The organism is Paenibacillus sp. J31P13, from assembly GCF_056269295.1.
In genome coordinates, this window is sequence record NZ_JBWDNR010000008.1 from 57,672 (window position 1) to 115,342 (window position 57,671).

Consider the following 57,671-nt stretch of genomic DNA (forward strand, 5'->3'; position numbering starts at 1 on the left):
CCTGCCTTCGCAGAAGCAACTGGTCACGTCGTTATCTCGCAAGCATACGGAGGCGGGGGCAATAGCGGGGCTCTGTATAAAAATGACTTTATTGAATTATACAACCCGACGGATGCGGATATTGATTTGACGGATTGGAAAATCCGATATGCAGCCGCAACTGGAAACTTAACGGGATCAACAAACCTTACTTCATTAAGCGGTACAATTAAAGCAAAAAGCTATTATCTTATTCAGGAAGCAGCTGGAACAGGCGGGACAGTAGATTTGCCCCAGTACGATATCCTAGGAACAATTGCAATGGGTGCTGCATCGGGACAGGTAGACTTAGTTAACGCCTCGGGCAACCGAGTCGATTTGATTAGTTACGGTCCAACGGCGAAAGAGTTTGAGGGGGCTCCGACCGCAGTACTATCCAGCACGACGTCGGCTATCCGTAAAACGGCTGATGCTGCTCCAGCTGGTAGTCGCGGATTAGATACGGACAATAACCTCAATGATTTTGAAGTCAAAGCGCCAGATCCGAGAAACAGCAGCTATGTAACCATCGAGGTTCCTGTTAACTCAGTTGATGCTGTTGCTGCTGCGCCTTCATCAAACGCATGGCCAATTGGGACAACCATCTCACTCAGTTCTCCTACGGTCGGTGCATCCGTTTATGCGGCTGTATACGGATCGGGTGGAACAGAAGCGTATATTCCTTATGCGGGGGCTATTCAACTAAATGAAGCAACCACAATTAAGACGTATGCTTCAGCTCCTGATATGGTCAATAGTGCGGTATCGACCTATGACTATACTATTTTAGAAAAAACAGATGTTGCAACTGCACGTACAGCTCCTAAAGGCCAGAATGTATGGACCCAAGGCGTTGTGACACATATCGATGGTGTGGAGACCTATATTCAAGACGGAAGCGCTGGCATCTTGCTATATGGATTCCCGACATTTGCAGAGGTCGGCGATCTTGTTGAAGTTAGCGGCGCTATGGAAATCTACAATAATCTACAGGAAATTAAACCGCAAAATGGGCTTTCATATGGGGTCATTACACCAAATGTCGGTGCTCCTGCACCGAAGGTACTCACTGCAGCTGATTTATCTGCTGCCAGCGGTGAACAGCATGAAGCTGAGCTTGTTTCATTAGAGAACGTTACGATTGTAAGTAAAAACGGTACTACGGTAAAAGCTACACAAGGAGGGCTAACGGAGGAGTTCACGATTTATTCCGGTCTTTCTAAATTGGAAGTAGGTAAAACGTTTGAAAGAATTACAGGTGTCATTAAGCAGTTTGGAGCGGTATATCAATTCGTTCCGCTTAATGAGAACGCACTGGTAGAGAATGTATTCTCTGTTATGGCAAGTCCGGGCGCTGGCCGAATCATCATTGGAAGCCCCGTTACGCTCTCGAGTCCTACAAGCGGAGCCACGATCTACTATACGGTGGATGGATCCCAACCGACTACGGCGAGTACGCTATATGCCGGTCCTATCCAAGTCGATGTGGACGTAACGATTAAAGCGATTGTTGTAAAGGGCAATGAGAAGAGTGAGGTTTACAGCTTCGCTTATGAAGCTTCCGAAGTTCCGCGTATTCATAATATTCAAGGCGAGTCCCATAAGTCAGAGTATGAGGGTCAAACCGTTGCAGATGTAGAAGGTGTTGTTACACAATATAGCTATACATTTGCGACAGGCGGTTATAGAGGCTTCTTTATGCAAGACCCAAATCCAGATGATAACATCAATACATCTGAAGGCATATTTGTATACAGTACAAATGAAGCGTTGAAGCCGGCAATTGGCGACCTCGTTTCCGTCACTGGAGCTGTTTCCGAATACAATGAAGGAAGCACAAGTAATTTAACTTCCACACAAATCACAATGAATGCAAGAAAGATTTTGAAATCTGGCGTTAAGCTTCCTGAAGCTGTTATTCTCGGCAAAGGCGGAAGAGCGATTCCATCTGCTATTATTGATAATGATAAAATGACGACATTCCAGCCGGCAGAGGATGCTATTGACTTCTATGAGTCTTTAGAAGGCATGCTTGTGAAGCTGCCTGCTCCTACAATTATTAGTCCTTACTGGACAAGCGGCAGCGGCAATTCCATGCTTTATAATATTCCAACACGCGTAGAAAATGATTTGGCGGATACCATCACTTCAGCGGGTGGTCTAGTACTGAAGGGACTGGACAATCTCAATCCGCAGCGTCTTCTTATCGCATCTGGAAATCCTGGCAAGGAAGTTAACACTGGCGATAAATTCGACGGGGATGTTACAGGTGTCATCGGATACAATTACGGCAATTTCAAAGTGATTCCAGCATATAACAGTTTACCTGCTATTAGCGGAGGTACGTTCAAGCAAGAGACGACTACTATTGCAGTAAATTCGGACAAGCTGACTATCGCGTCATACAACATTGAAAATTATTACCCAGGTGTCGGTGCAGCAAAAATTAATAAGCTGGCTGATTCGATCGTAAGCAATATGAAGAAGCCGGACATTATCGGTGTTATTGAAATGCAAGATAGCAATGGTGAAACCGACAATGGTACGGTAGAAGCAGATGCGACTGCATTGATTCAAGCTATAAAAAAGGCTGGCGGTCCAGAATATCGTTACACGGACATTGCTCCAGTCGATAAATTGGATGGCGGGGCGCCAGGCGGCAACATCCGCGTTGGATTCTTCTATAATCCAGAACGCGTAACGCTTGCAGACAGTGTAAAAGGCCAAAAAGGCGGCTCGACAACAGCTGTTGGATATGATGCGGCTGCAGATGCACTGACTTATAACCCAGGTAGAATTGACCCAACCAATGCAAGTTTCGCAAGCTCACGCAAACCGCTGGCTGCTCAATTTGTTTTTGGCGGCGAGAAAGTAATCGTGATCGCGAGCCATTTCAACTCGAAATCAGGAGATAACGGTCCGTTCGGAAACGTTCAGCCTCCAGTGTTGTCGAGTGAAGCACAGCGTCATAAAATTGCAGCAATCGTAAATGGTTTTGTAAAGGATGTCTTGGCGAAAAATCCTGCAGCGAATGTCGTTGCATTGGGTGATTTGAATGATTTCCAATTCACGAAAACCGCTGAGATCTTGAGAGGAAATGAACTTGATAACCTCATTGATACGCTGCCGATTAATGAGCAGTATACGTATACGTATGATGGAAACTCCCAAGTGCTTGATCATATTTTGGTCAGCAAAAATTTGACTAGTCACGCTCAAGTCGATGTTGTTCATCTTAACGCTGACTTCTCACCGTTGAATGGAAGAGTATCTGACCATGATCCGGTATTGGCGCAAATTGATATTAGAAAAGACTACAACTTCCCGCTGACGGTATTGCACACGAATGATACGCATGCGAATTTGGATACAACCAACTCGCCAAACAGCGTGCTGCGTCGTGTTACAGCCATTAAAGAGCAGAAAGCAAGCTCTACGAATCCGATTCTCGTTGATTCAGGAGATGTATTCTCAGGAACGCTTTACTTCAATAAATATCTAGGCCAAGCGGATCTTGCCTTTATGAATTTAGTTGACTACGATGCCATGACCTTTGGTAATCATGAATTTGATAAAGATTCTGGCATACTCGCTAACTTCATTAAGAACGCGAAATTCCCGTTCGTATCCTCTAATGTGAATTTCTCGAAAGATGCGATTTTGAGCAAATTGTTCAAAAATGAAATTGGACGTCCAGCTGCTGCAGCTAATATCTACCCAGCTCTTATCAAAGAGGTTGATGGCGAGAACGTGGGTATTTTCGGACTGACGACGGAAGACACAGCGAACATTGCATCCCCAGGCGATGTAACGTTTGAAGATGCTGTCGTTAAAGCTAAAGCAACGGTAGCGATGCTGGAAGAGCAAGGCATCAACAAAATTATTGTCCTGTCCCATCTCGGTTATGATGCGGATTTGGATCTGGCAAAAGCGGTTGGCGGCATTGATATCATTGTAGGCGGTCATAGCCATACTAAATTGGATGAAGCCGTTGTCGACAATACGGATCCGAAGGCTCCGAAGCTAATTGTACAAACAGGAGAAAAGGGTCAGTTCCTTGGCAAGCTTGAAGTTGTATTTAACAAGCAAGGTGTATTGACGAGCTGGAAGGATCAATTGATCTCCATCGATGCCAAAACAGGGAATAACTACGATTTGGCTGAGGATGAAGAAGCCAAAGTGCTTCTCGAAACGCTGTATAAGCCGGGCGTAGTTGAATTGTCCAAAGAAGAAGTGGGCATTTCCAATGTTGTGCTGGATGGCGTACGTGCGAATGTGCGTTCCAAAGAAACAAATCTAGGCAACTTGATTGCGGATGGCATGTTGGACGCAGCGAAAGCAGCGGGTACAAATGCAGTAATCGCCTTGCAAAATGGCGGAGGCATTCGTGATTCGATTAACGAAGGACCGATTACGCAAGGAGAAGTATTAACGGTACTTCCATTCAATAACGATCTGGTGACGATCTCCTTGACGGGTCAAGAAATTAAGGATGCCATGGAGAATGGTGTATCCACGATTACAACGACCAAGGATGGCCGCTTCCCGCACATTGCAGGAATGCGCTTTGATTATGATTCAACGAAGCCGGTCAATGAACGAGTAGTACGTATTCAAGTGAAAGTCGGCAACAGCTATGTACCGATGGATATGAATGCGATGTATGAGGTAGCAACAAATGCATTTACTGCAAAAGGCGGAGACTTCTATGCTTCCCTTGAGAAGGCTTATAACGAAGGCCGCGTAAAACTATTGTATCTGCCGGATTATGATGTGTTCACTAAATACATCCAGAAGGTTGGAACGGTAACAGCGACAACATCTGCTGTTGAAGGGCGCATTGTTGATCTTAACGGAAGTCCTCTTCCAGGCGGGGAAGTGACGCCGACGCCAACGCCAACACCGACACCAACACCGACACCAACGCCAACGCCGGGCGGCAATGAAGGATCAGAAATGACATTCACGGATGTTGCTGGACATTGGGCTGCGAAGTCGATCGAGCAAGCAGTAAAGCTTGGCTTTGTAAAAGGATTTGGAGATAACACATTCCATCCTGGAGATACAGCTACAAGAGCAGAGTTTGTGACAATGTTGGGCAGAGCGTTTAAGCTGGAATCGACAGCTGGCAAGCTAAGCTTTGCAGATGCTGCTCAAGTGCCGGCGTGGGCGCAATCCTTCTTCGCACAGCTCATTGATGAGAAGGTCATTACCGGATACGAGGACAACACGATTCGTCCATCGAATCCGCTAACAAGAACGGAAATGACTGTCATGCTGGTACGTGCACTCGATATCAAAGTTGATCCGAATGCGACCGTGACTTTTGCCGACGCAAGTAATATCCCAGCATGGGCTGCTCCGTATATCGCTGCAGCGCATAAGGCTGGTCTTATCTCAGGAGTGGGCGGCAATCGTTTTGCGCCGCAGCAAAAAGCAACAAGAGCCGAAATTGTTACCTTGTTGTTGGCAGCTATTGAATACAAGAAAAGCAATAGCTAATTCATAATTTAAAGAGCCCCTTTCACTTTAATAGAGTGGAAGGGGCGTTTTATTTTGCATAGCATTCAATATTATCAATGTAGGATAGGGATAGAATTCTCCGCCGCAGCAACGGTATGCTTCAGAAGCATCGCAATAGTTACTGGACCGACACCCGCTGGCACTGGGGTAATAGCACTTGCTTTACTCAAACAGGCTTCATAATCTACATCTCCGACATTTCCTGCGTTATAGCCGGCATCCAGTACAACGGCCCCTTCACGTATCCAATCTCCTTTTATAAACTTCGGTTTACCAACTGCAGCAATGATTAAATCTCCAGTCTGTAACATTTCAGGGAGGTTTTTCGTCTTAGAGTGACAGATTGTAACGGTGGCATTTCGATTCAACAGCATGAGAGATGCAGGCTTTCCAAGAATCGGACTGCGCCCTACGACGACCGCGTGCTTGCCCTCGATCGGAATATGATAATAATCGAGGATTTCCATAATAGCAGCAGGTGTGCAGGATGGAAAGGAGGCGTACCCGAAAGCATTTTGTGCAAAACCGAGTGCAGTAACGCCATCTACATCTTTATTAATGCTTATTGCTTCAAAGGCCGCCCGCTCATCGATTCCTTCTGGAACGGGATGCTGCAATAGAATGCCATGAACATCCGGGTCAGTATTTAGCTGTTGAATAACAGCGATTAAGTCTTGGGTAGAGATATTGCTGTCTAAGCGAATGCGCCTGGATTCGATACCAAGCCGCTTACAGGCATTGCCTTTCATTCGAACATACGTCTCAGATGCGGGATCGTCACCAACCAAGATTGTTGCTAGGCAAGGAATGGTTCCCCTTTCCTTAAGCATTGCTACTCTTAGTTGCAGCTGTTCTTTAATCGCATGAGCAACTATACTGCCGTCTAAAATTAATTTTTCCGTCATCTTAACCCAGCTCCTTCGAATAATCATGTTCGAAAAACATAAAAAGGCAAGGGGAATATCCCCCTTACCTTTGCCCAGGCGTACGGCTAATCATCTATGCGCTTCCTCATGGTTCCCCATGCTCCGCCAGTTACGCACAGCAGTTAATGTTAGAACAATCGTAACAGGAGTTTACAGAAAATTCAATATTAAAGGAGAGAATAGGATGAAACGTTTTTCCATGATTCTTATTAGTTTTCTGCTTGTAGGGTTGTTGGTACCATTCTCGGTTGCATCAGCGGCAAAATCGGCCATTAAGGTAGAGCTCAATGGTAATATCATTCCATTTGAAGCGCCGCCATTAATGAAGAATGGGCGGGTGCTTGTGCCTGTTCGATTTGTGTCCGACGCTCTTGCTCAAAAAACAGAGTGGAACAATAAAACAAAGGTCGTAAAAATTAGCGGACCGAAAAACAAATTAGAACTAACAGTAGGGAGTAAAACAGCTTACTTGAATGGCGTGAAAAAAACATTGGACGTACCGGCTGAAATTTTTAACGGTAGAGTATTTGTACCCTTGCGTCTAGTTTCAGAAATAGCTGATGGAGAGGTCAACTGGGATGCGAAGAACCAGATCGTAACCATTTGGAGCTTTTATAGAGTAGTGAAGCTTTCCAGTGGAGAGGTCATATCCTTGCAATGGAAAACAGGTGAATTGTATTATGCGGATAAAAATAAAAACTATAGTAAATTAACGAATGTGGAGTTACAAACACCAGGGGACAGCGCGGTAATGGCAGACCTCACAAAGGAAGGAAATATATTGGTTTCAGTTTCCAACTATTATGGAGAGCCTATGCTGAATACGAAAGAATACAGATTTTACTTAAAGAATAAACAAATTAAGCAGCAAACAACGGCTCACTATTATTATCACACCCCAATGAATGTACGTTTTTACAAGGATCAGGCTGTGTTAACAGATGGTCATAAGCTTTATCTTGTTGATGATCAAACGGGTGAAATAGCAACTACGTATGACTTGGAGCAGCTGGGGGGAGCCGAAGGAGACTACTCCATTGAAGCTATAGGTGAGAACTATCTATTGATTCGTCCAACGAAACCGTTTGCTTATTTGACTCTAATCAATAAAACAACAAACGAGAAGGTATTGTTGTACAAAGAGCTGCTGAGCGGCAACCAACTAGAATATGCGGAGATTGATGATATTCAAAGGGGTGACCGTCTGGTATTTATAAAAGAAGAGAACCAAATTCTGTACTTTAAAAATAATGCAATGCAAGGCAAGGATGATAACATATACGAGTACGCATTACCGAAATGATTGCTTTAGAATGGAATAGAGCATAAGGAAAAGAGTCGTTCAGAAGAAGCTTCTGAACGACTCTTTTTTATTTCACATTTATTTTAAGAGAGTGAGAATGCTATAATTGCATTACTATTCTTTTACATAATCGAGGTGTTTATTTGTTTAAGCTTGCTAGATTTCTGAAGAAGTATTGGCTTTCAGCCCTGTTGGCGCCGCTTTTCATGCTGCTGGAGGTATGGATGGATCTGCTGCAGCCCAAATTTATGGCTGTCATTGTGAATGAAGGAATTATGAACGGAAATTTAAGCCATATTGCAGGTACAGCACCTAAAATGCTACTTGCGGCTATTATAGGCTTGATAGGCGGGGTTGGGTGTACGGTTTTTAGTACGATAGCTTCGCAAAGCTTTGGAGCGGATCTTAGGCAGGAGCTTTTCCAGAGAATTCAATCCTTATCGCTGCGATCACTGGATCGTTTCGGCTCAGGCTCTATTGTGACGAGGTTGACCGGAGACATCACGCAAATTCAAAGCCTAGTTCTATTAATGCTTCGTATGTTTGCGCGAGATTCCTTCATCATTATAGGCAGCTTGATTATGGCATTTACGATAAGTCCAAGGCTGTCCCTTATTTTACTGGCAATGATTCCTCTATTGATCGCTTTTCTTGTTCTTACAACCCGTTTGACGATTCCTCTCTTTTCCAAAATGCAGCTCAGACTTGACCAAGTTAATACGGTCATGCAAGAGAACCTATCCGGTATTCGAGTTGTGAAAGCTTTCGTTCGTTCTGATTATGAGGAATCGAGGTTTAATGAAACAAATTCCAATCTGCTGCATGCAAGCTTAAAAGCAACCAAAATTGTTGCAATGAATACACCGCTCATGTCTATTATACTGAATTTCAGCATTGTTGCTGCGCTTTGGTACGGCGGTATGCTCTCAGAAGAAGGCTCATTAGCTGTCGGCAGTCTTGCTGCCTTTCTCACTTATATTACGCAGCTGCTGTTCTCTACACTGGGTCTTGGCAATCAACTAATGGCGATATCACGAGCGAAGGCTTCTGCTGATCGAATTAATGAAGTGCTGGATATGCCATCAGATAAGGCTGAAGCTGAGGAAGTAATGGGACGTACATTTACACTGGCTGAGGGAACAACCTCTAAGCCGACAAGTACCGCAAAGATTAGAGCAGGCCGTTTGTCCTTCGAGCATGTTAGCTTTAGTTATGAAGGGGCGGATGGAAAAGCTGATCTGAGAGATATTCATTTTGTAGCAGAGCCAGGAGAGACCATTGGGATAGTTGGAGTGAATGGAGCGGGCAAATCGACGCTCGTGAGTTTAATACCTCGGTTTTATGAAGCGACAGAGGGTATGATTCGCATTGACAACTACCCTATTGAAGAAATAGATCCTCACGAGCTTCATCGCGAGGTCGGTATGGTGCTCCAGCAAGCACTGCTCTTCAGCGGAACCATACGTGAGAATATCAGTTACGGGAAGCCAGAAGCATCCCAGGAGGAAATAGAAGCGGCGGCAAAAGCTGCCCAAGCACATGAATTTATTTTGAAATTGGAAAAGGGATATGACACCATACTAGGTCAACGCGGAGTTAATTTATCAGGCGGCCAGAAGCAGCGTTTATCTATTGCTAGGACATTGCTGCTTAAGCCGAAAATTGTCATTCTCGATGATTGCACAAGCGCAGTTGATCTCAAAACAGATTTACTCATTCGTCAATCATTGCAAACCGTGATGAAGGATAGTACTTGCCTCATTATCGGACAGAGAATTGCTTCTGTTGAGAAAGCGGATAAAATAATTGTACTTGAGGACGGTCAAATAACAGCGATTGGCACGCATCGGGAGCTGCTTAACGGTAATAAGCTCTACCAGCAAATTGCCTTATCCCAGCAAGGAGCCTAACAGATGAATTCTACAATTTCAACGATAAAAAGACTTAGCACTTATCTCTTTCAGCAGCGGAGCAGACTCATAACGGTTATTCTACTAACCATCGTTGCAGCTATGCTTACGCTTATGGGACCTTACCTGCTTGGGACTGCCTTAGATGATTATATTATTGCAGAAAAGTATGACGGCTTGCTTCAAATCTGTCTGCTTATGCTTGCTGTCTATGCAGGGGGAAGCTTGGTTGGCTGGCTGCAAGCCTTCTTCCTAGCAGGGGTGTCGCAAAGAACGGTTTGGAGCATGCGAAAGGATCTGTTCATTCATTTTCAGAAGCTGCCTATCCCCTTCTTCTCCAGCAAAAATCATGGTGAGCTTATGAGTCGAACGACGAATGATATCGATAATGTCACAAACACGCTTAACCAAAGCTTAATTCAAATTATCTCAAGCATTATTATGCTTATTGGCTCCTTCACTATGATGCTGTTGCTGAATGTTTGGCTTACATTGGTTGCGCTTGTGATCATTCCGCTGATCGTATTTGTCTCCAAGCGAATTGCGAAGATTACACAACGTCAGTTCAAAGGCCAACAGCAGGAGCTTGGCGGCTTGAATAGTTTTATTGAGGAGACTGTAACGGGTCAAAAGGTAGTTGCGCTTTTTCATCAAGAGGAAAGGATGGCAACTCGATTCGGTGATGCCAATACAAAACTGAAAAAAGTCGGTATCAAAGCCCAAATTTTCTCGGGAACCATGGGTCCTATGATGAATATGATGAGCCATATCAGCTATTTGACCATTGCGAGTGTTGGAGGCTGGCTGGCGGTGAATGATATGGCTACCGTTGGCGTTATAATAAGCTTCTTGGGCTATTCAAGGCAGTTTAGCGGTCCGCTTAATGAGATAGCCAATCAGTACAATATGATTCAATCAGGGGTTGCAGGAGCAGAGCGCGTGTTCGAAATTATGGATATCCCTTCGGAATATGAGGAAGAGAATAGTACCAAACCAGTAGCGACTGTTGATGGAAAGGTAGAATTTCGCGATGTGGGGTTTGCCTATAATGAGGGAACGGCTGCATTAAAGAATATTAGCTTTACCGCAAAGCCGGGAGAGACGATTGCGTTGGTAGGTCCGACAGGCGCGGGTAAGACAACTATTATTAACTTGATCGGACGTTTCTTTGAGATTAACGAGGGACAAATATTGATTGATGATGAGGACATTCGTTATATCGAAAAAAACAGTCTGCGGAGCCAGCTCGGAATCGTTCTGCAGGATGCCCATTTGTTCACAGGAACAATTCGTGAGAACATTCGATACGGTAAGCTGGAAGCGAGCGATCAAGAAGTTGAAGCAGCTGCTTTCCAAGCTAACGCATCAGGGTTTATTGAGAAGCTGCCTCTTGGTTATGAGACGGTATTAACGGCAGAGGGCGGAAATGTCAGTCACGGACAGCGTCAGCTGATTACCATTGCTCGCGCGATTTTGTCAGATCCTGCACTCCTTATTCTGGATGAAGCGACAAGCAGTGTTGATACGCTTGCGGAGCTTCAAATACAAGAAGCGATGAAGCAGCTGCTGCAGGGCAGAACCAGCTTTGTCATCGCTCATCGCTTGAGCACTATAAGAAATGCAGACACCATTTTGTTTATAAAAGACGGTGAGATTGCGGAGCGGGGCAGCCATGATGAGCTAATGGAGCAAAAAGGGCTGTACTATCAGCTTCAAGGAAATCAGCTCCTGCAACAGGTTTAGGGATCGGTTTTCATAATGAACATACTAATGTGGTATAATAAAATGACTATAGTTTGAGGAGATGACAGTTACAGTGAGCGAGCAAGTGAACGAGAAAGAACTAATAAGTTACATAATGAAGGAAACGGATGCAGATGAAAAGCTGATCAAGCTGGTATTGAAGCATGAGCATGCATTCATTGAAAATGCGAAGGAAGACAAAAACGGCGAGATCGAAATAGATGGCGACGAGCTAGTCGACTATGTATTGAGTCGGTCTGACGTGAAATCGAATGAGTTAGTCGTAGAGTCGATTTTGGACGCAGAGATGGACTACTTGATGGACAAAGGCGTTGCCGGTTATATCGATTAAAGTTACTTAATCGTTTTCCATTTAGATCATTACAGGATTTAATGTGTTAAGTCGATAAGATAGCCATTAACACTCCGTGTGAGCGAAATTTTGGAAAGCATTATTAATGCTGAATTTTTACAATTTATAAGATAAAACGGAGGTTAAATCTATTGACAAAGGCACATAAAGGGTTATCATTCTCAGAATTATTTACAAGGTTCTTCTTTATTACTGCCGGGTCCATCATGATGGGTGTGGCATTAGAATTATTTCTCGTACCGAACAGTGTAATTGATGGCGGGATTGCTGGTATATCGATTATGTTGTCCTATTTAACATCGGTTCCACTGGGCGTATACTTATTTATTGTCAACTTGCCATTTCTCATTCTTGGCTACAAGCAAATCGGTAAAACCTTTGCGTTCTCGACACTGTACGGCATTGTGGTTATGTCGATAACAACACAAATGCTTCATCATGTTGAGGCATTTACGGAAGAAAAGCTTTTGGCAGTATTGTTCGGAGGACTTATTTTAGGTGCTGGTGTAGGTCTTTGTATTCGATATGGCGGATCGCTTGACGGCGTGGAAATCGTCTCCATTCTTATTTCGAAGAAGATGCGGATGCCAGTTGGACAAATCATTATGATATTTAACGTCGTAATATTTATCATTGCTGGTTTCGTGTATGAGTGGAATTCTGCGATGTACTCTATGTTCACGTATTATATAGCGATTAAAGTGATTGATATCGTAGTTGAAGGTCTAGATGAATCCAAATCAGTTACGATTATTTCAAGTGAGTTTGAAGAGATTTCCCAAGCGATTATCGATCGCTTAGGCCGCACAACAACATTAATTCAAGCCCGGGGCGGTTACTCGAAGGATGAAACGCAGATGATTTATTGCGTAGTATCTCGTTTGGAAGTAGCCAAGCTGAAGTCCATTGTACAATCTGTAGATAAATCTGCATTCATTGCTATCGAGCATGTATCCGACGTTATGGGCGGCGGATTCAGCAAAGGAAGCATTCATTAACAATAGATGAAACAAAAAATCCGGACCGCGGTCGAAAGACGCGGTGCCGGATTTTTTTTGTTCCAGCAGGGTTTGGCTATTCGCTATGCACCTGCTGATGTATTGGAGGGGTTTGGAGCAGTTAGTGTTTTGGACAAACCCTTGTCCTTCACGCCGAGCAAGAATAACAAAGCGATAAGCATACTGCCAGAAGCCACGTAGAACAGTATGGAGTAGCCGAATAAATCGATTAATCCACCCATTAATGGTGGTGATGAGATGGCGGCAAGTGATGAAAATAAATAATAGATGCCCGTACGAGTACCAATGCTCTCCTCTTTGCCGAGCGCGACAATGAAGGGATAGGAATTAATGTTAATCATAGCCCATAATATACCGCCAACCACTAACAATAAACGCAGCGGCAGCAATGTCTCAATAAATGATATTGCCGCGAAAATAAGAATAAGTCCAATGACACCAACAGTAATGATGAGTTTTTTACCAAATCTTCTTCCTAATAGACCGCTTGGGATAGCGGCGAGTACGAATGCCAAGGAAAAGTAAGCGAGCGAGAACGAAGCTTCGCCTTCCGATAGCTGCAAATGGTTTTTTCCGTATAGAGTGAAGAGTGCCTCAACCCCTTGATAGGAAAGAAACCAGAAAAAGATTGCACCCAATAAAAAGACGGTAGGACGATTCCATTCGCCCCGAAAGGGTGTGCGCTCCTTAGGCGCTACAGGTGTATAAACAAAGGAGTCGCGTTTTTCTTTGATCGTGAACCATAGAATAGCTAGACAGATCAGTGTTAAGACGGAAGCGGATAGAAAGGGCAGGGAGGAATGCTTCTCATAAAGCAACGCTCCCCCTCCGAAGGCTATGACAGAGCCAACGCCGCCCATAAAATTAATAATGCCATTAGCTTGCGTTCGTTTATTGTCAGGCGTAATGTCGGGCATTAATGCTACCGTAGGCGATCGGTACAGGCTCATGGACAAGTTCATCAGCACCATAAACAGAACGAGAGTAAGCAAACTCGTATGCCAAGGAATCAATGCGCCAAATACAGCAGCAAGCGGCATGCCAATGAGCAGGTAGGGCATTCTTTTACCAAAACGGTTCCTTGTGCGATCACTTCGACTTCCAATCCATGGCTGCAAAAATAGGGCGAAGTAATTATCGATCGTCATCATAAAGCCGATAAGCGCAGTGCTTGTAAAAAACTTTTCTAGAAAAAAAGGGACGAAAGCGTTGTACAGCGCCCAAGTGATGCTGATACTAAAAAAACCAAACCCAAGCAGCCATGTTTTTTTCACTGAATCTATTCCCCTCTCTTAGCTAAAGCCTCAGCCAGTCGATCTGGGTAATCCGTTATAATTCCAGCTACTCCTGCATCTATAAGTTTTTCCATTGTTGCAACCTCATTAACTGTAAAAGGGTGGTAAGCGATTCCGTTCGCTTCCGCCTCAGCGCACCATTCTGGCAATACAGCTATATAAGGAGCGTGAAGGGCATCCGCTTGAAGCGTCGCGGCATAGTCCCAAGGACGATATAGTCCTTCCATATATAAGATACCTGTACGAATTTCTGGAGCAAGCTGCTTGCACAGCTGCAAGGAATAATGATTGAAGCTGGAGATAATAACGCGGTCGGTCATTTCATAGCTACGAACCAAATCAATAACCTTTTGTTCCAGATCAACATATTGAACATAACCATTTTTGAGCTCAATATTAAGAATGGTATCCGTATCCTTGAGGAGCTCCAGCAACTGCTGTAATGTCGGTACACGCTCATCTTTAAATGAAGGATTAAACCAACTGCCAGCATCAAGTGTTTTTATTTGATCATAGTGGGTGTCCTTTACAAGTTGATTCAAGCCTGCGGTTCTAGCTAATGATTCATCGTGAATAACGACAATCTGACCATCCTTGGATAGTTGGACATCTGTTTCGATACCAGTAGCCCCGAGATTAAGCGCTTTCGCGAATGCTGCTATCGTATTCTCTGGACAGTAGGCACTGGCGCCGCGATGGGCGAAATTAATAAGTTGTTTAATGGGAGTTCATCCTCTCGGTTGTGTTTAGGTTCATTTGAGACTAGTCTACATAGCTATTGTTTTCATAAAATAAAAATGGGTTTGTGCAGTGTAAACATTTGCTGAAGAAGTGAAAGATTGATAAAGATTGAAATGGCACATAATAAACATTATTGAAGTTAAATGATTTTTTTAGATCTATTTGGATCGTAGCATAAAGTTTTCCTGCTGAATAGTGTTTGATTACTTATGAAAAAAGAATTTCAAAATACCTATTGAATACCCTGTGGGGGTATGTTATGCTGTGAATATAGAAAATACCCCATGGAGGTATACGATATGACTGATCATACAATAAATACTGGGGTAAATAAGCTTGACCACTGTTCAACTGATAGCTGTGACCCCGCTGCTCCGCGCAAGAGTCACCATTCCGAGGCCATAAAGGATAATTTAACGAAAAGGCTCAATCGGATTGAAGGGCAAGTCAGAGGGATTAAAGCCATGATTGAGAAGGATACCTACTGCGATGATGTGCTTAATCAAATTGCCGCAGTCCAATCTGCTCTTAATGGCGTAGGCAAGCTGCTTCTTGAGGGCCATATGAAGAGCTGTATTGTAGAAAGAATTCAAGCAGGTGAATCGGAAGTGATTGATGAGCTTCTTACCACCGTCAAAAAATTAATGAAATAGGATGAAGGAGGAATTTATAATGGCAAACGCAGTATTGAAGGTAGAGGGTATGACATGTGGTCATTGTGTTAGTTCAGTGGAGAAAGCAGTAAGCAAAGCAGGTGCAGTCGGCAAGGTTGATTTGGCAAGCAAGAAGGTAACGGTAGAATATGACGAGTCGAAGGTAACAATTGATGCGGTTAAAGCGGCAATTGAGGATCAGGGCTACGACATCGTTTAAGAATAATATTACACAGAGGCTGAGGAAGCCTCTCTTTTTTACAAAAAAATATACCCCCTAAGGGTATTTGGAGAATAGGTGAGCAACGATGGAAAAAACACAAACGACTATTGAAATTTCAGGAATGACCTGCGCAGCCTGTGCGAATCGAATTGAGAAGGGGCTCAATCGGATGGAGGGCGTTGAGGCTAATGTTAATTTGGCGTTGGAGCGCGCATCCGTAAGCTTTGATTCCAGCCTCATCAATAATGAGAAGATAGAGCAAAAAATTATAGATTTGGGTTATGGCGTTATTAAGCGTTCAGAAGATGAAGAGGGCAATCCAAAGAATTATAAACAAATAGAAATTAGGAAGCAGAAGCTTCGCTTGGTCGTTTCGATTGTGCTGTCATTACCGTTGCTGTGGGCAATGGCCGGACACTTTTCCTTTACAGATTTTATTCCAGTTCCAGATTTGCTTATGAATGCGTGGTTTCAGCTTGCGCTAGCGGCTCCCATTCAATTCATTATCGGTTGGCCTTTCTACATCGGTGCTTATAAAGCGCTGCGAAACGGCAGTGCCAACATGGATGTGTTGGTGGCGCTTGGCACGTCGGCAGCTTTCTTTTACAGTTTGTATGTGACATTTGCTTCTTTGGGAGCGTCTGGACACGGTGCACATGAAATTGAACTTTATTACGAGACGAGCGCAGTCTTGATTACCCTTATTGTTTTAGGCAAGCTGCTGGAGGCTTTGGCAAAAGGCAGATCGTCCGAAGCGATAAAGACATTAATGGGCTTGCGTGCACAAACAGCAGTGGTGATTCGCAATGGTGAAGAGCAGAAGATCGCTATTGATGAGGTTGTTGTAAATGATGTTCTCTTAATTAAACCGGGAGAAAAGATACCCGTAGACGGTATCGTATTAGATGGTGTATCAACTGTTGATGAATCCATGCTGACGGGCGAGAGTATGCCGGTAGATAAACATGCGGGAGACATGATCATTGGAGCGACGATTAACAAAAACGGAGCTCTGCGCATGCAAGCGACTAAGGTTGGCAAAGAAACGGCACTGGCGCAAATTATTAAAGTCGTAGAAGATGCACAAGGCTCGAAAGCACCTATTCAGCGGGTAGCTGATCGCATTTCCGGCATATTTGTTCCCATTGTAACTGGGATTGCTTTACTTACCTTCATTGTATGGTTTCTGTTCATAGAGCAAGGCGAGCTTGGTCATGCTTTGGAGAAAGCGATAGCCGTTCTCGTAATTGCCTGCCCTTGTGCGCTTGGGCTAGCTACACCAACCTCCATTATGGCTGGTTCAGGGCGAGCTGCTGAGCTTGGCGTGCTGTTTAAAGGCGGAGAACATCTGGAGAGTACACATCGAATTGATACGGTCGTATTAGACAAAACAGGAACAGTAACAAAAGGCAAACCTGAGCTTACCGATGTTATTGTTTCTCCGAAATTCAAGGAAGCAGAGCTTTTGAGCTGGGTAGGCGCAGCGGAGCGAAACTCTGAGCATCCTGTTGCTGCAGCGCTAGTTGAGGGGATTACAGCAAGGTCTATTCGAATTCCGACAACTCAGCATTTTGAGGCGATTCCAGGCTATGGGATTGAAGCGACAGTTGATGGTCAACAATTGTTAATAGGAACAAGAAAGCTAATGGAGAAGCATGACGTTGGCATTACCGCTGTAGAGCGCGTACAGGAGCAGTTGGAGTCTGAAGGGAAAACAGTCATGTTAATTGCCGTTAATGGCGAGTATGGAGGTATGGTCGCAGTTGCAGATACGGTTAAGGAATCTTCCTCATCCGCTGTTGCTCGTTTGAAAGCTATGGGACTGCAAGTCATTATGTTGACCGGTGATAATGAGCGGACTGCCAAGGCGATTGCAGGACAAGTGGGTATTGATCATGTACTTGCTGAGGTTCTTCCCGAACAGAAAGCAAAAGCGATTCAAGAGCTTCAAGCCGCTGGACGAAAAGTAGCGATGGTTGGTGATGGTATGAATGATGCGCCAGCACTAGTTGCCGCTGATATAGGTATGGCAATCGGCGGAGGTACGGATGTAGCGATGGAAGCTGCAGATATTACATTAATGCGTGGAGATTTGAATAGTATTTCTGATGCGATTGGGATGAGCCGGGCTACGATGGCGAATATTAAACAAAATTTATTTTGGGCGTTGGCGTACAATATTATCGGAATTCCTATTGCAGCAGCGGGTTTTCTTGCTCCTTGGCTTGCAGGGGCAGCGATGGCATTAAGCTCTGTATCCGTCGTGTTAAATGCATTAAGGCTTCAAAGGATGAAGGGATGAGAGTTTAAATGATGCGGAAAAAGAGTAGATCATATTTTAATAATAGTAAAATCATAGCGACAGCAGCAATTCTTGCATTTAGTCTATTGGCTGCTGGCTGCGGTAATGAGGGAAAGAATGCGCATAGTGGGCATGACTCAGATCAGGAAGCCGCTGTGAATCAATTGGAGACGAGCGGTAAAGTGACAGATGAGCATAGTGAGCATGCTGGACATGATAGGTCTCAGATGAAGGAAGATGACGGCGAGAGTGAAAGTGCAGACAATATTGTGCTGGAATGGAGCTATTCGCCGGCATCTCCAAAGCCAGGTGAAGAAACGAAGATTGAGTTGCTTCTAAAGGATGAGAACGGAAAGCCGATTGAGAAATACGATCTTAATCATGAGAAGCTCATGCATCTTATTCTAGTAAGCGATGATCTCACGGAGTTTAACCACATTCACCCCGAGTATGTTGGAGAAGGAAAATTTGTAGTAGAGACAGCCTTCGCTGCTAGCGGATCACACAAGCTGTATGCCGATTTTATTCCAACCGGCTCCTCGCAGAAGACGGTAACATCAACCGTAAACGTGGAAGGAGAGAAATCTGCAGCTAAGAAACTGACAAAGGATGCTGAATTAACAAAAACAGTCGAAAATATTGAAGCTTCATTAGCTATTTCTACTTTGAAGGCGGGCGAGGAGTCGAAATTAACCTTTACGCTTCGCAATGCGAAGACGAAGGAGAATATTACCGATCTGGAGCCTTACTTAGGCGCCATTGGTCATGTCGTTATTTTGAGCGGTGATTTGAACCGTTACTTGCACGTTCATCCGACGTCGGATATTGGCAGTGGTCCAAATGCTGATTTTGCTACGACTTTTCCTGAGCCAGGCTTGTATAAAATCTGGGGGCAATTTCAACGTGCCGGTGAAACATTCATTATTCCTTTTACAGTCGAGATAGAGAAGTAACAATAAATAGAGACTGTATCTAAAACATTAAAACAGCTTTGGAACTATTGCATTTAACGTATAAAAGTTGTAAAACTAATTTATATAAATGCTAATCACTCAATTTTGAGTGATTTTTTTTGTGATTTAAAGCTTCATGGAAAGGAAATGGACGGCGAAATGGTTTGGATTTACCTGAAATCTAATGTGTTTTGAAAGCATTAGTTAGAAAAATTGAAGAAAATGCAATTTTAGGGCTTGAAAACGTGGAAATTCGTGTTACACTAAATCATGTAATAAAGTTATTAATCAATTAACATAATGGTTACTTCTTTGGGAGGTGCTAGTCAAGTCGAGTGATAATGACGGCGTATTAGTGGTTAAACCTGATTCAAATTTTACGATTAATACTTTTATTAAAATATAAGCATACATAGATTTTCGAACGAATATGAGCTTATATTTCAGTAAATGTGTTGAGGAAGCTCGAAGGACTGAAGCTTTAATCGTGAAGCGGGTTGGATGTATTTATCAAAGGGAGTCATTACAACATGACAAACAAAAACAGATAAAGCAGTCACTGCATTTTTCTATTCCTAGTAATTAGCAATTGTGTTAAACGAATAATAGTTAGTAGATAATTGTAGGGATACTTATGACTATATCGTTTAAGGCATGGATTGTAAACGCTTTATTCTTAAAACTTAGGGAGGAAATATCAATGAAAAAGATTGCAAGCACTTTCATTTTTACGTTAGCTCTAATCATATTCATTACGGCATGCTCTAGCGGCACAAAAGGAACAAATTCAGGTACAAATGCAACGAATGCACCATCTAATGGCGCGAATACAACGACAGAGGAAACGGCTGCTCCGGAAGATGATGTTGTTAAATCTTCAATCGATCCTTCCATTACCGGTGAAGTTACGTTCTGGACGTTCTTGGATAACAAAGAGAAGGATGCTGCTCTTCAAAAGGCTTTTAATGAAGCGTATCCGAACATTAAGTTGAAAACGATTTTCGTACCTTTCGATGATCTTCATAATAAGCTTCAAACCACTCTTGCTGCTGGTAAAGGCGCACCGGATGTAGCCCTTGTTGAACAAGGTCAATTCACGCGTTACAGCACAGGCGGCGTGCTTGAAGATTTGCTTCAACCGCAATATGACGCTGGCAAATACCAAAGCCTCGTTTCAGAATACAACTGGAACCGTTGGTCCTCCATTGATGGTTCTAAATTGCTTGGTATGCCTTGGGACGTTACACCGGCTGTAACTTACTACCGCTCAGATATTTTTGAAGAACTTGGATTGCCAGCTGATCCGACTGATCTTGGCGAGTACATTCAAGATCCAGAAAACTTCTTCACGCTCGCTCAAACGTTGAAAGCAAACGGCAAGTTCTCGATGGAATGGCGTGATTCACCGGTTCACTGGCTAGGTGATTCTCTTGGTTACTACGACAGCGAAATGAACTGGGTTCGCAACACGGAAGAGTTTGTGAAATTCCTTGATATTTCGAAAAAAGTTAACCAGTTGAAAATCGCTCCTCATGACAGCATCTACAGCGACAAAGGCAAGCAACGTGTTAAAAAAGGTGAGTCCCCAATGTACGTTGCAGGAACATACGGCGCACGTGATCTAGAAATCAACTTCCCTGATCAAAAAGGTAAATGGAAAGCTACAACAATGCCATTTGGTCTTAATGTAGGTATGGGCGGATCGACTTTCGTTATTCCTGCACAAAGCCAAAACAAAGACGCAGCATGGGCTTTCGTAGAGTTCATCACTACTACTGAAGCAGCATGGAAATTATGGATCGAGCAATCCGTACAACCGGATTACAAAAACATTACTAGCCAAGACTGGTACATCAATCACACAAATCCATACCTTGGTGATCAAGAAGATTACAAATTCTACACAGAGCTAGCAGACTTGCTTCCAATCAGACGTTACACTCGCCTTGATGGTATGGCATGGCCGCTATGGGTTGAAGGTGTGCTTGCAGCACTTGATAAAAACATCGATTCCAAAACAGCGATTCAACAAACAGAAGAAAACATTGCGAACAAGTTGAAAGCAGAAAAGGATAAATTGATTAAAGAGCTTCAGCAATAATAGCTCATTCGAAAACGATCATCTTTATCTATCCGAATCATCCTTTCCTATAAAGGATGATTCGGATCTTTTAAATCACATTCAAAAATCATAAACATAATGCCTGATATATCAACGCGAAACGCAAGCCGTTTCCGCTAGTATGGCAAGGGGGTGCTCCTTGGTGGTTCGTTGGCTAAGTAAGTATAAGGTGACATTGGTTGTCATTGCCGCATTAATCTGCTTCTTTTTATGGTGGAATAATTCAAGGGGCTACAACGATGATGCAATGGCTGGAATTCAGCTGGATGCAGGAATTGATGAATCGTCCATTTTGGAAGGTGAAGACGCTAGCAATAAGCTGGAGCCGTCTTTTAATAAATATGTGAATAGTTGGAACGAGCAAGGCGCTGCGGACTCAACAGATTTCAGCATCACGCTGCCGTCCATTGATTATTCAGCAATTAGTTCGACAGGTACCAAAGTAGAATCGGATCTTGGCGGTCAATCGGGAAAATCATTGGCGCTAATTGACGAGGACAGCTGGGTAGAATACGCCTTTGAGGTGCCTCAGGATGGTTACTATCAAATGGGTATGAGCTACTACGCAATCGAGGGCAAGCGCTCATCGATTGTTCGAAGTGTTCAAATTGACGGAGCCTTTCCGTTTTTTCAAGCGAAAAAGCTTGAATTCCAGCGTATGTGGAAGGAAGCTGGAGAAACTTGGTTTGATAATCAAGGCAATGAATTCAATCCGAAGCGTGAAGAAACGTTAGGCTGGCAATATCGTGAATTCCGTGATGCGGAAGGCAAGGTATATGAGCCTTTTCGCTTCTATTTAACGAAAGGCAAGCATACGATGCGGCTTCAAGCTGTACGTGAGCCTGCAGCAATTGGGGAAATTAATATTTATTCACCTGTTCATACCCCTACCTATTCCGAGGTTCTTAGCACGTATGAAGAAAAGGGATATAAGAAGGTAACGAATCAGCTCATTAAGGTACAAGCTGAGCTTTCGACACTGAAGTCTGATCCTACGCTTAAGCGTATTGAGGATCGGGAACCATTAACGGAGCCGTTCAAGAAGGATTCCATTGCACTCAACACGTTCGGCGGAGCAAGCTGGCGTACAGGCGGACAATGGGCAGAATGGGAAGTTGAAGTGCCGGAGAGCGGTTTATATGAAATCGGTGCGCGTTATGGTCAATGGTTCCTAAACGGTATGCCGGTAGAACGTTCCGTCACGATTGATGGAAAGCTTCCTTTTAAAGAGATGAATGAGATTTCATTCCCGTATAAGTCTGAATTCCAAATTTCTAAATTCGGACATGACAGCGAAAACAACGAACCTTATCTCTATTATTTAGAGAAGGGCAAGCATACGATTCGCATGGAGGTACAGGTTGGTGCGCTTGGCGGATTGCTGGAGACGGTAACCGACACGGTTCGCAAAATGTCATTGCTAGGCCGCGAAGTTATTCAGGTAACGGGTACGAATCCCGATCCCAACGGTGACTGGCGCTTAGAGCAAAACATAGCAAATCTTGTACCGCGCCTTCAATTGATGGCAAAGAGCTTCGACGAAACGATCAAAGGTCTTTACGTACTTGGCGTAGAGGAAGGCAGCTCAGAGGTGAGCACGCTTTACGAGGCGCGCGACGTACTCCTCAGCATGGCGAAAGACACAACTTCTATTCCAGGACGAATGCTGCAATTTACAGATCTGCAGGCTTCGCTTGGAACATGGGTGAACGGTCTCAGCAAGCAAAGTCTACTGCTAGACTACTTGATCGTCAAATCGCCAGATACAGCTTGGCCTAAGCCAGCTGCGGGATGGTTTGCAAGAACAGGCACGATGCTTTATGACTTTACAAGCTCCTTCACCAAAAATTACGGCGGTATCGGCAACGTCTACGAAGACGAGCAGGTACTCGATGTATGGGTGGCAAGGGGACGTGATTGGGTAGATATCATCAAGCAAATGATTGATGAGGATTTCACAACGGAGACGGGCATTAAGGTGAACGTTAACGTTATCCCTGCGCAGCAAATGCAAGTGCTTTTGCTTGCAAGCACGGCAGGTCTTGCACCTGACGTAGCGCTTGGGGTTGAGGGTGAGATTCCGATTGATTATGCGGTTCGTAATGGACTTGTCAACTTGGAAGAGTTCGATGATTACGAGGATGTGGCGGCGCGCTTTAGACCAGGTGCTCTCATTCCGTATAAATACAATGGCGGAAGCTATGCGATTCCGGAAAATCAAAACTTCAATATGCTCTTCTATCGGAAGGACATTATGCAGCAGCTAGGCATCAGCGAGGATGATATTCCAGATACATGGCAAGAAGTGATGGATTTGATTCCTATTCTTCAGCAGAACGGTATGGACTTCTTCTATCCGCATGCGCCAAATAACCCGGCACTTGCGATTAATGAATTTGCTCCGTTCTTGTTCCAACAAAACAGCGAGTTCTACCGTGAAAACGGGAAATATTCCAACCTTGATTCGCCTGAGGCGATGAAAGCGTTCAAGCTGTGGACGGGTTTATTTACGAACTTCAAAATTTCCAAGCAAGCTGATTTCTATAACCGCTTCCGTTCAGGTGAAATGCCAATCGGTGTTGCGGATTACTCTACTTACGTTCTTCTTTCAACGGCAGCACCAGAGCTTACTGGCTGGTGGGGCATGAAGCCTATGCCGGGTATCGAACAAGATGACGGTCAAATCAATCGTTCAACAGGCGGTCTGGCACAAACGGGCATGATCTTCAAGGATACAGACATGAAGGATCAATCATGGGAGTTCTTGAAATGGTGGACCAGTGCAGATACGCAAGAGAGATTTGGTTCAGAGCTTGAAGCACTGCTTGGCGTAGAGGCTCGTTGGAATACGGCGAATATCGAGGCGCTTAAGCGTATGCCATGGCAAAGCTCAGATATCAACGCGATTTTAGAGCAGTGGGAATGGTTCAAAGAGCGTGAAGTCGTCATCGGTGGCTACTACACGACAAGACATATCGCGAACGTATGGAACCAAATTGTCTTGAACGGTAAAATACCGCGTGAGGCGGTAGAGGAAGGCGTCAAGGAGATTGATAAGGAATTGCGCAAGAAGCGTGAGGAATTCGGTCTCAATGATGAAACCAGCAAGAAAGAAGCGACAAAAGGAGGCGGCAATCCGTGATAACAAACACAGATCCAGCGGCAACAACAGCTATACCAGCAGCGGAGCGCCTCCGCAAGCAGAGCAAGCTTTCATTGCTATGGCAGGAGATGAAGAGACACAAGGTATCTTACTTGTTTCTCGCTCCTTTCCTCATCTTGTTCACATTGTTTACAATCGTGCCTGTCATTACATCGGTTGTGCTCAGCTTTACGTACTACAACATACTTGAGCCGCCGAGATTCATTGGACTATCCAATTACAGGCTCTTGTTCGTCGATGATGACATCTTCCTGAAGGCGATCGGCATCACGTTGAAATTTGCTTTTATTACAGGTCCAGTTGGTTATGCCATGGCATTTATTCTGGCTTGGCTGATTAGCCAAATACCGCAAAAATATCGCTTTTTCTATACCCTTTGCTACTACACGCCTTCGATTACGAGCGCAACGGCGATGTCGGTCGTATGGCTCTATCTATTCGCGGGTGATCGGAAGGGCTTGCTGAACTATTTGGCTTCGAAGCTAGGCATTATTGATGAGCCCTATTTATTTTTGCAAAATATTAACTCTATCGTACCGGTCATCATTATCGTATCGCTATGGATGTCCATGGGCGTAGGCTTCCTAGCCTTTTTGGCTGGTTTGCAAAACGTACCAAAGGATCTGTATGAAGCGGGCGAGATCGATGGAATCAAATATAGATGGCAGCAGCTTGTTTATATTACGATTCCTTCCGTTAAACCGCAGCTGCTCTTCGGAGCGGTATTGCAGGTCGTAAGCTCGCTTACCGTATTCGATGTTAGTGTGCAATTGGTCGGCTTACCGAGTCCGTTGTATGCCGGACATACGATTCTGACGCATTTATTCGATTACGCATTTATCAAATTCGAGATGGGTTATGCCGCGGCTATTGCCGTTGTCTTGTTCATTATGATGATCGGGCTTAATCGTCTCATATTCAAATGGCTAGGAAGGGACTGAACCGATATGACTGGCTTAGTGAAACGCAAGAAAGTAGATTGGGGCGGTTTTTTCCTATATTTCTTTTTGACGGTGTTCGGTCTTGTAATGCTGGCTCCGCTCGTTTACATGGTGTCAACCGCCTTTAAACCAACAAGCGAATTGTTCCTGTTTCCGCCGCGGTTTTTCGTAAATAATCCAACTTTGATTAATTTTCGAGATTTGCTGCTTATCACGGGAACGACTAGCGTGCCGTTCTCCAGATTTATTTTTAACAGCTTACTGATCAGCTCTTGTATTGTTGGCTTCGGTATTATTGTGTCTGCCATGGCGGCTTATCCGCTTGCAAAGCATAATATGCCTTTCCGCGGCGCGATCTTCAACATGGTCGTACTTGCGATTATGTTCTCGCCTCTGGTTGTACAGATTCCACAATACTTACTCATTAGTAAAATCGGACTTATTAATACGTACTGGGCTATGATCTTGCCCTATTTGGCAGCTCCGATCGGGATGTTTCTTATGACACAGTTTTTACGTCAAATACCAGACGCACTGCTTGAGGCTGCACGGATGGACGGCGCTTCGGAATGGAAAGTATTCTGGGTTGTCGTCATACCGATGCTGAAGCCAGCCATTGCAACGTTTGCTTTGTTCAGTTTTATATCTGCTTGGAATGATCCATATCCGGCTATGGTTTATACAACGGATCAGGATATGAAATCATTGCCGCTGGCCATACAGACGTTAAGCGGCGGATATGGCGTTGTTGCGCGTGTGGGAACGTTGGCCGCAGCCAGCTTATTGATGATTGTGCCGACGATTATCGTCTTTATCGTAACGCAGCGCTTGGTGCTGCAAACGATGGCGCATTCAGGTCTGAAAGAGTAGGGGGACAACCGGGATGAAGCAGGTTTCAAAATTCCGATTCGTTGTCAGTACAGCTATTGCTTTACTGATGCTAGTTACGGCTCTGCCGGTTCAAACGCACGCGGCTGTTCCATATGAAGGCTACACCAGGAATAAGCTCGGCGCTGATGTTCACTCGATCAACGGCTATATGTACGATAGCTCTATTGATGGCTTTAATTTGTCATCAGGCCCATTCAGTGCGCCGGAGGATATCTTTATAGCAGACGATGGTACGATCTACGTCGTTGATACGGGAAACAGCCGGATTGTGCATATCAATGCCAAACATGAGGTAATCAACATAATCGGAGATACGGAAGGCGACGGTAAGCTTAACGAGCCGAAGGGTGTGTTCGTAAAAGGGGATGGCACCGTCTTTGTCGCTGATACCAAAAATCAGCGGATCGCGATTTTTGATAATAACGGTACATTTCAAAAGCAGTATGGCAAGCCGGACAGTCCGCTTTTGGGGGCAACCTTCTCCTATTCTCCGTCAAAGCTGCTTGTCGACAAACGGAATTACATGTTTGTAGTGAGTGACGGCAATACACAAGGTCTCATTCAAATTGATCCAAAAGGTGCTTTTAAAGGCTTCTACGGTGCCAATCATGTCGGCTTTAGCTGGAGCAGATTGATCAACAAGCTCATAGCGACGGATGAGCAGAAGGCTAAGCTAAGCGTAGTAAAGCCGCTCGAATTTTCGAATGCGGTACAGGATGAAGAAGGTTTTATTTATACATCAACGCTCGGAACTGAGATGAATCAATTGAAGCGGCTTTCGCCTGTTGGTGTTGATACGCTTAATATTGTGCCTCGCAGATATGGCGGACGGTATGACTTAGGTCCTTTTCAAGTACCCTCGTTTCTTGACGTTGCAGTAGATAAAGATGGCGTAATTACGGCGCTTGATCTACAGACCAGCAAGGTTTACCAATACGACAAGCTCGGAAACTTCTTGTTTGTATTTGGAGGTTTAGGTGATCAGAATGGTTTATTCATCACGCCTTCAAGTCTTGATCAGGGTCCTGACGGAAAGGTTTATGTCGTAGACAAAGGACGGAATCGTATCGATCTATTCCGTACAACCCCTTTTGCAGATTTGGTGCATGACGCTTCTAGATTATTTGTTGACGGTCGCTACAAAGAAGCCGAAGGCATGTGGAATGAAGTGCTTCACTTCAATTCAAACTTTGATCTTGCTTACTTGGCTATCGGCAAATCGCTCTATAAGGCTGAAAATTATAAAGAGGCGATGAACTATTTTGAGCTCGCAAGATCACGTTATGATTATTCCGTTGCATTCAAGGAGTACCGGAAGGAATATATAAGAGCTAATTTTGCTTGGATATGCCTCATTATTGTTATTATCATTATCGCTCTTCGTTATATCATTCCTTTCTTATGGAGAAGAGTGTGGGTCATGCTGGCAGCGCGAAATGCGGCTAGAACGGCTCAGATTAAGAAAGGGGTGTCCCATGATCGCAACCTTTAGATTGATGCGTCAGGTGATTGTTCACCCGATTGATTTCTTCAACGACATACAAGAGCCGGGTCGTGTTAAATGGTCGCAGGCCTTGTTCATTATTGCTCTAGCTTACATCGCGAGAATGGTTGCCATTCTCATAACAGGCTATGCCTATGAAACGAGAGAGCCGTATGAAATTTCATTCTTGAATGAGCTCATTTGGATGGTCGTTCCATTGGTGACTTGGACGATATCCAATTGGGGTGTCAGTGCGATTCTTGAAGGGGAAGGAAAGTTCAAGGAAGTGTTTGTCGGAAGCGCGTTTGCGCTGGTGCCTTACGCGGTTTTCATTATTCCCATTACCTTGCTAACGAATATTTTGGCGCTGGATGAGAGCTCTATATACACCACTCTCTTGAATGTAACGATTTATTGGGTGGCTTGGCTGCTATTGCTGAAAGTTAGAATCGTTCATGACTTTGAAATTATGAAAATGATTTGGATTACGCTGCTCAGCGTCGCAGGCATCTTAATCATTTGGTTTGTAGGAATCATGCTGTTTGGTCTGATCAATCAGCTCTTTAATTTTGTGTTCGATATGTTCAAAGAAGTAAACTTCCGAAGGTAGGTGGACGAGATGAGGAAACAACGGAAATGGCTAATTATCGCGGCTTTGCTGCTCGTTGTCAGCATATTCCCTCACTTCGGGACCGGGGAAGGCAGCATCCTAGTGCTAGCGGAGAAAGATACGGACATCAGCACGACAGAGAGCAGCGATGATGCCGCTCCCGATACGGAGACAACGGCTGCGGAAGTGGAGCAAGCGGATGAGGCAGTCGTTGCAGAGACTGAGGATTCAGCTGCTGAAGGTGCAGGGGATCAGGAAGAGGTAAAACTGTATGACGTATCTGCAGTGAAGGAAATTGCGGCAAATGACAGCTATACCATGTATATCGATGACAAAACCGGAAACATTCGGCTTGTGGATAAGAAAACAGGGAAAGAGTGGCTGGGTACACCGCGGCTTCCTCGTACGACAATGCCCAACAATAAGAAATACATGGACGCTGCCGTTCATGTAAAGTATACCGAGGGCTCAGATACCGTACAGACTTATTTGTCAAAGGATAAGGAAAACAAGCTCAAAATCGAGACGATCGAGAATGGTGCAAAGGTAACGTTCCTATTCGTTAAGGAAGAGCTCGAGTTCGCAATCGAATATCGATTGAAGGCAGATGGGTTTGAAATCACGATTCCGCAAGATTCGATTAAGGAATCTGGCAAAGCGAAATTCGTAAGCATTGAACCGCTTCCTTTCTGGAATGCAGCTGAGGAAACGGATGAAGGAGCTATTTTCTTGCCAGACGGCTCTGGTGCGCTAATGAAATACACAACTAGCCATCCACAGTATTTCTCCGGCTATTCAGAAATGATTTATGGAGCAGATCCTGTTTATGTTTCGCAAAATAATAAGATATACGATGAGGTATGGAGACAGCGTCTGGCTCCAAAAGAGAAAATTGCACTGCCGGTATTCGGTAACTACCGCAATGGCGTAGGCTCGCTTGGTATCGTTACGGAGGGGCAATACGATGCCAAAATAAACGGTACGCCTTCAGGTATTCGTGCTATTTCTTACTATCGAACATCTACTGAATTTGTATATCGTTGGAATGATGTCATCTTTATTGGAACATCGGGCGAGATTCCATTCTTCCAAGGAGATTGGATAAAGGGTGATCGTCAGACACGTTATTTATTGCTGCAGGATGAGCAAGCAGATTACGTAGGTATGGCGCAAGCGTATGGAAACTACTTGCAAACCGAGCAAGGCGTTAAGCCAATCACGCAGGATACGGTCCCAGTTAAGGTAAAGCTGCTAGGCGGTATTTTACGTGACGAAGTGCTTGGGAAAACATTTATATCCATGACTACCTTCGATCAAGCGCAAGAAATCATTGATGCTTTTCAGGAAAAAGGAATCAAAAACCTTGAGCTTACGTTCACTGGTTGGTCAGATGGCGGCTTGTACGGCGATCAGCCTGATCATTTTCCGGTCGAGAAGAAGCTAGGCGGGGCCAAGGACCTGAAAGAGCTCGCTGCATATGCCGCAAATAAAGGTGTGTCGCTTTATTTGGAAGCTAACTATGCGCGAATCTTCAATGAAAGCGACGGCATGAAAAAGAAGAAAGACGCCATTCGCGGCATGGATCGTGAAGTTGCTGTAAGTACGGATTATACGCTTGGCGGCAGATGGAATGATGACTATCGTATGTATTATTGGATGAAGCCTGAGCGCGTCATCAGCAAGCACTTGAACAAAGAGCTGAAGGATTATGCGAAGCTGGGTATCTCCGGTGTGCATTTAGCTTATTGGGGCGAAACGCTGTACTCTGACCTCGATAAGAAGTCACCTACAACGCGTGATGAAACCGCAGCTGCATGGGTAGGCGCTACAGATGCAATAAAAGAGGCAACGGGAAGCGCGTCCGTTGATTACGGCTTTGCTTATATGCTTGGTCATGTTGACGGCATAAGTAATGCACCGATGGATTCTAGTCATTTTATCTATAATGATGAGACTGTTCCTTTCTATCAAATTGCGCTGCACGGTCTAGTTCCTTACTCTGCTTCTCCTATTAATCTACAAAATGATTCTCAAAATGAGCTGCTTCGTATGGTTGAGTATGGTGCATTGCCAAGTCTTGAATTGACTTATGAGGCGACTTCGAATCTTCAAAGAACGATGGAGGATCGCTTGTGGAGCTCGCAATATACATCATGGATTGATGTAACGGTTAAGCAGTATGAGGGACTTCAAGAGATCTATACAGCGATTATGAATCAATCCATTACGGATCATGAAATACTTGGAAATAACGTATTCCGCACAACCTATGCGAACGGAACGAAGGTTATCGTCAATTATGGAGCAGCAGCAGCTGCTGTTGACGGCGTCTCTGTACCAGCAGCAGGTTACGTTATGCAGAATGGAGGGAAATGAACATGGGCAAAAAATTTGGACTCTCCATGAGAGGCCGTCACATCCTTGAAGGTTATTCGTTCATTTCCATCTGGCTCGTTGGTTTCTTAGTATTCATGGTAATTCCATTAGGTATGTCTCTCTATTATTCAGTAAATAACCTGGAAGGCTCCAAAGAGGGCCTTCAGGCCACATATGCAGGCTTAGAGCATTATCGTGCAGCGTTTACAACAGATATTGACTTCTTCCCTTTATTGAAAGAGACATTAACGTCAATGGTGACGCAGGTTCCGCTTATTCTTATCTTCTCCATGATAAGCGCATTGCTGCTTAATCGTAATTTTCGTGGCAGAACGCTGTTTCGCGGCATATTCTTCTTGCCGGTAATCATCGCATCAGGCGCGATTTTACGTGAGTTGCTGGAGCAAGGAGCGGCAAATCTGCCGATCTTTGCTCAAAATGATCTATTCGGCAAGCTGAGCATGTTCATTCCGGAAGATCTTCTTGAGGATGTTCTGATGTATGCTGAGTCACTGACGATGGTCATGTGGGATTCAGGCGTGCAAATTCTAATATTTATTGCAGGCTTGCAGACGATATCACCGTCGCTATATGAAGCGGCAAGATGTGACGGAGCAACAAAATGGGAGAGCTTCTGGAAAATTACATTCCCGATGATTATGCCCATGTTATTTGTAAATACGCTCTTCAGTATCGTTAATTCCTTCACAAAGACAGATAACCTAGTTATGGACTACATCATCAAAACTGTATTTAACTCCAATAACTACGCGTACGGTTCTGCACTGGGCTGGATTTATTTTGTTGTCATATCGATTGTGCTTGCGATAGTCTTCTTATTCTTCCGCAGAAGCTTATCAGCGACCGAAGGCAGGGGGTAGAGGCTATGAATTCAACAAGTGGCGTTCAACAAAAATATACCGATCTGCAAGGCAAGGCAGAGGCGGCTTGGAAAGTAACATGGGTTAAGCGAGGAAGGGGTATTATCGGAAGCATCTTCTTTTATCTGGTAATCCTTAGCTTGGCATTCGTATTCGTTTTTCCGCTGCTTTACATGGTTTCCAAATCGCTCATGAGGCCTGAGGATGTAGCAGATGCGACCATTCAATGGATTCCTAAGCAATTCAGCTTGCGAAACTATTCCATCGCGATGGATCAAATCAATTTTTGGCCGGGACTGCTGAATAGTACGATTATTTCATTCGGAAGCGCGATGCTTCAAGTGGTCAGCTGCTCCATAGTCGGTTACGGCTTTGCACGCTTTCGCTTTCCGGGGCAAGCTCTTTTTCTAGCCCTAGTCGTATTTACATTTCTTGTTCCGCCTCAGACTATCGTCGTGCCATTATTCAAGTTTTTCCTTGATATTGGCTGGGTAAATACACATTTGCCATTTGTCGTGCCGGCGCTGCTGGGACATGGTCTGAAGGGCTCGTTATTCGTTCTTATTTTCATTCAATTTTATCGTACTCTTCCAAATGTGCTTGAGGAAGCAGCGCGCATCGATGGCGCGGGCGCATTCCGCACATATTGGAGTATCATGTTTCCGCTTGCCAAGCCTGCTATGCTGGTCGTCTTCTTATTCTCGGTCGTCTGGCATTGGAATGACTTGTTTGAGCCTAATATGTATTTGCTCGTTCCAGAGTATTTTAACTTAGCTCAAAATATGGCCTTCTTCAACGGTAATGCGAATTTAGATTTGCAGCAAGCGTCCAGCTCCGTATCGGCTGGAACGCTTGGGATGGCGCCAACGCTTCAAAACCAAGTTATGGCGGGCGTTATGCTGACGATTTTGCCTGTGCTTATCCTGTATATGTTCACTCAGCGTTATTTTGTAGAAAGCGTAGAGCGTTCCGGTATCGCAGGTGAATAGCAGATGGATGCGCCTTGCTTTGAAGAAAGAGGTGCAGCTTGAAACATAAACGTTTAGCTATGCTCTATGTCTTAATCGCTCTCCTTGTAGTTGGGGCAGCCGTCTGGCTGCTGCTTCTCACAAAACCGCAGAAAGAGAAAGATGAAGCTGACCAGTTGAATTCAGCAGCTGCTGAATCGCTAGTGCTTCGATATTCCTTTGACGGTGAGGAGCTGGGGAAATCGAATCCAACTTCCGGCGAAGCGATGGATATGACGGGAAATGACAATCCAGCAATATTGAATGGCGGATTGCTTGTAAGCGAAGGCAGATTCGGCGGTGGATATGAGCTGGATGGGATTAATGCCTACGCTGAAATGCCGACCGCCGTTCTGAATGGATTAGATGAGCTAACATTATCCGCATGGGTGAATCTGCATGATCTTCGTACGTGGCAGCGCATATTCGATTTTGGCAATGGTACAGATCGCTATCTATTTCTAACACCTATGTCGGAAACCGGCAAGATGAAAGTGGCAATCAAAAACGGCGGAGGCGAACAGTTCATTGACAGCGCCGTTGAGTTTCCAGAGGGTAGCTGGACGCATGTAGCCTTTGCATGGTCGGGCAATGCAGGCATTTTGTATTTGAATGGACATGAGGTTGCCCGAAATGAAGAGCTGTCGATTAAGCCAAGTGATTTGGCGGGTACGACTGGCAATTTTATCGGAAAATCGCAATTTGACGTCGATCCATATTTAACAGGTCAAGTGGATGAAGTGCGGTTGTATAACCGAGTACTATCGGCCGATGAGATCGCAGATCAGTTGGCGGATGGTATGAGTGATGAGGAAATTATCGCTTTCGCAGCTGATTGGCTTTCAATTGATGATAGTGATCGGGTTGTAGCTTCGTTGACGCTGCCAAAGGTTGGCCCAGGCGGCTCAACCATTTCGTGGACTTCCGATAACACGGACACGGTTAACGAGGAAGGCGTCGTTAAGAGACCAGCGAGCGGAGCAGGTGACCAGACGGTAAACGTAACCGCTAAGTTTAGTAAAGGGAAAAGATCTGGAGAGAAATCTATTCCGCTACAGGTATGGGAAGAAGGAGCTGCAGATTATGACATTGCGGTTGATGCAGATGGATTCGGCGCTCCGGTAAGCGATACTTTGTACGGTATTTTCTTCGAGGATATTAACTTTGCTGGTGATGGCGGTGTATATGCGGAACTGGTTGAAAACCGATCATTCGAATTTTCGAACGCCCTCTGGAATTGGACTACGCATATTACTGGCGGAGGCGAAGGGACGATAGAGGTTCGCGATAAGGCATCACTTTATCCTAATAATCCCCATTACTTAACGATGAAGGTAAACGCACCGGCAAAAGGTGATGAGTTCGCTATCGTTAATAGTGGTTTTGGCGGTTTGGCACTGAAGCAGGGCGAGACCTATGATTTCTCCCTATATGCCAGAAGTGTCAGTGGAACCGTGCCTAATCTTCGTATTTATTTGGAGGGTGAAGGCGGTGTTCATCTAGGTGAAGCATCGGTAACTGGTGTCGGAACGGACTTCAATAAGCTGTCTGCAACGATAACGGCTTCAGCGGATGCGTTGAATGGACGACTTGTTGTGAGTGCTACAGGTGTTGGTGAGATTGATGTTGATATGATCTCCTTGTTCCCGCAGTCAACGTGGATGAATAGGCCAGGCGGTCTTCGCGCAGATCTTGTTCAAATGCTTGCAGACTTGCAACCATCTTTTATCCGGTTTCCAGGCGGCAGTATTGTTGGTGGAGACGGTATCGACAATCGTTATAACTGGAAGGATTCTATCGGGGATCCTGCAGAGAGAAAACAAAATTCAAATATGTGGGGCGGCGGCGCGCTAACAACGCCGTATTATCAAAGCTACGGACTTGGTTTTCATGAGTATTTTCAGCTAAGTGAGGATTTGGGAGCAGAACCGCTGCCTGTCGTTAATGCTGGAATGGGTGACCAATTCCGTCAATCTGATGTAGCTTCCATGGATGAATTGGACTCTTATATCAAAGATGCGCTTGATCTCATTGAATATGCGAATGGTTCCGTTGCAACCGAATGGGGAGCAAAGCGAGCGAAAAACGGCCACGCTGAGCCATTTGGACTTCAGTATCTAGCAATCGGAAATGAGCATTGGGGAGTAAATTATTTTACTAGATTCGAACAGTTTCAAGCGGCTATAAAAGAGCGTTATCCCGATATAGAACTGATTGCTTCAGCAGGACCGTCACCAGCAGGTGCGATCTTTGATGATGCATGGCGCTGGCAGCAAACCCAGCCTACTGATATCGTAGATGAGCACTACTATATGAATCCTGATTGGTTTCTAAACAACTCGAATCGATATGACAATTATGATCGTAATGGTCCGCGTGTGTTTGTTGGGGAATATGCAGCCCATAACGGCAAAAGGGCTAATAATTTCAGTTCGGCGCTTGCAGAAGCGGCATATATGATCGGTCTTGAACGTAATTCTGATGTGGTGGCGATGGCATCATACGCTCCTTTGTTTGGTAAAGAGGGGTATAGTCAATGGGCGCCTGACTTGATCTGGTTCAATAACTCGGAGGTATACGGCACTCCGAATTATTATGTGCAGCAAATGTTCGGCAATCATGTTGCAACCAGTGTGCTGCCAGCTAAGGTTGGTTTGCGAAATGGTGAATTCTACGAAGCCGGCCGCGGTGGAACACAGATTGAGAAGCCTTTTTATTTCATAGCGGGCAAGGATCAGGAAAGTGGAGACTTGATTTTGAAGGTCGTCAATGCAGCTAAGCATGATCTGCTTGTGACTGTTCAGCTGGATGGGATAACCTCGGCTCTGCAAGGAACGAAGCTGTCTCTTCAAGGAGACGCAAGTGCGGAAAATTCGTTTGCAGAGCCTACAGCTGTGAAGCCAACGGAGCAAGTTGTTGATGGATTATCGAATCATTTTGAGCTTCAGCTTCCAAAAGAATCGATTACTATCTATCGTCTGAAGTCCAAATGAGGAAGCGAGATAAGAGAGATACGGCTATGTCTGTATCCTCTACTCAATTCTTTCATAATACAGCTTGAAAATAATATCTTGATTATAGTTTCCAAATCCGGAACCAAATAGGGTGACACCGCCAACATTCTCGGCGTCTTCCTCAACGGCGATTCGGAATTTCCATTGTTTTTTCAATATATCAACTTGATCTAGGGTCACCTCGGAAATTTTCTGACCGTCGATGAAGGTTCCATTATTCGTAATCTTCAGTACTTTCAGTAAACCGTACTGGTTAATCTCATCCCACCACCAGTCGGGCGTGAACTTTCCGCGTTTGCCGCCGAAGTCTCCGGGACTTGTCCAAATGCCGACTTTTGTACCGTTCAAATAGAACGAAATGTCGGATGGCCAGTTTTCGTTGGCAAAAGGGGCCTCGGATGAGATTTCGAAGGAAATCTCAAGCTCTGTTGGTTTTTCAACCTTCAATAAAAAGTTAGCGACCTTATATTCTATGAAGCCGCTGCTGAACCATAATATTTTCGCATGAATACGATCCCCATCTAGAAAAAAGCGCGGTTCATCGAACATGCCGATAACCTTTGCGGTAGTGGCAAGTCCGCAAGTCGGTTCAATTTCGAAATCTGTATAATGTCCGACAGATATGATGGATTCATGATAAGTGCGAAGAGCTGGCCGTGATTTGGATGGAAAGTCAATGAGAATCGAATCGGTTATCAACTTGCACATTTTTTTGGTACCACCGCTGCTGGCGACCATTTCTGAGCTGATTAAACCAGCCTTTTCCAGCTTTTTGACATGCATCGTCATAATGGGACTGCTTAATTCTAATGCTTGTGCGAGATCCTTAATATTCATCTCTTGCTGTGCGAGCAGTTGAATGATTTTCAACCTAACATCACTGGCTAGTGCCTCATAAATAGGTAAATGGGTATCTGAAATATCAATCTTCATGCTTTCACTCCGCTCGATTAGTTTTACATGACTACAATTTATAGGAAATGAAAAGAAAAGAAGCTAGCTTGATAATTAAAGCGCTATCTTTTGATTGCTATTTACATTTTATATGGAAACAGTTGGATTGCCAAATCATTTTATCGGAACACATTTTATTCATTTTAGCTTGGATTTTTAAAATAAGAAAACTATATAGAATATTTATTTGGAGGATTGAGAGTAACCATGAACACACAGACATCCATGCATTCGCAGACAGGACTGCGTAATCCATTAGTAGAGCAAAGGGCCGATCCTTGGGTGTATAAGCATACAGACGGCTATTATTATTTTACAGGTTCCGTACCAGCGTACGATTGTATTGAGATTAGAAGATCCAAAACGATAGCAGGACTTACAGATGCGGAAAAGATCATTGTATGGCATCAGCATGAGACTGGTCCAATGAGCAAAAATATCTGGGCGCCAGAGCTCCATTTTGTCGGTGGAAAATGGTATGTATACTTCGCTGCGGGTAGAAGTGATTCGCCATTCACACACCGGATGTATGTAATCGAGAATGCTTCTGCAAATCCGCTTGAAGGACAGTGGGAAGAGAAGGGGCAAATTATTACGGATTGGGATTCCTTCTCCCTGGATGCCACAAGCTTTGAGCATGAAGGTGAGCAGTATTTGGTATGGGCGCAGCAAGACCCTGCGATTAAAGGAAATTCGAATTTATATATCGCCTCAATGAGCAATCCGTGGACGCTGAAAAGCAAGCAGGTGCTCATTACAAAACCGGAGTTTGATTGGGAAAACATTGGCTACATGGTTAACGAAGGTGCAGCAGTGCTGAAGCGAAACGGGAAAATTTATATGACCTATTCCGGCAGCGCGACCGACCATAACTATGCAATGGGCTTGCTCATTGCTTCGGAGACGGCTGATTTGCTTGATCCGAAATCATGGGTAAAGTCACAGACTCCGGTCTTCACAAGCTGTCCGGAAAACAGTCAATACGGGCCTGGACATAATAGCTTCACGGTATCTGAAGATGGAGAGCAGGATATTTTGATCTATCACGCTCGCAGCTACAAGGAAATTATAGGGGACCCTCTATTTGATCCGAACCGTCATGCGCGTGCTAAAGTATTTACATGGAGTGATGAGCTTCCGGATTTCGGAACACCTCCTGCTGATACGCAGTAGGATTGAGGATAAGACCTCGAGTCAAAAAGCCAGCGCTTAGACGCTGGCTTTTTGTTTATTTATGAGAGAGCAAGATTTTTGATCAAGGGACATATTCTATCGGAAATAGTTATTAAATCGCTTGAAGCCCAGCTTGGTTCAGCAGGTTCCAAGGCTTGTTGTAATGCGGCTGGAAGAAGAAATCAACAAAGCTTAGTTCCTCCATCGTCATGCTGTTCTGAATGCAGACCGAGAGCGTATTGATCGACTGAGTCATATCAACCTTCGATAACACTTGAGCGCCAATAATTCTGCGCGTTTCTGCCTCATAGACAACCTTTAATATGACCTGCTCAAAGGTAGGCATAAACTCTGGACGATAATTATCTTTGATTGTGATACTTTTCACATTCATTCCTGCGGCTAATGCAGCAGTTTCGTTTAAACCAGTCGATGCTATATTGTAGTCATAGATTTTTATGCCCGAAGTTCCTTGCGTACCTAAATATCTGACAGTCGGTTTAAGTAGGTTTTTGGCTACGAGTGTGCCCATTCGAACAGCGTTTGTTGCGAGCGGGATGTAAGCATTTTGACCAGTTGGATTATAATGAACCGCACAACTGTCACCTGCAGCAAAGATATCCGGCTTACTGGTTCTCATATATTCATCCACGATAATTGCTCCATTTGGAAGCATATCGACCTGACCTTTAAGCAGCTCCGTATTAGGACGGAAGCCTATGCAGAGAACAACGAGATCAGCTTCATATTCGCCTTCGGTCGTAATGACTGTTGTTACACGACCCTCGCTGCCAGCGAATGAAGTAACTGTCTGACCAGTTGCGATCGTGATTCCCTTGTCGAGTAGTGCCTGTTCAGTCAAATCAGTAAACTCACGATCCAAATATTTATATAAAATGCGTTCCATATTGTCAATTAATGTGACTTGCTTGCCAAGCTGTTCGAAGGCTTCTACGAGTTCTATTCCGATATAGCCTGCACCAATAACTGCGATGCGATTCGCTCCTTTGGCTTTTTCAATAATCGTTTTCGAGTGTGCATAGTTTTTGCATAGCAAAATATTTTCAAGATCGATGCCGTCCATTTGAGGAATGATCGGCCATGAGCCGGTCGTTAGGACAAGTTTATCGAAGGTATCCGTAAATTGTTCACCCGTTGCGAGGTTGCGGACGAGAAGTGTCTTCGCATCGGTATCAATGTCCAGCACATCATGGCGCATGTTTGTCTTTACGCCAAGCTCAGCCAGCTCATCGGGAGTAGCATAGAATAACTGCTCTGCGTTCTTCACAACACCGCCGACATGCAGTGCTATACCGCACGACAGAAACGAGATATTATCATTTCGTTCATAAACCGTAATTTGAGCATCCGGATATTGTTTTGCTATCTCTTTAATTGCAGCAGTTCCAGCATGAGTACAACCTATAACAGCTATTTTCATTGTCATTTTGAGCGCCTCCTGTAAGTTAAGCAAAGAGCTTTTAGCTGTTTGGGGCAGCTGCTCCCTACCGTGTGATTAAGTGAATTAATTCACAAACTATAATGCGAGTAACTTTCAAAAAATTAAACGACTGTACCGCGATGAAGCTAGATACAAATTAAATCGACAAGTGATAACAGGGTGCTGAAGGGAATGCAAATTAATACTGAACGAAAAACTGAACCGAATGAAAAACTTAACGAATAACCGAAGGAAATACGTTAACGAAAAACTTAACGAAAAACTGAAGGAAATACGTTAAAGAAAAACTTAACGAAAAACTGAAGGAAATACGTTAAACCAATCAGTGATAATAGAGAATCAGCTTTCATAAATGAGCTATGAAAAATAAACGGTTGATCATGAAAAATGAATGATCGGTAGGACGTAGAAAACAAACAATTAAGATTTATAACTCAACCTATGTGAAATAAATCACATTCACTTCTTATTTATTATGATATACTCTGTGGATTGAATACACAAGGGTTATTGTGAAAAAAATCACAGTTGCTGATCCTATTGTTTACTGATTTGTCACGGTTCGGTCACAGTAGTGTAACTCAGGGTTAGTGGAACAGGATTGTTTGTACTGAGTGGGGGAATTGATTGGGATTAGAGTGGAATTAACATCATTATTTGATGTTATTTCATTAAAGATTGGTTAATATAACGTGCGAGTTTCAGAAATTGAAATTAGACGGGCATTGTTTAATAAACTAGGAGCAACTTAGATGCTTTAAGATCAGAAATTGAAACTAACAGCTGCTTTTCTAGTTTTTTTGGGTCTTTAGTTTCAATTAATGAAGCTAAATGGTGGTATGACTATAGTACGTATTAGAATTGAATCAAGGTTTGAGTAATGAAGATAGAAAACGAATCAAGCATCAGAAACGGTGAATGAAGCAACCGAGCAGAAACGTAGAACGTAACAAACCGAGCAGAAACGGGGAACGAAACAAACCAGAAGAAGCGGGGATCGAAACAAATCAGCAGAAGTGAGGAACGAAAGAACGGAGCAGGAACGTGGAACGAAAGAACCTAGTAGAAACGTAGGACGAAAGAACCGAGCAGGAGCGTGGAACGAAAGAACCGAGCAGGAGCATGGAACGAAAGAACCGAACAGAAACGTAGGACGAAACAAACCAGCAGAAGTGTGGAACGAAACGAACCAGTAGAAGCAGGGAACGAAACAACCAAGCGGAAGCATAGGACGAAGCACCCCAGCAGAGATGTAGAACGAAACAACGCAGCTGAAGAAGCAGGTAGCGAAACAACCAAGCAGGAGTGTGGAACGAAACAACCGAGCAGAAACGTAGAACGAAACAAATCAGCAGAAGTGTGGAAATAAACGAACCAGTAGAAGCAGGGAACGAAACAACCGAGCAGAAGCGGTGAATGGAAGCATAGAACGAAGCACCCCAGCAGAGATGTAGAACGAAACAACGCAGCTGAAGAAGCAGGTAGCGAAACAACCGAGCAGTAGTGTGGATGGAAAGAACAGAGCAGGAAAGTAGAGCGAAACAACCGAGCAGGAGCGGGGAACGAAACACTTGAGCAGTAGTGTTAAACGAAACAAACCAGCCGAAGCGTGGAACGGAAAAACCGAGCAGGAGCGGTAAGCCCAGCAAACGCGAGTACCCTAACTTCATTCAGTTAAGGTATTCGCATCGTTAAACCAGGACTGTAATCTCACTATTAACGAACAGGCTCTAGTTCTCGTCCAGAACCTCGTCATCTTTCAAAATCGCAAGTAGTGACAAAGCGCCTTCATGTGAGGGCTCCAATGCTAATGCTTTATTTGCATATATTAATGAAGAAAAATATTTGGAGGCTTCGTCATCAGCTTCTATAGGGGCTTCATTTTCAGCATCCTCATCCATATCCTCGTAGTCATCCTCATTATCAAATGCATCATCTGCAATGGCTATTTCATAGCTGCATATCGCCATATTATATAGCAAATCGGCATCAGCTTCATAATCCTGAAGCGAAAGTTCAAAATATGCGAGTGCTTCTGAGAACATATCCATTTGGAATAATAGCCTACCACAGTCTAGAGCGATGTCATGCTTCTCCTCCATAGGATAATAACTAGCCCACATTTGCTTTATACCCTGCCGAATATCATCCATCTCTTCATCGCCGCTAACTGGAAGAAGCTCAGAGATGCGCTTTGCGCTTTGGATGAATAATTGTGCATCATAGCCGCCCATTCTCCAAAAGGACAGAATTTGGGCAAGCCGCAGTTGTTCCAGATGCTCATCGAACCACTCTTTTATGCTGAAGAAATCATCTGGTCCAAAGCGGTCTACAAATCTGCGATAAGCTAGGCGGGTATGAGTATAGTGGAGAGGATCTTGCAGCATTAAGATACAACCTACATTTAAGTTTTTGTAGTGATGAGCGCTAAAGAGGGAGTGCGCTCCCTTTTGCTCAAAGGTATGTTGAATCGCATGATAGTTTGCCGTTAAGGAAAAGCTTCCATGGTGAATAAGCATCGGAGGCTCGGCAAACTCCCAATTTTCCAAACGATGATCACCCTTGTCTGCAGTAAGAAGAAGAAAGCCTGCTTGTGACAGCCGATTTAGCCGCTCTAAGCATGAGAGTCCGATAATAGGAAATAGGATGTGGGAATCCTCAAGCTTATTTCGATAGACATCAATAACATGACGATATGGGTAGCTCTCTTGCTCGTAATGCTCTGCTCTATGGTAGTGATATTCTGGCGTTAGCTGCTCCAAAACCTCGGATGCACCGAGATTGGCAGCTTGCTCGGGAAAATGAAATGAAACTCTGCATTCAAATATTTTGCCCTCATCCACATATATGAGCTCTTGCGGAATACTATCAAAAAAGTAATTAGCGATAAGGAGAAGCGGCTGTCTCAAATCTCCAGGACGTATGCAATCACCGGATTGTGACAAGCTTAGTTCTGTATCAAGTACAGCATCAAATACAGCAAAATCTAATATTCCTTGCTCTACATAAGGCTTCAAGCTGCGGTGCTCCTGCCAATAGGCAATGTTTTTTGAAGCTAAATCACTCATGACATAGCGGAATGTAGGGAGAGAAATGCCTGCATACTCAATCAACTGGCATAGTTCCTTCAGTACATGAAAGGCAAGTCTGCCGGAGCCAGCTCCAAGCTCAAGGATGGTTACGGGTTCAACTGTAAAACCCATTCTAGCTCTGTCTTGAAGAAATCCAAATATCATTTCCGCATAAGCGTGCGCAATCGTAGGGTTACTCGTAATGTACTGCGGGACATCTTCATTTTGCCATGCTTTAATCCCTTGTTCTTCGAAATATGCTCGCTGCAGCTCCCAAATGGGCGCCTCGCTAAAACGGTAGTGGGTTTGTTCGTTCATGGTCATTTAATGAAACCTACTTTACTTAAAATATAGTGGTTGGGACGGGATTGGATTCTAGATTCGCTATCTCTGTTTAAGTAATGAGATGTGCCTATAGTATAATGGTATCATGTCAGGAATAAAAGAACGGAGGAAAAAAAGTGAATAGTCATTTTGCTGAAAAAATAGTGCTCGTTACAGGAGCAGGCGGAGGAATAGGACGAGTAATCGCTAAAGCGTATGCCGAGGCTGGTGCATTGCCGGTCATTGTTGATCGGAATGAGGATGGGCTGGAGGAAACAGCGGAGCTTTTGCAGGATCTAGGCTTCGATTCCCTGTCCTTTGTCGTAGATATGAGCAAGCCAGATGAGGTTGTTCAGTTGTTGCAGGATATAGAAACAATGGTTGAGGGATTGGATATTGTTATAAACAATGCTGGATTTGGCATTTGGAAGTCACCACTCGAGCTGTCGATTGAGGAATGGGACAGTGTAATCAATACAAATCTAAGAGGCACTTTTGTTTGCTCTCGTGAGGCTGCAAAGCTCATGCGTAAGTCGGGTGGAGGAGCTATTGTAAATATTTCATCCACTAGAGCCTTGATGTCCGAGCGTAATTCAGAAGCTTATGCTGCCTCAAAGGGAGGCATTCTTTCACTTACGCATGCACTGGCTGTCTCACTGGGTGAGGATCAAATTACAGTCAACGCGATCTGTCCGGGCTGGATTGAAAATGGAGACTATAGCAAGCTGCGCTCTGACGATCATAGTCAGCATCCAGCGGGACGTGTCGGCAAACCAGAGGATATTGCACGGGCATGTCTTTTTTTGACGGATCCAAGCAATGACTTTGTAACGGGCACACATATGACGATTGACGGCGGAATGACGAGAAAAATGATTTACGAGGAATAGGAAGGCTTTTGAAATAAGAGGCTGGAAATTGGATAGGGCTGCCTGGTAAAGCGTATAAATACGCCTACTAGACAGCCCTTATTTGTATCGTATATTTAACCGGACCTCTTCTTATCGAAAGGCCGTGTAGAATCCCCTTGTTAACATCAAACAGCATGTGTACCAAGTTGCCCAAAAACTTGCATCCTAAAACAACGAAAGCCCTACCTCTCTTCCGTCCTCGCGGCTCCGATGACCGCGCCAGTGTGAATCAGAAATACTGCACGAAACATGATTTGGAATTAACAGCAAAGAAATCAAAATCTGAGGAGTACATTGAATCTTAATGGGGATTATGTGGGGTTAAATATCATACATTCCTATTATCATACTACATATATTTTGAAAAAGCAACATGATATTGAAAAAGAATGTAATTTTTGATTTTGGACACGCTATGTGTACGAAAGGGGGGATACATATGCCAAGTTGGTTAGAAATTGTACTTCGGACATTAGCAGCAATCGTTATTTTATTTGCGCTCACGAAAGTTCTAGGAAAGCGTCAAATATCTCAGTTGTCATTGTTCGAATATATAACAGGTATATCCATTGGTAATATTGCTGCTTATGTTTCACTAGATCTCGATAATCTATGGTATTTAGGGATCGTCTCACTGGCTGTTTGGGTTAGTGTTTCTGTCGGTATGGAATTTGCTACGATGAAAAGCAGAAAATTTAGAGATGTAGTTGATGGGAAAGCGACGGTATTGATTCAGGATGGTCAATTGCTTAAGAAAAATTTGCACAAAGAACGCTTAACCTTGGATGAAATGCTTGAACAGCTGAGAAAGAAGGATGTTTATCGCGTTGCAGATGTTGAATTTGCTGTTATGGAAGCAAGCGGTGAAGTGAATGTCATGCTGAAGAAGGAATATCAACCGATCACAGCTGATCTTCTTGGGTGGAAACTCCCTGAGGAACGTGCGGCTCAGACGATCATGATGGATGGTGATATTCAAGACAAGGTTCTTCAGGAAGCTGGTTATGATCGGAACTGGCTTAAGCATGAGTTGAAAAAAAGGAATTTGAAAGAGGAAGAAGTGTTTTTCGCTCAGATTGACAGCAATGGAGAACTCCTGTTGCAAACGGGTGATCTTAATCATCAACCCAATAATACGCAACCGAAGCCAGGAGATCGAGTGTCCATGCTGATGGAGCAATTTCAGGCGGAGCTAGCCCGCCTAGAGAGATTGTCGCGGAATGAAAGTGATCGCCGCATTTATCAGACAGCTAGGGATCGATTTCAAGCTGGTTATAATGCTCTTGTTGAATCGCCTTTGCCGAAAAAATAGTTTAAGTCCATCTAGCTGACCACAGCTTCATTTCTTTTAAAATATGATGTAGATCCTCGCCTTTTGGTGTCAATGTATATTCGACTGTTACTGGCACTGTTGGAAAAACCTTGCGCTCAAGCACGCCCTTATCCTCGAGATGACGAAGCGTGCTTGTTAGCGCGCGAGGACTGACAGCAGGAATAAGCTTTTGTAGCTCTCCGAATCTTCTAGTACCGCAAAACAGCTCCCGCAGCACCAAAAAAGACCATTTTCCGCCTATCACATCTAGTGTTTTTTCAACGTTGCATTCAATATGAATAGGTTCCTTTGGTATGTAATTTTGTAAGCTCAAATGAATAAACTCCTTTCCGTTTCCTACTAAACATAAGTATAGTATATATATTCTAGATAATAAAATGAAGAAATATTCACTACTTTAATTTAATTACGAACTCCTATACACTCTTAATGAAGTTAGCCGAAATATAATAAGAGGAGCGATTGGAGCATGGGCATGAAATATAGAAGACTTGGCACGAGCGGATTAAAGGTTAGTGAAATTGGGCTTGGCAGCTGGCTTACATATGGTACGGCAACAGAAGCGGAAACTGCGAAGGCATGTGTTCATAAAGCCTATGATCTAGGTATAAACTTTTTCGATACTGCTAATGCCTATAATAATGGTGAAGCGGAAAAAGTAATTGGGGATGCTTTGAAAACGTATACACGAAGCAGTTATGTGCTTGCTACTAAAGTTTTTTTCCCAATGGGTTCCGGACCAAATGATCGCGGGCTATCCCGCAAACATATTATGGAGCAATGCGAGGCTAGTTTGCGAAGATTAGGCACTGACTATATTGATCTCTATCAATGTCATCGCTTTGATTCGGATACTCCAGTTGAAGAAACGTTGCGTGCACTTGATGATTTAACAGCGCAGGGGAAGGTTTTATATACAGGAATAAGTGAATGGTCTGCTTCTCAAATAAGTGATGCTGCTTTGATAAGTAGAAGACTTGGATTGCGTCCGCTCATTTCAAACCAACCTATATACAATATGTTTGAGCGTTATATCGAGAAAGAAGTTTTGGATGTGTCTGCTGCCGAGGGTATGGGGCAGGTTGTATTTTCACCGCTAGCTCAAGGTGTGTTAACTGGGAAATACAAACCGGGTCAAGCAGCGCCAGCAAATAGCCGTGCGGCGAACGATAAGACTAACGGTGTGATTAACAGCTATATGCGTGAGGATGTACTGTTAGTTACGGAGAAACTAGCACAGCTTGCTGATGAAATTGGAGTATCCCTCTCTCAATTGGCACTCGCGTGGGTGCTTCGTCAACCAGGAGTGAGCTCTGCCATTATCGGTTCAAGCCGGCCTGCTCAAATTGAAGAGAATATAAAAGCGATTGATATCGTGCTTACGGAAACACTTTTGGAGCAAATCGAAGCTATTCTATCAGAAATCAAAGAGTTTGCACCTATGCGTTAAAAGTAAGGATGAAGAGAATAGCAAAAAAGGCTCATATTGTAATGAGCCCTTTTTGCTATTTTTTTGCTCTATATAATAGGAAGCGATTTTTTTTATTCATTCAATTTCTTCTCATTTTGCAAATTGGTTCCCGGCAATGTGATCGGCGTTGGCATGACCTTTCCACCAGCAAAATGATACTGTACAACGGTATTGAAAGTATCGATCCAAGGCGTAAGCGATCTACCGCCCCAAGCTTCCTTCGCAAATTCATTAAGGTAATTGACCAAATCCATATTTGCTGAAATGTGAACCTCTTGTACGGAGGGAGCAAGCTCACGGACCCTCAGAGCTACAGTTTGTTTTAGCTCGTTCGATAAATCATTAATATCATTGACTGAGAAATAAGAATTGTATGGGGATACAAGTAATCGGCCATTCCCGTAAGGATTCCCTGTATCATGATTATAGACGCCTTCCGTTGTACCTGTATTGTCTTGTTCCTTATGACTGCCTGAATTTCTTGTTCCAACAGCTGTCCAATCGAGCATAAGTCCAACATAAGCATTTTTATCTGTCAACATAACGATAGCGGAAGCGACTCCGTTAAGGGCACTGACCTTATTTGAAATAACAGAACTGTATTCAAAGAAGGCATTATCATGCTGATTTGGATTGTTGGAAGCTGGACCATATGATTTGCCATGGAGCATTTTTGGATCATTTTGTTGACGGCTGCCGTAGTCAGTATCGCTATTCTGTGCAAGCTCTTTATAGTTGCAGCCTGCAGCAGCAGAGAGAACAACAGCGGAGATGAGCAGTGCGGCCATTCGTTTAACCATTTAGAACGGACCCCCATTCATAGGATGATGGCTTTAGCTTTTGTTTTTACAGCTTAAATATACGTTTCATTGTCATACATAATTGACCATAGGTTTGGTGCACAATGAAGGGGAGAGAGTTAGTAATGCTGAGGTATCGGACAATATGCAGCAGTATGCTAAAAAACGTTGAAGAAATAGGGAATTTGACAGCTTTGAGAACAATTTGTGAACTCTCTGTGGAACATTGACAAAAACAGGCTTCAACTTTATATTTAATAAAGTGATTTAAGTTGCAGGAGTTGGAAAAACATCTGTGAAACACGCAGTTTGCCGCTTGCCACGTGATATCTGGCGACTGCGAAAACGTCAAAAGTGGGGTTGATTAATGATGAAACGGTGGCATTATTTTAAACGGCTAGCGCCGCTTATGGCCATGATGGTACTGGTGCTAGCGGCATGCGGACGGGCTGACTTGTCGACGCTGAATCCCCAGGGACCTGTAGCGGAAGAGCAATTCGGACTGATGAAGCTTACGATTGGAATCATGTTATTTGTGGTTGTTGTCGTATTTGCGATTTCTTTGTATGTCATTATTCGTTTCCGCAGACGACCAGGAGATAAGACTATTCCGAAGCAAGTCGAAGGAAGCCACAAGCTGGAGATTATCTGGACAGTTATTCCAATTATCTTGCTTGTTATCCTTGCAGTTCCAACTGTTCAATCCGTATTTAACTTAGCTAAGGATTACAGTAAAGATCCAGACGCGATTCAAGTAGTCGTGACTTCACACCAATACTGGTGGGAATTCGAATATCCTGACTACGGTATTAAAACATCGCAAGAGCTTATTATTCCAAAAGGTAAAATCATTTCAATTAAAGCAAAATCAGCAGACGTGCTTCACTCGTTCTGGGTACCATCACTTGCAGGTAAAATTGATACAAACCCAGGTGCAAATGAAAATGCAATGTACTTCTCTGCTCCAAAAGAAGGCGTTTACCTTGGTAAATGTGCCGAGCTTTGCGGCCCTTCGCATGGTTTAATGGATTTTAAAGTGAAATCAGTGGACGAGTCTTCCTTTGACCGTTGGGTAGCAGCTATCCAAGAGCCAGTTGCTCTTCCTAGTGATCCAGCTGTTGCTGCTGCATTTGAAAGCAAATGTCTTGCTTGTCACGCAGTAGGTGATTTGGGTGGACCAGCTTATCCAAACTTAACGGGTATCGGTAGTCGTCAGACTGTTGGCGGTATACTTGTTAACACCGATGAACCAGAATATAGCAATGAAGGTTCTGTTTATGATAATCTATACCGTTGGATCAAAAATCCGGATGAAGTTAAACCGGGCAACCAAATGGGTGTTGTAGATTTGACTGAAGAAGAGCTTAAAGGCATTGCAAAATACTTATCTGAACTGAAACTTGACTACGAACAATAATTAATCGGTGATTGAAGGAGGTACCTACTTTGGCTCATGCGCATACGCATAAGGTCAAACGTTACAGCGGTCTGATGGACTGGCTAACAACGGTTGATCATAAGAAAATTGGAATTTTGTATATGATCGCTGGCGGATTTTTCTTCCTGGTCGGCGGTTTGGAAGCAATCCTGATCCGCGTTCAATTATGGAAGCCGCTAAATGATTTTGTTAGTGCGGATACATATAACGAGCTAATTACTATGCACGGTACGACCATGATTTTCCTAGCAGCCATGCCGCTCTTGTTCGCGCTCATGAATGCGGTTATACCGTTGCAAATCGGTGCACGTGACGTAGCCTTTCCTTTCGTTAACTCATTAGGCTTCTGGACATTCTTGTTCGGTGGAATTTTGCTTAACGTCAGCTGGTTCACAGGCGGTGCTCCAGATGCAGGCTGGACATCCTACGCTCCCTTAGCAGGGACGACCTATAGTGGGGATCATGGTATTGACTACTATGTATTGGGATTACAAATTGCAGGTATCGGTACACTAATCGGGGGCATCAACTTCCTGGTTACCATTATTAACATGCGTGCTCCTGGTATGACGTTCATGCGTATGCCAATGTTTACATGGGCAGCATTCATTACTTCAGCGCTTATCTTGTTCGCATTCCCGGCTCTTGCTGTCGGTCTTGCAGCGCTAATGTTCGACCGATTGTTCGATGCAAACTTCTTTGATCCTGCAGGAGGCGGTAACGCGGTTCTGTGGGAGCATATTTTCTGGATATTTGGGCATCCTGAGGTTTATATCCTCATCCTGCCGGCCTTTGGCGTTATTTCCGAGGTAATAAGCACTTTCTCACGTAAGCGTTTGTTCGGTTATAGCTCAATGGTATTCGCAACAATTTTGATCGGTTTCCTAGGCTTCATGGTATGGGCGCATCACATGTTTACAACAGGTCTTGGACCTGTTGCAAACTCATTGTTCTCGATTGCTACGATGCTTATCGCGGTTCCGACAGGTATCAAAATATTCAACTGGCTGTTCACGATGTGGGGCGGTTCGATCAAATTCACTTCAGCGAGTTTGTTTGCAATCGGATTTATTCCTACCTTCGTAATGGGCGGCGTTACTGGTGTTATGCTAGCGGCAGCGCCTGCTGACTTCCAGTATCACGATTCTTACTTTGTAGTTGCACATTTCCACTACGTTATCGTAGGCGGTTTGATTCTAGGTATTTTCTCAGGTCTTCACTACTGGTGGCCGAAAATGTTCGGAAAAGTGCTTAATGAAACATTGGGCAAATGGACGTTCTGGACATTCTTCATTGGTTTCCACATGACATTCCTAATCCAGCATTTCCTTGGTTTGCTAGGAATGCCGCGTCGTATCTGGACTTACCTAGACGGTCTTGGTTTCAATGAAATGAACTTAATCAGTACAGTGGGCGCATTCCTAATGGGCTTTGGTACAATCTTCTTCCTATTGAATGTTGTCATTACAGCATTCAAACCGAAAGATGCACCAGCTGATCCTTGGGAAGATGGACGTACATTGGAGTGGACGATTCCATCCCCGCCTCCAGAGTACAACTTTGCTCAAACACCGCTTGTACGCGGTTATGATCCATACTGGAAAGAAAAAATGGACGGTCACAGCGGTATGACTCCAGCTGAGCCAATTGGCCCTATTCATATGCCATCTCCATCAATCTTGCCGTTCTTTATGGGTGTTGGCTTGTTTATTGCAGGTTTAGGATTTATGTATGCTCCAGATTGGGGCAATGTATTTGGATCATTCAAAGCAGGTTACGCTGTAGGTATCGTCGGTTTGCTTATTTTATTCGGATGTATGTTCCTTCGCTCCGTTATCGACGATCATGGATTCCACATTGAAGAAGATGAAATTCTTAGAGATATGGGGGGAAAAGCATGAGTGCTCATTCGCATGTAGACGGGCAATTGCCTCATGAGCCCGAAAAGGCGACCCTCGAGGGACGCAATAAGGTATTAGGCTTCTGGTTATTCCTTGGCGGCGAAACAGTGCTATTCGGAACGTTGTTCTCAGCGTTCCTTGCACTTCGCGGTCAAGTGTTGGATGGTCCTACCGCTAATGAGTTGTTCCAGCTTCCACTCGTAGCAATGGCAACAGCGCTTCTGTTAACATCAAGTTTGACTAGCGTATTCGCTATTCATGCACTTCACACAAATAAGGTGAAGTCCCTAATTAACTGGTTGATTGTTACCGTTGTGTTAGGCTTAGCGTTCCTTGGACTAGAGATTTATGAGTTTGTTCACTACGTACATGAAGGCCACGGCTTTACAACGAGCGCGTTCAGCTCCTCGTTCTATACGCTTGTAGGTTTTCACGGAGCGCACGTCGCTTTCGGTATTGCGTGGATCACTTTGATCATCATTCAATTGATGAAAAAAGGTCTGACTGTCGTTACTGCACCGAAGGTATATGTTGCTGGTATGTACTGGCACTTTATCGATGTTGTATGGGTATTTATCTTCACCGTCGTTTATTTGATGGGAAAGGTGGTCTAATCGATGGCAAACAATCATTCAGCCACAGAGGAAAGCACCAGACGTCATAAGGTAGAGGGCCCCAAGAAGGCCATTATCTCTTTTTTATTCTCCGTTCTGCTAACTTTTATTGCGTTCGCAACCGTTATTAGCGGAGAGCTAAATAAAGATTTCATTTACATTGTTTTGGTCGGATTAGCAATTGTGCAAGTATTTGTTCAAATGGCTGTCTGGATGCATATGAAGGATCGCGGTCACACTTTCGCGACTATCGGAATTTTGATGGGTGTATTCATCGTATTTACTTGTGTCATTATGGCTGAGTATTGGGCATGGTGGTAAATCCATCGTATGAATGAAGGAGAGGAGGGTTCCCAAAGCGGGTCCCTCCTTTTTTCTAAAATGTAGCTTATGTAATGGAAAGGAGCCTCCACGATGCTTGGCTTACAGTATTTCCGCTTCGAAGAATTGTGGACCCCAATGTTCTTGTTTGGAATGACGGCTGTCGTTATTCTATATTTCTATTTGATTGGTCCATGGCGTGAAAAGCATTTCCCTGAGGAACTAACAGCAACGTGGTTTCAAAAAGCGATGTTCGTAACGGCTGCCATCCTGTTTTATATGTCGCATGGAGGGCCTCTCAATCTACTTGGTCATCTCATGTTTACATTTCATATGGTAAATATGTCAGTATCATATTTACTTGTACCTCCTATGGTACTGTTAAGTGTGCCGGGCTTTATTTGGCGCAAACTATTTTCAGCTCATTTCTGGAAAAAGATAAGTTTCTTGATGCATCCTGTTGTTACTCTTATTCTTTTTAATATGCTATTTTCCATTTACCATGTTCCACTTATCCATGACTATGTGATGACGCACTTCTCCGTGCATCGTCTTTATTATTCTGTTTTGCTCATTACTTCATTTATGATGTGGTGGCAAATCGCTTGTCCAGTGCCGGAATGGAGTCGACTTACAGATATTAAGAAAATGGCCTACGTGTTTGCCAACGGTATTCTGATTACACCTGCTTGTGCATTGATCATATTTGCATCAGCACCTTTGTATGCGATATATAATGATCCCAACGTATGGGTAACGGCTATGGGTTATTGTGTATCAGGAGATCCTAGCCGATTGCTAGAGATGTTTGGCGGTCCGCAGTTTTTCAATATTATGAGTACGGTTGAGGATCAGCAGCTAGGCGGTATCATCATGAAGCTGATGCAGGAGCTCATGTACGGTCTGATACTAGCGTATATATTCAAGCAGTGGTTCAAGCGTGAGCATGCTGACGATGATTTGCCTAATACAAATACAGGAACAGCGTAGAATAAATATTCTTTTATAATAGGTGGGGTAACATTGAATAGTTATAATATTATGCCGACAATAAGCACCTTCTTCATCGTGCTTAGCGCGGTGCTCGTGGCGGTTGGCTGGAGATTAGCCATTAAACGCAGATTGGAAGAGCATCAGAAGGTGATGTTCTATGCAGCAGTGTCTGCGACGATCTTTTTTATCGTCTATGTCTCTCGTACAATCTTTGTTGGGAACACGGCATGGGGCGGACCCGATTGGTTAAAGCCTTATTACCTCGTTTTCTTGCTGTTCCATATTGTGCTTGCAACGGTGGGTGCTGTATTTGGAATAACGACACTTACACTGGGCTATAAGAAGAAGTTTGCAAAGCATCGTAAATGGGGGAAGGTAACATCTCTCGTTTGGTTCGTTACAGCTACTACAGGAACAATGGTATATGTTTTGCTCTACCTGTTGTATCCAGGCGGTCATACTAAGCCTGTTATAGATGCTATATTCGGCTAAAGAATATATAGAAAACGTAATAATAAAGCGTGTTTCCGGAAGAGATAATCTCTTCCAGAAACACGCTTTTTTTATTTTATTGGAAAGTGTTGACATGCGTGTGCTTAGTGAATATACTGTGTATAAGGATATATACAGTATAACAACTTTTCAAGTTGGAAGGAGCAAATGCAGTGAATGTATGGAAAGGTGCTTGGTTCCTAGCGAAGCATGAATTGAAAAAGGATAAATGGAAGAATCTTTTTACACTCGCAGTCGTAGGATACTTGTTACTCTTTACAGTACCAATGTTTTTAAATAAGGGTGACGAAGACGCAGCTTCTTTCAATTGGGCGTTGGATTTCATTTACTTATCTCTTCTGCCTATTCTTGGCTTCTGTGTTAATTCATCCATGAAGAGCTATTGGAAAACAGATGCATATACGAACAGAATGGCACAGTGGAGAACGATGCCGATCTCTTCCAAACAAATAGCAATCGGTAGAATGATTCAATTAGTTATCATATTATTTCTAGCTCAGTTCGTTTTTTTCGGACTTCAATATCTATTCATTACATTAAGTGGGACAGATATTAATATTGGCAGCTTTGTATTATATGGATTGTTCTGGTTCGCTTACTCCTTAACGATTGCTACAACCTATATCTACTGGGAAGTTGGTCATTCCGGTAAAGCTTATCTTTATATCAGCATTATCTATGTCATCATCTATTTGATCGTTACAATCGGATTGGCGCTTTTACATGTTAAGAGTCTAATCTTCACCACACTGAATGCTGTTGAGAATGGGAATTGGTGGATAGTCATTGCAATAGCATCTATCGCCGTCCTAGTGGTGCTTATCGGAACAAATCGAATCGAATCTCGACTAGAAAAACGCAGCTATAAAGCATAAATATTTGATACTGAAAGTGGGTGAATGTCATACTGCTGCCGATCCAAATAAACGAACAAAGCGCCGAGCCGTTATACCATCAGATTGAAGTGCAATTGCGCGCTTTGATTGTCAGCGGCCAGCTAACAGAAGGTACATTGCTCCCATCCATACGTGAGCTTGCACAAACGGTGAAGTGCAGCGTTATAACAGTCAAACGAGTATATAACGATCTGGAAGGTGAAGGATTACTCCGAACGAGACAAGGAACAGGCACCTACGTAGCCCAAGTTGGAGAAATGGAGCGAGATCGACATCGACTTTCAGCAGTTATAGAGGCATTAGAGCAAGCGGTTATAGCCGGCAAGCGAGTGCAGTGTACGGAGGATGAGCTTAAGGCAATGTTTGAGGAAGCGATGAAGAAGCATTTTGAATAAAGGAGGATAACTGCATGAGTGAGACAAATGCGCTGCAAATGACGGGAGTCTTGCAAGAGAGATCTAATTTTAAGCTGGGACCGATTCAATTGCAAATACCCAAAGGCTATATTACGGCAATTGTTGGCCCGAACGGATGCGGCAAGAGCTCGACTTTTAATCTTATGTTAGGCCTATCTAAAGCAGATGAAGGAATAATTGAGCTGCTAGGTCATAAGCTCGATGAAGGCCCTTCAGTGGAAATGAAGCAGCGAATAGGTTATTTGCCAGAACAGCCTTTTCCTCATGAAGACAAGATGAAAGGTACCGAAAAAGCTGAGTTTTGTCGGTACTGGTATAAGAATTGGGATGTAAATCGCTATCGTGAACTTTTGCATCTGCTAGAGGTTGATGATAATCAGCTCTTAGGTAAAATGTCGAAGGGGATGCGTCGCAAATTTGATTTTACAGTAGCATTAGCCCATAGTCCTGAGCTGCTTCTACTCGATGAGCCGTCTTCTGGGCTTGATCCACTAGCATGGAAAACGATGATTGCCGTACTTCATAGATTTATGGATCAGGGTGATCGGACTATACTAATGACTTCCCATATTATTGAAGAAGTGAAACGACTTGCCGATTTTATCGTATTTATGGCACAAGGAAAGGTGCTGGGCATGTATGAAAAGGATGAGTTATTCAGCAGCTGGTTCACTTTATTCATTAGTGGTCCTGAGCTTACTGCTAAGCTGGCATCAACCATGCCGGGAGAATGTGGTATAGAGCATGCAGGTGGAACAACTTACCGCATTACGACAAGCAAAGCAGCAGAAGCTGAGCAATGGTGCGGCACTAAGGGCTTGCAGGTTATAAGCAGGCAAGCATTGGAGCTAGATGAGATTATGAGTACGTTATTAATGCAAAATAGCTTGATTACAAGAACAAAAGAATTGAGAGGAGATTTGAAATGATTCCATTACAAGTAGAACAAATTGTTAAGCAATATGGAGACAAAACAGCAGTCAACGGTATTAGCTTTGAAGTGAACGAGGGAGAGATATACGGATTGCTAGGTGCCAACGGAGCAGGAAAAACGACAACCATGCGTATGGTGCTTGGACTCATTTATCCAGATGAGGGGAAAATCCTTTATAACGGTAAAGGCTACAGCAATGACGAGCTTCGTCATCTTGGTTATTTGCCAGAGGAGAGAGGCTTGTATCCAAAGGTTCGCGTCAGTGACCAGCTCATCTATTTGGGCCAGTTGCGTGGGATGTCGAAGAAGGATGCGGATACAAATCTTAAGAAATGGCTCGATCGTTTCGAGGTGCCAGAGTACTATAACAAGAAGGTAGAAGAGCTTTCCAAAGGCAATCAGCAAAAAATTCAATTTATCGCAAGTGTCATTCACTCACCAAAAATCGTTATTCTTGATGAAGCATTCAGCGGTCTTGATCCTGTTAACGTAGAGCTATTGAAATCAACGGTTAAGGAGCTTCGAGATTCGGGTACGAGTATCTTATTCTCAACCCACCGTATGGAGCATGTTGAAGAGCTTTGCCGCAACATTACGATTTTACATCGTTCAAACGTTGTGCTGAAGGGTAACTTGAAGGACATTAAGAAGCAATTTCCGAAGGAGCGTGTTATTTTGAGCACGGAATCGGAAGTAATTGGTTTAGATAAAATTGTTGGCGTTACAAATGTTAATCGTCATGAATATGGTTATGAAATTGGAATTGCTAATGAGTCGGCAGGCGGAGATATTTTAAGATTAGCGATGAATCAATCGACGATTACGAGATTTGAGATTAAGGAACCGACTTTGAATGAAATATTTATTAAAACGGTAGGTGGTGATGGCCATGAATAGTTTCTGGACAGTAGTTGGCTTTACAGTAAAAAATAAATTCCGTGGCAAAGCGTTTATTATTACAACTTTGATTATTGCACTCATTATGACCATCGGAATAAATCTTCCTTATATTTTCACGCAATTCAGCGGTGGAGACAAAGTAAGCAATATTGGTTACATTCAATCAAGCGCAGAAGGTTCTGCAACTGGCGATCAGCTCAAAGCATACTTTGAAGCACAGGAAAAGCCAGGCATTAAGCTAATTCCTTATACCGATAAAGGCTCAGATGCTGAAAACGAGAAGCAATTAAAACAGGCTATTTCGGATAAAGACATTAAAGGTTATCTGCAATTCGGGGCCATTACGGAGAGCGGTTTTCCGGTGATGACTTATAAATCAGAGAAGCTTATGGCATTTGATCTGACTAGCGAAATTCAAAGTGCCCTTCAAATTATGCGCCAAGGGACAATTCTTCAGGATGCTGGATTAACCAAAGAACAGCTTGCTCAGCTTAACTCGCCAATCGATATTGCATCGGTTCAAATTTCGGCTACGGAAGGCTCAGAAAAAGTAGACGAAGGTAAAACGCCGGAGCAGCAAGGTGTTAATATGGGTCTCGTATACTTCCTTGTTGTGCTGCTGTTTATGGCGATTATGATTACCGGTCAACTGATTGCATCAGAAATTACAGCTGAGAAAAGCTCACGCGTTATGGAACTGCTTATTACAAGCGTATCGCCATTGAAGCAAATGTTTGGCAAAATAGTAGGTATGTTCTTCGTAGGACTTATTCAGATAACAACCTACGTCATCGTTATAATCCTTAATATCTTGTTACCGCATAATAAAGAATTGCTAGATAAATTTAATATTGATTTAACACAAATTGATCCTTTGATACTCGTATACGCGTTACTCTTCTATTTAACAGGTTACCTATTGTTTGCAACACTGTTCGCTGCTGTAGGCTCAATCGTAAGCCGTACTGAGGATTTGGGTCAGGCTGTACTTCCTATTACCATGCTTTCCTTGGCTGGCTTCTACATCTCCATCTTTAGTATCTCAAGCCCGGACAGTATGCTTGTAAAAGTAGCATCATTTATTCCTTTCTTCTCACCATTCGTCATGATGCTAAGACTTGGCTTAACAGATCCGCCAATCTGGGAAATTTGGACTTCCATCGGTATTCTCTTGATTTCCATCTATGTGTCCGTATGGATTTCCGCTAAAATTTACCGCACAGGCGTGCTTATGTACGGTAAACGTCCTAGCTTCAAAGAAATTCGTAAAGCGATGAAGGCTTACAAGTTTTAATATCATCCAGATAGGCTTGATGTGATTTGAAAATAAATCAAACTATTGGAGGATGATTGCTATGGAAAAAAGCAATGCGATGTTAAAAGACGGTACTCTCTTATTGTTGATGTGCTCCCTAGTGCTTAGTTGGATCGCTAAAGATATGGATGGGTTCCTAGGCGGTTTTATGATTGGACTGAGCGGGGTTGGGTTGGCAGCGAGTTTGGTTTTGATGTCGAGAAAGCTTAAGTTGAGAAAGTAAATTTATACTGTTTATAAAAAAGAATAAAAGCTAACTTGTTTGAACTGTGCCCCACAAAGAAAGTCACTTTGAAAAAAAGTGTCTTTCTTGTGGGGCATTTGTATTTTAATCGGTATGCCCATTTATAAAAGTTGATGAGCCGACACTCTTAGCACATCAAAGATCAAGGTTTTAGTCTAGAAGGTCTGTTAGAAATGCCCCTAAAAGGAGGAAACACATCATACGTACTCGTTGAGCT

The 57,671-nt window shown here is 43.7% G+C and carries 44 protein-coding genes, 1 pseudogene and 1 riboswitch (1 of these 46 only partly in view); of the genes and pseudogenes, 37 read left to right on the forward strand and 8 right to left on the reverse strand.

Features of this window, described 5'->3' with window-relative positions; all coding sequences use genetic code 11:
* Positions 1-5,520 carry the 3' portion of a 5'-nucleotidase C-terminal domain-containing protein gene (locus AC0YOD_RS22560; RefSeq protein WP_475801584.1) on the forward strand. 93 nt of this gene lie to the left of the window's left edge, so only the last 5,520 of its 5,613 coding nucleotides appear in the window; the start codon falls outside the window, past its left edge; the stop codon is at positions 5,518-5,520.
* A gap of 74 nt (positions 5,521-5,594) precedes the next feature.
* On the opposite strand, the gene AC0YOD_RS22565 is transcribed toward AC0YOD_RS22560, so the two are convergent.
* On the reverse strand, positions 5,595-6,446 hold the full coding sequence (locus AC0YOD_RS22565; RefSeq protein WP_475801585.1) for a bifunctional 5,10-methylenetetrahydrofolate dehydrogenase/5,10-methenyltetrahydrofolate cyclohydrolase: 852 nt from the start codon (positions 6,444-6,446) through the stop codon (positions 5,595-5,597).
* A 65-nt stretch (positions 6,447-6,511) separates the two neighbouring features.
* Positions 6,512-6,590, reverse strand: a riboswitch (ZMP/ZTP riboswitch).
* A gap of 61 nt (positions 6,591-6,651) precedes the next feature.
* Here AC0YOD_RS22565 and AC0YOD_RS22570 point away from each other — a divergent pair.
* The 5 genes from AC0YOD_RS22570 to AC0YOD_RS22590 all read left to right on the forward strand — a co-directional run bounded on the left by AC0YOD_RS22570 (position 6,652) and on the right by AC0YOD_RS22590 (position 12,794).
* Positions 6,652-7,770: a copper amine oxidase N-terminal domain-containing protein gene (locus AC0YOD_RS22570; RefSeq protein ID WP_475801586.1), complete on the forward strand. Its 1,119-nt coding sequence runs from the start codon at positions 6,652-6,654 to the stop codon at positions 7,768-7,770.
* Between the two features lie 143 nt (positions 7,771-7,913).
* Complete coding sequence (locus AC0YOD_RS22575) at positions 7,914-9,680, forward strand: ABC transporter ATP-binding protein (protein WP_475801587.1); 1,767 nt, start codon at positions 7,914-7,916, stop codon at positions 9,678-9,680.
* Positions 9,681-9,683: 3 nt separating this feature from the next.
* Entirely contained in the window at positions 9,684-11,423 is a 1,740-nt protein-coding gene (locus AC0YOD_RS22580) for an ABC transporter ATP-binding protein (protein ID WP_475801588.1), read from the forward strand.
* A gap of 73 nt (positions 11,424-11,496) precedes the next feature.
* Positions 11,497-11,775 carry a hypothetical protein gene (locus AC0YOD_RS22585; protein WP_475801589.1) on the forward strand — a complete coding sequence of 93 codons (279 nt, stop codon included), beginning with the start codon at positions 11,497-11,499 and terminating at the stop codon, positions 11,773-11,775.
* Positions 11,776-11,927: 152 nt separating this feature from the next.
* A complete protein-coding gene (locus AC0YOD_RS22590) occupies positions 11,928-12,794 on the forward strand; it encodes a YitT family protein (RefSeq protein WP_475801590.1) in 867 nt (288 codons plus the stop codon).
* An 83-nt stretch (positions 12,795-12,877) separates the two neighbouring features.
* Here AC0YOD_RS22590 and AC0YOD_RS22595 read toward each other — a convergent pair whose 3' ends face one another.
* Complete coding sequence (locus AC0YOD_RS22595; RefSeq protein WP_475801591.1) at positions 12,878-14,089, reverse strand: SLC45 family MFS transporter; 1,212 nt, start codon at positions 14,087-14,089, stop codon at positions 12,878-12,880.
* Between the two features lie 5 nt (positions 14,090-14,094).
* A complete protein-coding gene (locus tag AC0YOD_RS22600; RefSeq protein ID WP_475801750.1) occupies positions 14,095-14,832 on the reverse strand; it encodes a glycerophosphodiester phosphodiesterase in 738 nt (245 codons plus the stop codon).
* 318 nt (positions 14,833-15,150) lie between these two features.
* On the opposite strand from AC0YOD_RS22600, the gene AC0YOD_RS22605 reads away from it, so the two are divergent.
* The 13 genes and pseudogenes from AC0YOD_RS22605 to AC0YOD_RS22665 all read left to right on the forward strand — a co-directional run bounded on the left by AC0YOD_RS22605 (position 15,151) and on the right by AC0YOD_RS22665 (position 35,449).
* Positions 15,151-15,504, forward strand: coding sequence for a metal-sensitive transcriptional regulator (locus AC0YOD_RS22605; protein WP_475801592.1), 354 nt, complete (start codon positions 15,151-15,153; stop codon positions 15,502-15,504).
* A gap of 1 nt (position 15,505) precedes the next feature.
* Positions 15,506-18,029, forward strand: a pseudogene (locus AC0YOD_RS22610) (heavy metal translocating P-type ATPase).
* 8 nt (positions 18,030-18,037) lie between these two features.
* Positions 18,038-18,982 carry a hypothetical protein gene (locus AC0YOD_RS22615; protein WP_475801593.1) on the forward strand — a complete coding sequence of 315 codons (945 nt, stop codon included), beginning with the start codon at positions 18,038-18,040 and terminating at the stop codon, positions 18,980-18,982.
* A 700-nt stretch (positions 18,983-19,682) separates the two neighbouring features.
* On the forward strand, positions 19,683-21,083 hold the full coding sequence (locus tag AC0YOD_RS22620) for an ABC transporter substrate-binding protein (protein WP_475801594.1): 1,401 nt from the start codon (positions 19,683-19,685) through the stop codon (positions 21,081-21,083).
* A 163-nt stretch (positions 21,084-21,246) separates the two neighbouring features.
* Complete coding sequence (locus AC0YOD_RS22625) at positions 21,247-24,246, forward strand: extracellular solute-binding protein (RefSeq protein WP_475801595.1); 3,000 nt, start codon at positions 21,247-21,249, stop codon at positions 24,244-24,246.
* The gene (locus tag AC0YOD_RS22630) at positions 24,243-25,208 is read left to right on the forward strand and encodes a carbohydrate ABC transporter permease (protein ID WP_475801596.1); all 966 of its coding nucleotides are present in this window, start codon (positions 24,243-24,245) and stop codon (positions 25,206-25,208) included. The genes AC0YOD_RS22625 and AC0YOD_RS22630 overlap by 4 nt, the downstream gene beginning before the upstream one ends.
* A gap of 6 nt (positions 25,209-25,214) precedes the next feature.
* Positions 25,215-26,078, forward strand: coding sequence for a carbohydrate ABC transporter permease (locus AC0YOD_RS22635; protein WP_475801597.1), 864 nt, complete (start codon positions 25,215-25,217; stop codon positions 26,076-26,078).
* 13 nt (positions 26,079-26,091) lie between these two features.
* The gene (locus AC0YOD_RS22640; protein ID WP_475801598.1) at positions 26,092-27,591 is read left to right on the forward strand and encodes a hypothetical protein; all 1,500 of its coding nucleotides are present in this window, start codon (positions 26,092-26,094) and stop codon (positions 27,589-27,591) included.
* A complete protein-coding gene (locus AC0YOD_RS22645) occupies positions 27,575-28,192 on the forward strand; it encodes a YIP1 family protein (protein ID WP_475801599.1) in 618 nt (205 codons plus the stop codon). The genes AC0YOD_RS22640 and AC0YOD_RS22645 overlap by 17 nt, the downstream gene beginning before the upstream one ends.
* A 9-nt stretch (positions 28,193-28,201) precedes the next feature.
* On the forward strand, positions 28,202-30,568 hold the full coding sequence (locus tag AC0YOD_RS22650; RefSeq protein WP_475801600.1) for a DUF5696 domain-containing protein: 2,367 nt from the start codon (positions 28,202-28,204) through the stop codon (positions 30,566-30,568).
* Positions 30,569-30,570: 2 nt separating this feature from the next.
* Positions 30,571-31,449: a carbohydrate ABC transporter permease gene (locus AC0YOD_RS22655; RefSeq protein WP_475801601.1), complete on the forward strand. Its 879-nt coding sequence runs from the start codon at positions 30,571-30,573 to the stop codon at positions 31,447-31,449.
* A 5-nt stretch (positions 31,450-31,454) separates the two neighbouring features.
* Positions 31,455-32,438, forward strand: coding sequence for a carbohydrate ABC transporter permease (locus tag AC0YOD_RS22660; RefSeq protein WP_475801602.1), 984 nt, complete (start codon positions 31,455-31,457; stop codon positions 32,436-32,438).
* A 38-nt stretch (positions 32,439-32,476) separates the two neighbouring features.
* The gene (locus tag AC0YOD_RS22665) at positions 32,477-35,449 is read left to right on the forward strand and encodes an alpha-L-arabinofuranosidase C-terminal domain-containing protein (protein ID WP_475801603.1); all 2,973 of its coding nucleotides are present in this window, start codon (positions 32,477-32,479) and stop codon (positions 35,447-35,449) included.
* 39 nt (positions 35,450-35,488) lie between these two features.
* On the opposite strand, the gene AC0YOD_RS22670 is transcribed toward AC0YOD_RS22665, so the two are convergent.
* On the reverse strand, positions 35,489-36,403 hold the full coding sequence (locus tag AC0YOD_RS22670) for an ArsR/SmtB family transcription factor (RefSeq protein WP_475801604.1): 915 nt from the start codon (positions 36,401-36,403) through the stop codon (positions 35,489-35,491).
* 228 nt (positions 36,404-36,631) lie between these two features.
* Here AC0YOD_RS22670 and AC0YOD_RS22675 point away from each other — a divergent pair, with 228 nt between their 5' ends.
* Positions 36,632-37,597 carry a glycoside hydrolase family 43 protein gene (locus AC0YOD_RS22675; RefSeq protein ID WP_475801605.1) on the forward strand — a complete coding sequence of 322 codons (966 nt, stop codon included), beginning with the start codon at positions 36,632-36,634 and terminating at the stop codon, positions 37,595-37,597.
* A gap of 112 nt (positions 37,598-37,709) precedes the next feature.
* Here AC0YOD_RS22675 and AC0YOD_RS22680 read toward each other — a convergent pair whose 3' ends face one another.
* Entirely contained in the window at positions 37,710-39,038 is a 1,329-nt protein-coding gene (locus AC0YOD_RS22680) for an FAD-dependent oxidoreductase (protein ID WP_475801751.1), read from the reverse strand.
* 1,037 nt (positions 39,039-40,075) lie between these two features.
* On the opposite strand from AC0YOD_RS22680, the gene AC0YOD_RS22685 reads away from it, so the two are divergent.
* Together AC0YOD_RS22685 and AC0YOD_RS22690 are read left to right on the forward strand one after the other, a co-directional pair.
* Positions 40,076-40,255: a hypothetical protein gene (locus AC0YOD_RS22685; RefSeq protein ID WP_475801606.1), complete on the forward strand. Its 180-nt coding sequence runs from the start codon at positions 40,076-40,078 to the stop codon at positions 40,253-40,255.
* Positions 40,234-40,428, forward strand: a complete 195-nt coding sequence (locus AC0YOD_RS22690) for a hypothetical protein (protein ID WP_475801607.1) — start codon at positions 40,234-40,236, stop codon at positions 40,426-40,428. The genes AC0YOD_RS22685 and AC0YOD_RS22690 overlap by 22 nt, the downstream gene beginning before the upstream one ends.
* A 361-nt stretch (positions 40,429-40,789) precedes the next feature.
* Here AC0YOD_RS22690 and AC0YOD_RS22695 read toward each other — a convergent pair whose 3' ends face one another.
* Positions 40,790-42,454 carry an SAM-dependent methyltransferase gene (locus AC0YOD_RS22695; protein WP_475801608.1) on the reverse strand — a complete coding sequence of 555 codons (1,665 nt, stop codon included), beginning with the start codon at positions 42,452-42,454 and terminating at the stop codon, positions 40,790-40,792.
* A 137-nt stretch (positions 42,455-42,591) separates the two neighbouring features.
* On the opposite strand from AC0YOD_RS22695, the gene AC0YOD_RS22700 reads away from it, so the two are divergent.
* Positions 42,592-43,344 (forward strand): SDR family NAD(P)-dependent oxidoreductase, encoded by a 753-nt coding sequence (locus tag AC0YOD_RS22700; protein WP_475801609.1) that lies wholly within the window; start codon positions 42,592-42,594, stop codon positions 43,342-43,344.
* 460 nt (positions 43,345-43,804) lie between these two features.
* Positions 43,805-44,677 carry a DUF421 domain-containing protein gene (locus AC0YOD_RS22705; protein WP_475801610.1) on the forward strand — a complete coding sequence of 291 codons (873 nt, stop codon included), beginning with the start codon at positions 43,805-43,807 and terminating at the stop codon, positions 44,675-44,677.
* Position 44,678: 1 nt separating this feature from the next.
* Here the strand turns inward: AC0YOD_RS22705 and AC0YOD_RS22710 are convergent, their stop codons facing one another.
* Complete coding sequence (locus AC0YOD_RS22710) at positions 44,679-45,011, reverse strand: winged helix-turn-helix transcriptional regulator (RefSeq protein WP_475801611.1); 333 nt, start codon at positions 45,009-45,011, stop codon at positions 44,679-44,681.
* Positions 45,012-45,173: 162 nt separating this feature from the next.
* Between AC0YOD_RS22710 and AC0YOD_RS22715 the strand changes: the two genes are divergently transcribed.
* The gene (locus AC0YOD_RS22715; RefSeq protein ID WP_475801752.1) at positions 45,174-46,148 is read left to right on the forward strand and encodes an aldo/keto reductase family protein; all 975 of its coding nucleotides are present in this window, start codon (positions 45,174-45,176) and stop codon (positions 46,146-46,148) included.
* A 92-nt stretch (positions 46,149-46,240) separates the two neighbouring features.
* On the opposite strand, the gene AC0YOD_RS22720 is transcribed toward AC0YOD_RS22715, so the two are convergent.
* A complete protein-coding gene (locus tag AC0YOD_RS22720; RefSeq protein WP_475801612.1) occupies positions 46,241-46,969 on the reverse strand; it encodes a YhcN/YlaJ family sporulation lipoprotein in 729 nt (242 codons plus the stop codon).
* Positions 46,970-47,336: 367 nt separating this feature from the next.
* Between AC0YOD_RS22720 and coxB the strand changes: the two genes are divergently transcribed.
* The 12 genes from coxB to AC0YOD_RS22780 all read left to right on the forward strand — a co-directional run bounded on the left by coxB (position 47,337) and on the right by AC0YOD_RS22780 (position 57,433).
* On the forward strand, positions 47,337-48,386 hold the full coding sequence (gene coxB, locus AC0YOD_RS22725; RefSeq protein WP_475801613.1) for a cytochrome c oxidase subunit II: 1,050 nt from the start codon (positions 47,337-47,339) through the stop codon (positions 48,384-48,386).
* A 74-nt stretch (positions 48,387-48,460) separates the two neighbouring features.
* Positions 48,461-50,308, forward strand: coding sequence for a cytochrome c oxidase subunit I (gene ctaD, locus AC0YOD_RS22730; protein ID WP_475801753.1), 1,848 nt, complete (start codon positions 48,461-48,463; stop codon positions 50,306-50,308).
* A complete protein-coding gene (locus AC0YOD_RS22735) occupies positions 50,305-50,922 on the forward strand; it encodes a cytochrome (ubi)quinol oxidase subunit III (RefSeq protein WP_475801614.1) in 618 nt (205 codons plus the stop codon). The genes ctaD and AC0YOD_RS22735 overlap by 4 nt, the downstream gene beginning before the upstream one ends.
* A gap of 3 nt (positions 50,923-50,925) precedes the next feature.
* Entirely contained in the window at positions 50,926-51,243 is a 318-nt protein-coding gene (locus AC0YOD_RS22740) for a cytochrome C oxidase subunit IV family protein (protein WP_475801615.1), read from the forward strand.
* Between the two features lie 93 nt (positions 51,244-51,336).
* Positions 51,337-52,233, forward strand: coding sequence for a cytochrome c oxidase assembly factor CtaG (gene ctaG, locus AC0YOD_RS22745; RefSeq protein ID WP_475801616.1), 897 nt, complete (start codon positions 51,337-51,339; stop codon positions 52,231-52,233).
* A gap of 33 nt (positions 52,234-52,266) precedes the next feature.
* Positions 52,267-52,728, forward strand: a complete 462-nt coding sequence (locus tag AC0YOD_RS22750) for a DUF420 domain-containing protein (RefSeq protein ID WP_475801617.1) — start codon at positions 52,267-52,269, stop codon at positions 52,726-52,728.
* Positions 52,729-52,901: 173 nt separating this feature from the next.
* Positions 52,902-53,624, forward strand: coding sequence for a hypothetical protein (locus AC0YOD_RS22755; protein WP_475801618.1), 723 nt, complete (start codon positions 52,902-52,904; stop codon positions 53,622-53,624).
* Positions 53,625-53,653: 29 nt separating this feature from the next.
* On the forward strand, positions 53,654-54,040 hold the full coding sequence (locus AC0YOD_RS22760) for a GntR family transcriptional regulator (RefSeq protein ID WP_475801754.1): 387 nt from the start codon (positions 53,654-53,656) through the stop codon (positions 54,038-54,040).
* Positions 54,041-54,054: 14 nt separating this feature from the next.
* The gene (locus AC0YOD_RS22765) at positions 54,055-54,990 is read left to right on the forward strand and encodes an ABC transporter ATP-binding protein (RefSeq protein WP_475801619.1); all 936 of its coding nucleotides are present in this window, start codon (positions 54,055-54,057) and stop codon (positions 54,988-54,990) included.
* Positions 54,987-55,892: an ABC transporter ATP-binding protein gene (locus tag AC0YOD_RS22770; RefSeq protein ID WP_475801620.1), complete on the forward strand. Its 906-nt coding sequence runs from the start codon at positions 54,987-54,989 to the stop codon at positions 55,890-55,892. The genes AC0YOD_RS22765 and AC0YOD_RS22770 overlap by 4 nt, the downstream gene beginning before the upstream one ends.
* On the forward strand, positions 55,885-57,189 hold the full coding sequence (locus AC0YOD_RS22775; RefSeq protein WP_475801621.1) for an ABC transporter permease: 1,305 nt from the start codon (positions 55,885-55,887) through the stop codon (positions 57,187-57,189). The genes AC0YOD_RS22770 and AC0YOD_RS22775 overlap by 8 nt, the downstream gene beginning before the upstream one ends.
* A gap of 61 nt (positions 57,190-57,250) precedes the next feature.
* Complete coding sequence (locus AC0YOD_RS22780) at positions 57,251-57,433, forward strand: hypothetical protein (RefSeq protein WP_475801622.1); 183 nt, start codon at positions 57,251-57,253, stop codon at positions 57,431-57,433.
* Positions 57,434-57,671 lie beyond the last annotated feature (238 nt).

Coding starts and splice junctions, on each gene's coding strand:
- AC0YOD_RS22670 (WP_475801604.1), bottom strand. CDS start 36,403: ATGAAGATTGATATTTCAGATACCCATTTACCTATTTATGAGGCACTA.
- ctaG (WP_475801616.1), top strand. CDS start 51,337: ATGCTTGGCTTACAGTATTTCCGCTTCGAAGAATTGTGGACCCCAATG.
- AC0YOD_RS22735 (WP_475801614.1), top strand. CDS start 50,305: ATGAGTGCTCATTCGCATGTAGACGGGCAATTGCCTCATGAGCCCGAA.
- AC0YOD_RS22650 (WP_475801600.1), top strand. CDS start 28,202: ATGAGGAAACAACGGAAATGGCTAATTATCGCGGCTTTGCTGCTCGTT.
- AC0YOD_RS22675 (WP_475801605.1), top strand. CDS start 36,632: ATGAACACACAGACATCCATGCATTCGCAGACAGGACTGCGTAATCCA.
- AC0YOD_RS22615 (WP_475801593.1), top strand. CDS start 18,038: ATGATGCGGAAAAAGAGTAGATCATATTTTAATAATAGTAAAATCATA.
- ctaD (WP_475801753.1), top strand. CDS start 48,461: ATGGACTGGCTAACAACGGTTGATCATAAGAAAATTGGAATTTTGTAT.
- AC0YOD_RS22770 (WP_475801620.1), top strand. CDS start 54,987: ATGATTCCATTACAAGTAGAACAAATTGTTAAGCAATATGGAGACAAA.
- AC0YOD_RS22775 (WP_475801621.1), top strand. CDS start 55,885: ATGAATAGTTTCTGGACAGTAGTTGGCTTTACAGTAAAAAATAAATTC.
- AC0YOD_RS22740 (WP_475801615.1), top strand. CDS start 50,926: ATGGCAAACAATCATTCAGCCACAGAGGAAAGCACCAGACGTCATAAG.
- AC0YOD_RS22715 (WP_475801752.1), top strand. CDS start 45,174: ATGAAATATAGAAGACTTGGCACGAGCGGATTAAAGGTTAGTGAAATT.
- AC0YOD_RS22705 (WP_475801610.1), top strand. CDS start 43,805: ATGCCAAGTTGGTTAGAAATTGTACTTCGGACATTAGCAGCAATCGTT.
- AC0YOD_RS22695 (WP_475801608.1), bottom strand. CDS start 42,454: ATGACCATGAACGAACAAACCCACTACCGTTTTAGCGAGGCGCCCATT.
- AC0YOD_RS22580 (WP_475801588.1), top strand. CDS start 9,684: ATGAATTCTACAATTTCAACGATAAAAAGACTTAGCACTTATCTCTTT.
- AC0YOD_RS22680 (WP_475801751.1), bottom strand. CDS start 39,038: ATGAAAATAGCTGTTATAGGTTGTACTCATGCTGGAACTGCTGCAATT.
- AC0YOD_RS22660 (WP_475801602.1), top strand. CDS start 31,455: ATGAATTCAACAAGTGGCGTTCAACAAAAATATACCGATCTGCAAGGC.
- AC0YOD_RS22720 (WP_475801612.1), bottom strand. CDS start 46,969: ATGGTTAAACGAATGGCCGCACTGCTCATCTCCGCTGTTGTTCTCTCT.
- AC0YOD_RS22640 (WP_475801598.1), top strand. CDS start 26,092: ATGAAGCAGGTTTCAAAATTCCGATTCGTTGTCAGTACAGCTATTGCT.
- AC0YOD_RS22565 (WP_475801585.1), bottom strand. CDS start 6,446: ATGACGGAAAAATTAATTTTAGACGGCAGTATAGTTGCTCATGCGATT.
- AC0YOD_RS22570 (WP_475801586.1), top strand. CDS start 6,652: ATGAAACGTTTTTCCATGATTCTTATTAGTTTTCTGCTTGTAGGGTTG.
- AC0YOD_RS22780 (WP_475801622.1), top strand. CDS start 57,251: ATGGAAAAAAGCAATGCGATGTTAAAAGACGGTACTCTCTTATTGTTG.
- AC0YOD_RS22645 (WP_475801599.1), top strand. CDS start 27,575: ATGATCGCAACCTTTAGATTGATGCGTCAGGTGATTGTTCACCCGATT.
- coxB (WP_475801613.1), top strand. CDS start 47,337: ATGATGAAACGGTGGCATTATTTTAAACGGCTAGCGCCGCTTATGGCC.
- AC0YOD_RS22655 (WP_475801601.1), top strand. CDS start 30,571: ATGGGCAAAAAATTTGGACTCTCCATGAGAGGCCGTCACATCCTTGAA.
- AC0YOD_RS22765 (WP_475801619.1), top strand. CDS start 54,055: ATGAGTGAGACAAATGCGCTGCAAATGACGGGAGTCTTGCAAGAGAGA.
- AC0YOD_RS22620 (WP_475801594.1), top strand. CDS start 19,683: ATGAAAAAGATTGCAAGCACTTTCATTTTTACGTTAGCTCTAATCATA.
- AC0YOD_RS22635 (WP_475801597.1), top strand. CDS start 25,215: ATGACTGGCTTAGTGAAACGCAAGAAAGTAGATTGGGGCGGTTTTTTC.
- AC0YOD_RS22605 (WP_475801592.1), top strand. CDS start 15,151: ATGACTGATCATACAATAAATACTGGGGTAAATAAGCTTGACCACTGT.